General features: G+C 61.1%; 48 protein-coding genes and 1 tRNA gene (2 of these 49 running past the window's edge). 18 read left to right on the forward strand and 31 right to left on the reverse strand.

Features of this window, described 5'->3' with window-relative positions; genetic code table 11:
- The 5 genes from QLG12_RS24415 to QLG12_RS24435 form a co-directional block, all read right to left on the reverse strand.
- Window positions 1-649, reverse strand: the start of a protein-coding gene (locus QLG12_RS24415) for a TonB-dependent siderophore receptor (protein WP_197867304.1). The gene continues 1,778 nt to the left of window position 1, outside the view; the window shows 649 of its 2,427 coding nt (coding positions 1-649); the start codon lies at window positions 647-649; its stop codon lies beyond the left edge, outside the window.
- Between the two features lie 197 nt (window positions 650-846).
- Window positions 847-1,818, reverse strand: coding sequence for a FecR family protein (locus tag QLG12_RS24420; protein ID WP_282475360.1), 972 nt, complete (start codon window positions 1,816-1,818; stop codon window positions 847-849).
- Complete coding sequence (locus QLG12_RS24425) at window positions 1,815-2,333, reverse strand: RNA polymerase sigma factor (RefSeq protein ID WP_197867306.1); 519 nt, start codon at window positions 2,331-2,333, stop codon at window positions 1,815-1,817. Before QLG12_RS24425 ends, QLG12_RS24420 begins: the two co-directional genes overlap by 4 nt.
- Before the next feature lie 110 nt (window positions 2,334-2,443).
- Window positions 2,444-3,151: a 3'-5' exonuclease gene (locus tag QLG12_RS24430; protein ID WP_197867307.1), complete on the reverse strand. Its 708-nt coding sequence runs from the start codon at window positions 3,149-3,151 to the stop codon at window positions 2,444-2,446.
- Window positions 3,148-5,088, reverse strand: a complete 1,941-nt coding sequence (locus QLG12_RS24435) for a putative nucleotidyltransferase substrate binding domain-containing protein (RefSeq protein WP_197867308.1) — start codon at window positions 5,086-5,088, stop codon at window positions 3,148-3,150. Before QLG12_RS24435 ends, QLG12_RS24430 begins: the two co-directional genes overlap by 4 nt.
- Before the next feature lie 254 nt (window positions 5,089-5,342).
- Between QLG12_RS24435 and QLG12_RS24440 the strand changes: the two genes are divergently transcribed.
- Window positions 5,343-5,789 (forward strand): response regulator, encoded by a 447-nt coding sequence (locus QLG12_RS24440; protein WP_085654016.1) that lies wholly within the window; start codon window positions 5,343-5,345, stop codon window positions 5,787-5,789.
- Between the two features lie 69 nt (window positions 5,790-5,858).
- Here QLG12_RS24440 and QLG12_RS24445 read toward each other — a convergent pair whose 3' ends face one another.
- Window positions 5,859-8,036, reverse strand: coding sequence for a malate synthase G (locus QLG12_RS24445; protein ID WP_197867309.1), 2,178 nt, complete (start codon window positions 8,034-8,036; stop codon window positions 5,859-5,861).
- A gap of 454 nt (window positions 8,037-8,490) precedes the next feature.
- On the opposite strand from QLG12_RS24445, the gene QLG12_RS24450 reads away from it, so the two are divergent.
- On the forward strand, window positions 8,491-9,009 hold the full coding sequence (locus QLG12_RS24450; protein WP_011336250.1) for a glycine cleavage system protein R: 519 nt from the start codon (window positions 8,491-8,493) through the stop codon (window positions 9,007-9,009).
- Between the two features lie 223 nt (window positions 9,010-9,232).
- Here QLG12_RS24450 and rarD read toward each other — a convergent pair whose 3' ends face one another.
- From rarD to QLG12_RS24475, 5 genes are all read right to left on the reverse strand, one after another.
- Window positions 9,233-10,120, reverse strand: a complete 888-nt coding sequence (rarD, locus tag QLG12_RS24455) for an EamA family transporter RarD (RefSeq protein ID WP_197867310.1) — start codon at window positions 10,118-10,120, stop codon at window positions 9,233-9,235.
- Between the two features lie 66 nt (window positions 10,121-10,186).
- Window positions 10,187-11,161, reverse strand: coding sequence for a serine/threonine protein kinase (locus QLG12_RS24460; RefSeq protein WP_085609068.1), 975 nt, complete (start codon window positions 11,159-11,161; stop codon window positions 10,187-10,189).
- Between the two features lie 116 nt (window positions 11,162-11,277).
- Window positions 11,278-13,179: a PhoX family phosphatase gene (locus tag QLG12_RS24465; protein WP_197867311.1), complete on the reverse strand. Its 1,902-nt coding sequence runs from the start codon at window positions 13,177-13,179 to the stop codon at window positions 11,278-11,280.
- A gap of 69 nt (window positions 13,180-13,248) precedes the next feature.
- Complete coding sequence (locus QLG12_RS24470; protein ID WP_197867312.1) at window positions 13,249-14,013, reverse strand: TOBE domain-containing protein; 765 nt, start codon at window positions 14,011-14,013, stop codon at window positions 13,249-13,251.
- Window positions 14,014-14,071: 58 nt separating this feature from the next.
- Window positions 14,072-14,812 carry a ComF family protein gene (locus QLG12_RS24475; RefSeq protein WP_282475361.1) on the reverse strand — a complete coding sequence of 247 codons (741 nt, stop codon included), beginning with the start codon at window positions 14,810-14,812 and terminating at the stop codon, window positions 14,072-14,074.
- A gap of 91 nt (window positions 14,813-14,903) precedes the next feature.
- On the opposite strand from QLG12_RS24475, the gene bioB reads away from it, so the two are divergent.
- The 11 genes from bioB (at window position 14,904) to QLG12_RS24530 (ending at window position 29,720) form a co-directional block, all read left to right on the forward strand.
- A complete protein-coding gene (gene bioB / locus QLG12_RS24480; protein ID WP_197867314.1) occupies window positions 14,904-15,959 on the forward strand; it encodes a biotin synthase BioB in 1,056 nt (351 codons plus the stop codon).
- A 173-nt stretch (window positions 15,960-16,132) separates the two neighbouring features.
- Entirely contained in the window at window positions 16,133-17,311 is a 1,179-nt protein-coding gene (gene bioF, locus QLG12_RS24485) for an 8-amino-7-oxononanoate synthase (RefSeq protein ID WP_108563406.1), read from the forward strand.
- Entirely contained in the window at window positions 17,304-18,035 is a 732-nt protein-coding gene (locus tag QLG12_RS24490; RefSeq protein ID WP_197867315.1) for an alpha/beta fold hydrolase, read from the forward strand. The genes bioF and QLG12_RS24490 overlap by 8 nt, the downstream gene beginning before the upstream one ends.
- Window positions 18,028-18,834 carry a malonyl-ACP O-methyltransferase BioC gene (gene bioC / locus QLG12_RS24495; protein ID WP_197867316.1) on the forward strand — a complete coding sequence of 269 codons (807 nt, stop codon included), beginning with the start codon at window positions 18,028-18,030 and terminating at the stop codon, window positions 18,832-18,834. The genes QLG12_RS24490 and bioC overlap by 8 nt, the downstream gene beginning before the upstream one ends.
- Window positions 18,831-19,511 carry a dethiobiotin synthase gene (bioD, locus tag QLG12_RS24500; protein ID WP_007959854.1) on the forward strand — a complete coding sequence of 227 codons (681 nt, stop codon included), beginning with the start codon at window positions 18,831-18,833 and terminating at the stop codon, window positions 19,509-19,511. The genes bioC and bioD overlap by 4 nt, the downstream gene beginning before the upstream one ends.
- A gap of 106 nt (window positions 19,512-19,617) precedes the next feature.
- Window positions 19,618-19,914 (forward strand): pyrroloquinoline quinone biosynthesis protein PqqE, encoded by a 297-nt coding sequence (locus QLG12_RS24505; protein ID WP_108563403.1) that lies wholly within the window; start codon window positions 19,618-19,620, stop codon window positions 19,912-19,914.
- 275 nt (window positions 19,915-20,189) lie between these two features.
- The gene (locus QLG12_RS24510; RefSeq protein ID WP_011336238.1) at window positions 20,190-21,995 is read left to right on the forward strand and encodes a phenylacyl-CoA dehydrogenase; all 1,806 of its coding nucleotides are present in this window, start codon (window positions 20,190-20,192) and stop codon (window positions 21,993-21,995) included.
- A gap of 260 nt (window positions 21,996-22,255) precedes the next feature.
- A complete protein-coding gene (locus tag QLG12_RS24515) occupies window positions 22,256-24,370 on the forward strand; it encodes a cytochrome c peroxidase (RefSeq protein WP_064380303.1) in 2,115 nt (704 codons plus the stop codon).
- Window positions 24,371-24,580: 210 nt separating this feature from the next.
- On the forward strand, window positions 24,581-25,870 hold the full coding sequence (locus QLG12_RS24520; RefSeq protein WP_064380305.1) for a GGDEF domain-containing protein: 1,290 nt from the start codon (window positions 24,581-24,583) through the stop codon (window positions 25,868-25,870).
- 90 nt (window positions 25,871-25,960) lie between these two features.
- Window positions 25,961-27,757, forward strand: coding sequence for an acyl-CoA dehydrogenase C-terminal domain-containing protein (locus QLG12_RS24525; protein ID WP_282475362.1), 1,797 nt, complete (start codon window positions 25,961-25,963; stop codon window positions 27,755-27,757).
- Between the two features lie 184 nt (window positions 27,758-27,941).
- On the forward strand, window positions 27,942-29,720 hold the full coding sequence (locus QLG12_RS24530) for an acyl-CoA dehydrogenase C-terminal domain-containing protein (protein ID WP_011336234.1): 1,779 nt from the start codon (window positions 27,942-27,944) through the stop codon (window positions 29,718-29,720).
- A 227-nt stretch (window positions 29,721-29,947) separates the two neighbouring features.
- On the opposite strand, the gene QLG12_RS24535 is transcribed toward QLG12_RS24530, so the two are convergent.
- Window positions 29,948-30,877, reverse strand: coding sequence for a LysR family transcriptional regulator (locus QLG12_RS24535; RefSeq protein WP_197867318.1), 930 nt, complete (start codon window positions 30,875-30,877; stop codon window positions 29,948-29,950).
- A gap of 169 nt (window positions 30,878-31,046) precedes the next feature.
- Here QLG12_RS24535 and QLG12_RS24540 point away from each other — a divergent pair, with 169 nt between their 5' ends.
- On the forward strand, window positions 31,047-32,330 hold the full coding sequence (locus QLG12_RS24540; protein WP_282475363.1) for an aminotransferase class III-fold pyridoxal phosphate-dependent enzyme: 1,284 nt from the start codon (window positions 31,047-31,049) through the stop codon (window positions 32,328-32,330).
- Between the two features lie 206 nt (window positions 32,331-32,536).
- Window positions 32,537-32,695, forward strand: coding sequence for a YqaE/Pmp3 family membrane protein (locus QLG12_RS24545; protein ID WP_003228885.1), 159 nt, complete (start codon window positions 32,537-32,539; stop codon window positions 32,693-32,695).
- A gap of 3 nt (window positions 32,696-32,698) precedes the next feature.
- Here the strand turns inward: QLG12_RS24545 and QLG12_RS24550 are convergent, their stop codons facing one another.
- The 16 genes from QLG12_RS24550 to rpsU form a co-directional block, all read right to left on the reverse strand.
- Window positions 32,699-34,507 carry a S9 family peptidase gene (locus QLG12_RS24550; protein ID WP_282475364.1) on the reverse strand — a complete coding sequence of 603 codons (1,809 nt, stop codon included), beginning with the start codon at window positions 34,505-34,507 and terminating at the stop codon, window positions 32,699-32,701.
- The gene (gene pqqE / locus QLG12_RS24555) at window positions 34,473-35,645 is read right to left on the reverse strand and encodes a pyrroloquinoline quinone biosynthesis protein PqqE (protein ID WP_192559139.1); all 1,173 of its coding nucleotides are present in this window, start codon (window positions 35,643-35,645) and stop codon (window positions 34,473-34,475) included. Before pqqE ends, QLG12_RS24550 begins: the two co-directional genes overlap by 35 nt.
- Window positions 35,617-35,892 (reverse strand): pyrroloquinoline quinone biosynthesis peptide chaperone PqqD, encoded by a 276-nt coding sequence (gene pqqD / locus QLG12_RS24560; protein ID WP_197867321.1) that lies wholly within the window; start codon window positions 35,890-35,892, stop codon window positions 35,617-35,619. The genes pqqE and pqqD overlap by 29 nt, the downstream gene beginning before the upstream one ends.
- The gene (pqqC, locus tag QLG12_RS24565) at window positions 35,889-36,641 is read right to left on the reverse strand and encodes a pyrroloquinoline-quinone synthase PqqC (protein WP_282475365.1); all 753 of its coding nucleotides are present in this window, start codon (window positions 36,639-36,641) and stop codon (window positions 35,889-35,891) included. The genes pqqD and pqqC overlap by 4 nt, the downstream gene beginning before the upstream one ends.
- A 20-nt stretch (window positions 36,642-36,661) precedes the next feature.
- Window positions 36,662-37,573, reverse strand: coding sequence for a pyrroloquinoline quinone biosynthesis protein PqqB (gene pqqB / locus QLG12_RS24570; RefSeq protein WP_039768057.1), 912 nt, complete (start codon window positions 37,571-37,573; stop codon window positions 36,662-36,664).
- Between the two features lie 84 nt (window positions 37,574-37,657).
- On the reverse strand, window positions 37,658-37,732 hold the full coding sequence (gene pqqA, locus QLG12_RS24575) for a pyrroloquinoline quinone precursor peptide PqqA (protein WP_003444522.1): 75 nt from the start codon (window positions 37,730-37,732) through the stop codon (window positions 37,658-37,660).
- A 159-nt stretch (window positions 37,733-37,891) separates the two neighbouring features.
- Entirely contained in the window at window positions 37,892-40,318 is a 2,427-nt protein-coding gene (gene pqqF / locus QLG12_RS24580) for a pyrroloquinoline quinone biosynthesis protein PqqF (protein ID WP_282475366.1), read from the reverse strand.
- A gap of 38 nt (window positions 40,319-40,356) precedes the next feature.
- Window positions 40,357-41,151: a carbon-nitrogen hydrolase family protein gene (locus QLG12_RS24585; RefSeq protein ID WP_011336225.1), complete on the reverse strand. Its 795-nt coding sequence runs from the start codon at window positions 41,149-41,151 to the stop codon at window positions 40,357-40,359.
- Between the two features lie 12 nt (window positions 41,152-41,163).
- Window positions 41,164-42,846, reverse strand: coding sequence for an NAD(P)/FAD-dependent oxidoreductase (locus QLG12_RS24590; RefSeq protein ID WP_064380322.1), 1,683 nt, complete (start codon window positions 42,844-42,846; stop codon window positions 41,164-41,166).
- A 146-nt stretch (window positions 42,847-42,992) separates the two neighbouring features.
- Window positions 42,993-43,454 carry an Lrp/AsnC family transcriptional regulator gene (locus QLG12_RS24595; protein ID WP_007959884.1) on the reverse strand — a complete coding sequence of 154 codons (462 nt, stop codon included), beginning with the start codon at window positions 43,452-43,454 and terminating at the stop codon, window positions 42,993-42,995.
- 303 nt (window positions 43,455-43,757) lie between these two features.
- Window positions 43,758-44,318, reverse strand: a complete 561-nt coding sequence (locus tag QLG12_RS24600; RefSeq protein ID WP_282475367.1) for a PBECR2 nuclease fold domain-containing protein — start codon at window positions 44,316-44,318, stop codon at window positions 43,758-43,760.
- Window positions 44,319-44,521: 203 nt separating this feature from the next.
- A tRNA-Ile gene (locus tag QLG12_RS24605) sits at window positions 44,522-44,598 on the reverse strand.
- A 15-nt stretch (window positions 44,599-44,613) separates the two neighbouring features.
- Window positions 44,614-48,360, reverse strand: coding sequence for an EAL domain-containing protein (locus QLG12_RS24610; RefSeq protein WP_282475368.1), 3,747 nt, complete (start codon window positions 48,358-48,360; stop codon window positions 44,614-44,616).
- Between the two features lie 126 nt (window positions 48,361-48,486).
- Complete coding sequence (gene rpoD, locus QLG12_RS24615; RefSeq protein WP_039768067.1) at window positions 48,487-50,334, reverse strand: RNA polymerase sigma factor RpoD; 1,848 nt, start codon at window positions 50,332-50,334, stop codon at window positions 48,487-48,489.
- Window positions 50,335-50,401: 67 nt separating this feature from the next.
- Complete coding sequence (gene dnaG, locus QLG12_RS24620) at window positions 50,402-52,369, reverse strand: DNA primase (RefSeq protein WP_197867325.1); 1,968 nt, start codon at window positions 52,367-52,369, stop codon at window positions 50,402-50,404.
- 480 nt (window positions 52,370-52,849) lie between these two features.
- On the reverse strand, window positions 52,850-53,065 hold the full coding sequence (gene rpsU, locus QLG12_RS24625; RefSeq protein WP_002551877.1) for a 30S ribosomal protein S21: 216 nt from the start codon (window positions 53,063-53,065) through the stop codon (window positions 52,850-52,852).
- Between the two features lie 199 nt (window positions 53,066-53,264).
- Here rpsU and tsaD point away from each other — a divergent pair, with 199 nt between their 5' ends.
- Window positions 53,265-54,290 carry a tRNA (adenosine(37)-N6)-threonylcarbamoyltransferase complex transferase subunit TsaD gene (tsaD, locus tag QLG12_RS24630; RefSeq protein WP_039768071.1) on the forward strand — a complete coding sequence of 342 codons (1,026 nt, stop codon included), beginning with the start codon at window positions 53,265-53,267 and terminating at the stop codon, window positions 54,288-54,290.
- Window positions 54,291-54,313: 23 nt separating this feature from the next.
- Here the strand turns inward: tsaD and plsY are convergent, their stop codons facing one another.
- On the reverse strand, window positions 54,314-54,883 hold the full coding sequence (gene plsY, locus QLG12_RS24635; RefSeq protein WP_007959895.1) for a glycerol-3-phosphate 1-O-acyltransferase PlsY: 570 nt from the start codon (window positions 54,881-54,883) through the stop codon (window positions 54,314-54,316).
- Between the two features lie 74 nt (window positions 54,884-54,957).
- Between plsY and folB the strand changes: the two genes are divergently transcribed.
- On the forward strand, window positions 54,958-55,314 hold the full coding sequence (gene folB, locus QLG12_RS24640; RefSeq protein WP_064380331.1) for a dihydroneopterin aldolase: 357 nt from the start codon (window positions 54,958-54,960) through the stop codon (window positions 55,312-55,314).
- Window positions 55,305-55,823 carry a 2-amino-4-hydroxy-6-hydroxymethyldihydropteridine diphosphokinase gene (gene folK, locus QLG12_RS24645; protein ID WP_197867326.1) on the forward strand — a complete coding sequence of 173 codons (519 nt, stop codon included), beginning with the start codon at window positions 55,305-55,307 and terminating at the stop codon, window positions 55,821-55,823. Before folB ends, folK begins: the two co-directional genes overlap by 10 nt.
- 39 nt (window positions 55,824-55,862) lie before the next feature.
- Here the strand turns inward: folK and QLG12_RS24650 are convergent, their stop codons facing one another.
- On the reverse strand, window positions 55,863-57,092 hold the full coding sequence (locus QLG12_RS24650; RefSeq protein WP_197867327.1) for a multifunctional CCA addition/repair protein: 1,230 nt from the start codon (window positions 57,090-57,092) through the stop codon (window positions 55,863-55,865).
- Window positions 57,093-57,155: 63 nt separating this feature from the next.
- A protein-coding gene (locus tag QLG12_RS24655; protein WP_197867328.1) for a SpoVR family protein crosses the window boundary here: on the reverse strand, window positions 57,156-57,671 show its final stretch. It continues 1,047 nt past the right edge of the window; 516 of the gene's 1,563 nt are visible here — the last part of the coding sequence; its start codon lies beyond the right edge, outside the window; its stop codon occupies window positions 57,156-57,158.

The raw sequence follows: 57,671 nt of genomic DNA on the forward strand, positions 1-57,671 counted from the left end.
GCAAGCCGTCGAGGAACTGGGTCGGTTCGAAGCCGCGCACGCGCAGCCAGTCGGCGCGGGTGTCGCTGCCGTAGCTGCTGGCGGTGATGCCCGGCATATAGCGTACGGCGTCATCGAGGCTGTGCACGCCACGGTCTTCCATTTGCTGGCGAGTGGCGACGGAAATCGAACGCGGTGCTTCGACCAGCGCGGTGTCGGTCTTGGTGCCGGCGGCGGTGCGGGTGGCTGTGTAGCCTTCGACCGGGCCCCAGGCGCTTTCATAGTTTTCCACGCCGATCACCGAAGTTTCCGGCAGAGCCATCGCGCCCTCCGGCACAGCGACCAGGGTGTAGGTGCCGGCGCTGCTCTGTTCCAGTTGCAGACCGGTGCCGCGCAGGGCCGCGCGCAGGGCGCCGGCCGCGTCATATTGGCCGTTGACCGGCGCCGAGGTCTTGCCCGCCGCCAGCGACGGGTTCAGCGACAGCGTGAGGCCGCCCTGGCTGGCGATCTGGTTCAGGGTGGTCGACAACGGAGCCGCCGGCAGGTTGTAGGCGCGTACGCTCGACGCCTGTTCAGCGGCGATCAGTTGGCTGCTGGCCAGCGGAGTGCAGAGGGCAATGGCGACCGCCAGCAAACTGGGGCGCAACAAGGTGTCTAGCGAACGGGACATACGGCGGCTCCTGAATGGAAATATTTCTCAATTGCCTGTGTGCCGGACGAGATTCGAAAAGTGATAGGGCTGGATGAAAATAATTTCGATTAACGAACGACATCGCTGCGCAAGTCAGCAGAAAGTCCGTTTTCATGGGGTGTGAAGGTTCTGTCGCGATCTGCTCGCGATCGCTATTAATCAGGCAACGCTGAATGTCAGGGCTTTGGATCAGCCTTGGCCACGGTCACCCACCATGGCGTGTGCTGCTCGATCTGCACCGGCAGGGTCGGCAGCAGGGCGTTCAGCGCCTTGTCGGTGTCGTGCAGCGGGAAGCTGCCGGTGATGCGCAGGTCGGCGACTTCCGGCGCAATGCCCAGATGGCCGCGACGATAGCGCCCGAGTTCATGCACCAGGTCTTCCAGGCGCGCGTTGTCCACCACCAGCATGCCGCGGGTCCAGGCGTCGGCGCCGGGGGTGAGCGCCACCACCGAATCCAGACCGTTGTGGCGGATCAGCACTTGCTGGCCTTCGCGCAGGATCTGTTCCTGCAGATTGGATTGCGGATGTGCCGCGACCGCCGACTGCAACACGCTCAGGCGCGTGCCGGCGTCTTCGCGCTTGACCAGGAACCGCGTGCCCAGGGCGCGCATGCTGCCCTCGGCGGTTTCGACGATGAACGGCCGTGCATCGCCATGACCGGTTTCGACGAGGATTTCGCCTTCCTGCAACACGATCAGGCGTTGCTTGTCATCGAAGCGGACATCTACGGCGCTGTGGGTATTCAGATTGAGTACGGTGCCGTCGGCCAGGCGCACGGTGCGCTGTTCGCCGGTGCTGGTGCGTTGATCGGCGAGCCAATACTCCAGCGGCAGATAACGTTCGCCGGCAAACAACGCCAGACCGACCACCGCCACGACACTGGCCAGCCCGCTGCCCAGTTTGCGTACCCGACGGCGGATGCCTTCGCGCGATTGCAGCAACGCGCTGCGTGCCGGGCCCTTGGCCACGCTGAAACGCTGGTCGAGCATGCCCAACTGGCGCCAGGCGCGAGCGTGTTCTTCGTTGGCCGCGTGCCATTTGGCGAACTCTTCGCGCTCCAGCGGCGTGCTGGAATCGAGGGTCAATTGCCAGGCAATCGCCGCGTCCAGCACATGGGCCGGGACCGGTCTAGAACTGGCCGGGCTCATGTTGGCTCACCGTACAGCGCGATGTAGCACTGGCGGATGCCCTGGGCCAGGTACTGACGCACGCGGGGGACAGACACGCCGAGTTTGTCGGCGATCTCGGCGTGGGTCAGGCCGTCGAGGCGGTTATAGAGGAACGCGGCGCGGGCCTTGGTCGACAGCTTGCCGAGCATGCGGTCGATGGCCTTGAGGTCTTCGAGGATCAGTTGCTGTTCTTCGACCGAGGGTTGCTCGCCCTCGGGGATCAGCATCAGTTCGGTCAGGTACGCCTGTTCCAGCGCCGCCCGGCGGAAGTAGTCGAACAACAAGCCTTTGGCGATCGCCACCAGAAACGCCCGGGGCTCGCGTGGAGTCAGCAGCTCGTCGCGGCCGAGCAGGCGGACGAAAGTGTCCTGGCTCAGGTCTTCGGCCCGTTCCGGGCAAGCCACGTTGCGCCGCAGCCAGGCCAGCAGCCAGCCACGGTGGTCGCGATACAACGCACCGACGAGCTCACTGTGAGGGCTTTGGGCTGAGGACACGACGACACCGACTGGGAAGTTTTAACTAACGAGAATTGTTCGCGATTGTGGCAGAGGTGGGAATGGTTAGCAATTGGCCACCGGTCGGGTTGTCGGGCGACAACCCGGATTCAGAACGAATGCGTCTGCTGGCGGCGTTTCCACTGACTCAGGCGTTGCTGAAGATTCAGCGGACTGTGGATCTGCTGCTGGCGCGCCCGACTGAACAGGATCAGCGCCAGTTCCGCCGTGGCCAGGGCATCGGCACTCGCATGGTGGCGCTCGAACACTTCGAGCTTGAACCAGTCGATCCACTCGTCCAGCCCCGCCTCCCGAATATGTGCCTGCGGGCAAACCAGCGGGGCGATCTGCGCCACATCGAGAAACACCGTCTGCAACTTGTGCCCGAGATGTTCCTTCAGTGCGCGGCCGAGCATGTGCTGGTCGAACGAAGCGTGAAACGCCAGCACCGGGCTGTCGCCGATGAACTCCAGTAGCTCGACCAAAGCTTCGGTGGGCTCGCTGCCGGCGGCAATCGCGCTCGGGGCCAAGCCGTGAATCAACACGCTCGGGCCGAGTTTCAACTCGTGACATTGCAGGGTGCGTTCGAACTGCTGACTGAAGTCGATCGCACCGTCCTCGATCACTACCGCGCCGATCGACAGCACCCGATCCTTGCTCAGGTTCAGCCCGGTGGTTTCCAGATCCAGCACTACCCATCGCTGCTCGCGCAGGCTGCACTCGCGCAGTTCGCCGATGGCCGGCAGTTTCGTCAGGCGCTGTTGCAGGTCGTCCCGCACAACGGGGCTGGCCGGACGCAGCCACGAGAACAGGCTCATAGCTGATACCGCAGGGTCAGGCTGCTTTGCAGGCGCTGGGCCTGGCGCAGGGATTCACGCAGGATGCGCCGGTCCAGATGATTGAGGCTGTCGGGATCGACCCGGTTCGAATACGGCAGGTTTTCCCGGGTCTGCAATTGATGCTGCTGCATGCGCGTCTGCTGAATGAAGTGGTACGCCTCTTCGTACGCGGCGCCATCCAGCCGGTCGATGACTTGTTTATCCACCAGCTGGCGGAAGCGTTCGAGGGTGTTGTTGGCGTCGATGCCATGGGCCAGCGCCAGCAGGCGCGCACCGTCGACAAACGGGGTCAGGCCCTGAATTTTCAGGTCCAGGGTGGCTTTCTCGCCGTTCTTGCGGGTCAGCACGAACTCACGGAATCGCCCCACCGGCGGGCGGTTGCGCAAGGCGTTTTCGGCCATCATCCGCTGGAACAGGCGATTGTCGCCGACCTGATCGAGAATCCCCCGGCGCAATTGTTCGCAACCCTGTTCATCACCCCAGACCACCCGCAGGTCGAAATAGATGCTGGAGCCCAACAGGTTCTCCGGCGTCGCCTCGCGAATGAACGCGGCAAAGCGTCGTGCCCATTCGGCGCGGGACAGGCACAGCTGCGGATTGCCGGCCATGACGTTGCCCTTGCACAGGGTGAAACCGCATTGCGCCAGGCTGGTATTGATCTGCTGGGCGATGGGCAGCAGCTTGCCGCGAATCTCCGCCGCATGGGCCGCATCCCGCGCGTCGAACAGAATGCCGTTGTCCTGATCGGTGTGCAGGGTCTGCTCGCGCCGGCCTTCGCTGCCGAAGCACAGCCAGCTGAATGGCACGCCGGGATCGCCTTTCTCGGCAAGGGTCAGCTCGATCACCCGGCACACAGTGTGATCGTTGAGCAGTGTGATGATGTGGGTGATCTGGGTCGACGAGGCGCCATGAGCGAGCATGCGCTCCACCAGTTGGCCGATCTCGCCGCGCAGGGTCACCAGCTGTTCGACCCGCTGGGCGCTGCGAATGGTCCGCGCCAGGTGCACCAGATCGACCCGTTGCAGCGAGAACAGATCCCGCTCGGAAACCACGCCGCACAGGCGTCGATCCTTGACCAGGCACACATGGGCGATGTGCCGTTCGGTCATGGCAATCGCCGCGTCGAAGGCGCTGTGATCCGGCGACAGATAGAACGGCGAGCGGGTCATGTGACGGTCGATCGGCTCGCTGAAATCGCCAACCCCTTCAGCCACTACATGGCGCAGATCGCGCAGGGTGAAAATCCCCAGCGGCGCCTTGTGCTCATCCACCGCGACGATGCTGCCGACCTGTTGTTCGTGCATCAGCTTCACCGCTTCGCGCAGTGGGGTGGAGGGGCTGCAGGTCACCGGATGGCGCATGGCCAATTCGCCGAGACGGGTGTTCAGCGAGTACTGGGTGCCGAGGGTTTCCACGGCTTTTTGCTGGACTTGCTGATTGACCTGATCGAGCAGGCTGCTGACCCCGCGCAGGGCGAAGTCGCGGAAGGTGCTGGAGAGGGCGAACAGCTTGATGAACGCCAGTTTGTTCAGTTGCAGGCAGAAAGTGTCTTCGCCAGCCAGATGTTCGGTGCGGGTCGCCCGTTCGCCGAGCAGCGCGGCGAGGGGAAAACACTCGCCGGTGGTAATTTCAAACGTGGTTTCGGTGCCGCCCTTGGCCGTGTGCGGACGCTCGCCGACCACCCGGCCCTGCTTGACGATGTAGAAGTGTTCGACCGGCCCGTCGGCGGGTTTGATGATGCTCTCGCCCTGACCGTAGAAGCGCAGCTGGCATTGCTCCACCAGGTAGGCCAGGTGGGCGTGTTCCATTTGATTGAAAGGGGGGAAGCGCTGGAGGAGTTGCAAAGTGCCCTGAATGTTCTGCAACACCGCGGTTTTCCCTGCCTGGGTGAAGGCGTCCGCTTTACTCATAACCATTACCGCAGTCTTTTTCGAATTGTTGTTGTCGGATCGTTGCAGCCATGGTCGACCCCATCGCGCGGGGTGCCCATTGGACGTAAGTCTAGGTTGGGCATGCCGTTGGGTAGTTTTCGGATATGCCCTACAAAATCAGTCGGAAATTCTTTGGTTCGCCCCTTGGAAAAAAATCCGACGAAGTGCACATTGAAGCTCTGCCCAGCGATGTCTGACCACTGTGCCAGGGGATCGATTTTGAGAACGTAGAGAACGCCATGTCCGACCACGATATTTTGAGCGACGCCGAGCGGGAAGCGCTCAGCGCTGTAATGCTCGAACCCGATCTGCCACCGCAGCGTGTATTGATCGTCGATGACGACAAGGATGCGCGGGAGCTGTTGTCGGAGATTCTCGGGTTGGATGGCATTCGTTGCATGACCGCCGCCAGCGGCGAAACCGCGCTGAAAATGCTCGCGGAAAAACCTTCGATCGGGTTGGTGATCACCGACCTGCGCATGGGCAACGTAGATGGCCTGGAGCTGATCCGCCAGGTGCGCGAATCCGTCAGGGCGGCGATGCCGATCATCATTGTGTCCGGTGATGCCGACGTGAAGGATGCGATTGCGGCGATGCATTTGAGCGTGGTGGACTTTTTGCTGAAGCCAATTGATACCGCCAAGTTGCTCGGTCTCGTCAGACATGAGCTGGGGATCGAGCCTTAACCATCCAGCGTAAACAAAAAAGCCCTGATCGAAAGATCAGGGCTTTTTCATGTCCGGCATCAGCGCAGGTTACAGGCCGTTGGCAGCCTTGAACTCGCGGCGACGACGATGCAGGACCGGCTCGGTGTAGCCGTTCGGCTGTTTGGTGCCCTCGATCACCAGTTCGACCGCCGCCTGGAAGGCGATGTTGCTGTCGAAGTTCGGGGCCAGCGGACGGTACAGCGGGTCGTTGGCGTTCTGACGGTCCACCACCGGCGCCATGCGCTTGAGGCTTTCCATCACTTGCGCCTCGGTCACGACACCGTGGCGCAGCCAGTTGGCGATGTGCTGGCTGGAGATACGCAGCGTCGCACGGTCTTCCATCAGGCCGACGTCGTTGATGTCCGGCACTTTCGAGCAACCCACGCCCTGGTCGATCCAGCGCACCACGTAGCCGAGAATGCCCTGGGCGTTGTTGTCCAGTTCGTTCTTGATCTGCTCCGGGGTCCAGTTCGGTTTGACCGCCAGCGGGATGGTCAGGATGTCATCGACCGAAGCGCGGGCGCGTTTGGCCAGTTCGGCCTGACGGGCGAACACGTCGACCTTGTGGTAGTGCAGCGCGTGCAGCGCAGCGGCGGTCGGCGACGGAACCCAGGCAGTGTTGGCGCCGGCCAGCGGGTGAGCGATTTTCTGTTCGAGCATCGCCGCCATCAGGTCGGGCATCGCCCACATGCCTTTACCGATTTGCGCACGACCTTGCAGGCCGGTGCTCAGACCGATATCGACGTTCCAGTTCTCGTAGGCGCCGATCCATTTCTCGGCCTTCATGTCAGCCTTGCGCACCATCGGGCCGGCTTCCATGGAGGTGTGAATTTCGTCGCCGGTGCGGTCGAGGAAACCGGTGTTGATGAACACCACGCGCTCGCTGGCCGCCTGGATGCAGGCCTTGAGGTTGACCGTGGTACGGCGTTCCTCGTCCATGATCCCGACTTTCAGGGTGTTGCGCGCAAGGCCCAGCACGTCTTCGATGCGACCGAACAGCTCGTTGGTGAACGCCGCTTCTTCAGGGCCGTGCATCTTCGGTTTGACGATGTAGACCGAACCGGTGCGGGTGTTCTTGCGTGAAGTGTTGCCGTTCAGGTTGTGCATCGCCGCGAGGCAAGTCACCAGACCGTCGAGGATGCCTTCCGGCACTTCGTTGCCGTGTTTGTCGAGGATCGCGTCGATGGTCATCAGGTGACCGACGTTACGCACGAACAACAGCGAGCGGCCGTGCAGGGTCAGTTCGCTGCCGTCGACCTTGGTGTAGGTGCGATCCGGGTTCATGGTACGGGTGAAGGTCTGGCCGCCCTTGGACACGGATTCCGCCAGGTCGCCCTTCATCAGGCCGAGCCAGTTGCGGTAGATCACCACCTTGTCGTCGGCATCGACGGCCGCAACGGAGTCTTCGCAGTCCATGATGGTGGTCAGCGCTGCTTCCATCAGGATGTCTTTGACGCCGGCGGCATCGGTCTGGCCGACCGGGGTGCTGGCGTCGATCTGGATTTCGAAATGCAGGCCGTTGTTCTTCAGCAGGATCGCAATCGGCGCATTGGCATCGCCCTGGAAGCCGATCAGCTGTGCGTCGTTGCGCAGGCCGCTGGTGCTGCCGCCCTTGAGGGTGACGACCAGTTTGCCGTCAGCGATCTTGTAGCCGGTGGAATCGACGTGGGAGCCGGTCGCCAATGGCGCGGCTTCGTCGAGGAACGCACGGGCGAAGGCGATGACTTTGTCGCCACGCACCTTGTTGTAGCCTTTGCCTTTTTCCGCGCCGCCGGCTTCGCTGATGGCGTCGGTGCCGTACAGGGCGTCGTACAACGAGCCCCAGCGGGCGTTCGAGGCGTTGAGGGCGAAGCGGGCGTTCATCACCGGGACCACGAGTTGCGGGCCGGCGGTACGGGCGATTTCGTCATCGACGTTTTGCGTCGTTGCCTGGAAATCAGCCGCTTCTGGCAGCAGATAACCGATCTCTTGCAGGAAGGCTTTATAGGCCACGGCGTCGTGCGGCTGACCGGCACGGCTTTGGTGCCAGCCATCGATACGAGCCTGGAAGTCATCGCGTTTGGCGAGTAGGGCTTTGTTCTTCGGCGCCAGGTCGTGAATGACCTTGTCGGCACCTTCCCAGAATTTTTCGGCGGTGAGGCCGGTACCGGGAATGGCTTCGTTGTTCACGAAGTCGAACAGGACTTTGGCGACCTGCAGGCCACCGACTTGAACGTGTTCAGTCATTGCTTGCCTCACTCTGCTCAGCTATTTCGCTTTTCAGCTCTTCAATTTAACAATGAAGCCTCTGGCCATTTAAACCACAAACCCCTCGACCAGTACATGCCATCGCTGGCGGCTGGGCTGGGACCAATCAACGGCTTGGGGGCCTTGCTGACGGGGCTTTCAGGGTTGCGAACGTGCCTTGGGCAGACATCGATCCAGCGTTATGTAGTGCGCGCTGCGGCATACTACATTATGAGTTGCGGTTGTGAAAATCAGACTAATTACGTCGTTCTGCGACCCCATGACGCATTGCGGTCACGGCGCGGAACGGGATGTTCTCAAAAAACCAATGGATTGTTCCAGTTAAATATAAAAAGTTGTACACGATTTGTGGTTTCGAGCGTCTGAGGCGTCTCTGGAACGCTTGCCTATACTTGCTCTTCTATAACAAAAGTCATGACAAGAGGGCTGCGCCATGGATCACCTCGTACTCACCGTCTTCGCACCGGACAAGCCCGGGCAGGTCGAGCGCATCGCCCAATGCATCGCCGAACACGGCGGCAACTGGCTGGAAAGCCGCATGTCGCGGATGGCCGGGCAGTTCGCCGGGATCTTGCGGGTCGGCGTGCCGGCGGAGGCTTACGACGAATTAGTCGATGCCCTACAAGCTTTGTCGGCTCAGGGAATTCGCGTGCTGGTGGCCGAAAGCGGAATCGAGCAGGCCTGCACCTGGAAACCGATCGCCATGGAACTGGTGGGCAATGATCGTCCAGGGATCGTACGTGACATCACCCGGCTGCTGAGCGAGCAGGGCGTGAACCTCGAACGGCTGGTGACCGAAGTGCGCCCGGCACCGATGAGCAGTGAACCGCTGTTCCACGCCGAAGCGATTCTCGCGGTGCCGCTGACTTTGTCGCTGGACGTGCTGCAATCGCGCCTGGAAACCCTGGCCGATGACTTGATGGTGGAACTGGTGCTGCGCACCGACCTGTGAAGACGGATCGGGTTATCCAGTTTAAACGTGCACCTGCCTGTGGATAACCTGTAGAGACCGGACGCCAGGCCACGTCCGCCGTGGCTTTGCGAAGATTGATCAAAAAACCGCCAGCATTCAGTGACTTGCGCACAAACGGCGGGGATCACGCTGTGGATAACCTTGGGAAGGAACGATACAGGCCACGAGAACCGTGGCCTGTGGAGGTTTGTGCGTTTTTTGATCAGCTGCGCCGGCGCAGGCTCAGCCACGCATCGACGCTGTACACCGCCAGACCGGCCCAGATAAACATGAAGGCGATCAGCGTGCTGGACGACAAGTGCTCGCCGAACAGCAGCACGGCTTGCAGCAGCACCAGCGTCGGCGCCAGGTATTGCAGGAAGCCGAGGGTGGTGTAAGGCAGATGCCGTGCCGCCGCGTTGAAGCAGACCAGCGGCACCAGCGTCACCGGACCGGCTGCCACCAGCCACCAGGCTTCGGAGGTGGTCCAGAACTCGGCCTGGGCACTGGTCGCGGTCGGATTGAACAGCAGCCACGCGAGAGCGATCGGCACCAGCATCCAGGTTTCCACCACCAGCCCCGGCAACGCCTTGACCGGCGCCTGCTTGCGGATCAGCCCGTAGAAACCGAAGGTCAGCGCCAGCACCAGCGATACCCACGGCAGGCTGCCGACCTGCCACACCTGCTGCGCCACACCGATAGCCGCCAGACCGACCGCCAGCCACTGCATGCGCCGCAAGCGTTCGCCAAGGATCAGCATGCCCAGCAGCACGTTCACCAGCGGGTTGATGTAATAACCGAGGCTCGCCTCCAGCATCCGGCCATTGTTCACCGACCAGACGTAGGTCAGCCAGTTGGCCGCGATCAAGGTGCCGCTGAGCGCAAGAATCGCCAGGCGTTTCGGATTGTCGCGCAGTTCCTGCCACCAGCCGGGATGCTTCCACACCATCAACAGCAGCGCGCCGAACAGTGCCGACCACAGCACCCGGTGAATGATGATTTCCACCGCCGGCACTTCGGCGATGGCTTTGAAGTAGAGCGGGAACAGTCCCCAGATGATGTAGGCGCTGAGGCCCAGAATGTACCCGCGACGCGGGTTGGCGGCTTGCATGCAGAATCCTTGCTTAGGCAGCTAACAAAGCAGCGATTGTACGGGCAGTTGTATAGACGTGTCGTGTCAGAAAAGCTTCAACGGCTCTTCGTTCAACGCCGACAGTTGCTCGCGCAACGCCAGCACCTGATCGCCCCAATACCGCTCGCTGCCGAACCACGGAAAGCTGCGGGGGAACGCCGGATCGTCCCAGCGTCGGGCCAGCCACGCGCTGTAATGCATCAGGCGCAAGGCGCGCAGCGGTTCGATCAGCGCCAGTTCGCGCGGGTCGAAGTCATGGAATTCGTTGTAGCCGTCCATCAACTCCGACAGCTGCCCGAGACAATCCTGACGATCGCCGGCGAGCATCATCCAGATGTCCTGCACTGCCGGGCCCATGCGGCAGTCATCGAGGTCGACGATGTGGAACATCTCGTCGCGGCACATCATGTTGCCGGGGTGGCAGTCGCCATGCATGCGGATGTTCTGGTGCGGGGTGTTGGCGTAGACATCTTCCACACGCTTGAGCAGGTCGCGGGCGACGGACTCGTAGGCCGGCAGCAGGCTTTTCGGTATGAAGTTGCCTTCCAGCAAAGTGGTCAGCGAGTCATGGCCGAAGTTCTTCACCGCCAGCGCTTCGCGGTGCTCGAACGGTTTTGTGCCGCCGACTGCATGCATGCGCCCGAGCAACTGGCCAAGGCGATACAACTGGTCGAGATTGCCCGGCTCCGGCGCCCGGCCACCGCGACGGGGAAACAGGGTGAAACGAAAACCGGCGTGTTCGTGCAGGGTTTCGCCGTTGTGGATCAATGGCGCCACCACCGGGATCTCGACGTCGGCCAGTTCGAAGGTGAACTGGTGTTCTTCGAGAATGGCTTCGTTGGTCCAGCGCTGCGGGCGATAGAACTTGGCGATCAGCGGTTCCGAGTCTTCGATGCCGACCTGATAGACGCGGTTTTCGTAACTGTTGAGCGCCAGAATGCGCGCGTCGCTCAGGAAACCGATGCTTTCGACGGCATCGAGCACGAGGTCTGGGGTGAGGGTTTCAAACGGGTGGGCCATGCTGACTCCTGCGCGCAGCAGGCTGCCGCGTCCGGCTCAGCATGGTAGCGCAGACGGGCGGTCTTGAGTGGGATCGTTCCCGTGCAGCGCACGGGAACGATCAGAGCGTCGCCCGATCAGGCGCCGACGATCCCGCCATCCTCACGGGTAATCGCCATCACCGATGAGCGTGGCTTGCCGTTCGGCAGGTGCTCGGGGAAGGTCGAACCGCCGTTCTCGCCTGGGTGCTGAATCCCGACGAACAGGGTTTTCTGATCCGGCGAGAAGCTGATCCCGGTGACCTCGCAACCGATCGGCCCGACCATGAACCGGCGAATTTCCCCGGTCGCAGGATCGGCGCAGAGCATCTGGTTGTTGCCCATCCCGGCAAAATCACCGGCGTTGCTCGAGTCGCCGTCGGTGAGGATCCACAACCGCCCGGCCTTGTCGAAGCCGAGACCGTCGGGGCTGTTGAACATGTTCTGCGGGGTGATATTCGACGAACCGCCTTTCGGCGTACCGGCGTGGACGCTCGGGTTGCCGGCGACCACGAACAGATCCCAGGCGAAGGTCTTCGCCGCGTGATCGTCGCGGTCGGTGCGCCAGCGCAGGATCTGCCCGTAGACGTTCTTCTCGCGCGGGTTCGGCCCGCCCACCGGTTGCCCGTCTTCGCCGCGCTTGGCGTTGTTGGTCAGGGTGCAATAAACCTGGCCGTCTTTCGGGCTGACCACAATCCACTCCGGACGGTCCATGCGCGTGGCGCCGACCACACTGGCGGCGAGACGTGCGTGAATCAGCACTTCGGCCTGATCGGCGAAACCACTGCTGGCGTCGATGCCGTTCTTGCCGTGGGTCAGTTCGATCCACTGGCCCTGGCCTTTCGGGTGATCCGGGTTGCCGTCGCCCGCATCGAACCTGGCGACGTACAGCGTGCCGTGATCAAGGATGTCGCGGTTGGCCTTGGCGTTGCGGTGGTTGATCTTGTCGCGGCTGACGAATTTGTAGATGAACTCGCCGCGTTCGTCGTCGCCCATGTACACCACGGCGCGACCGTCGTCGGTCTCGGCCAGTGCGGCGTTTTCATGTTTGAAGCGACCCAGCGCGGTGCGTTTGACCGGGGTCGATTGCGGGTCGAACGGGTCGATTTCCACCACCCAGCCATGGCGGTTGAGCTCGTTGGGGTTCTTCGCCATGTCGAAGCGCGGATCGAACGGATGCCAGTTGATCTCGCGGCTGGCGGCCGACACGCCGTAGCGTTTCTGCGCCGGGTCGAACTGTTGCTGGGCGTTGCTGCTGCCGAAACAGTCGGTGAAGTTCTCTTCGCAGGTCAGATAAGTGCCCCACGGCGTCTTGCCGTTGGCGCAGTTCTGGAAGGTGCCGAGGACTTTCTTGCCGTGCTTGTCGGCGCTGGTTTTCATCAGCTCGTGACCGGCGGCCGGGCCGCTGATACGCAGCGGCGAGTTGCCGTGGATGCGCCGGTTGTAGCGCGAGCCCTGGACGAACTGCCACTGGCCGTTCTTGCGCTGCACTTCGATCACCGACACGCCTTCGCAGGCCAGGGCCTTGCGCACGTCTTCGGCCGACTGCGGCATACCGCCGTGCGGATAGAGGTAGCGGTAGTTGGTGTATTCGTTGTTGATCGCCATCAACGCGCGGTTTTTCTCGCCCGGGAATTCGAACAGGCTCATGCCGTCGTTGTTGTCGCCAAACTGCACTTCCTGTGCGGCCGCGGTGCCATTGCCGCTCGGGTCGAAGGCCGGGCCGTTCTTGTGCAGCGGTTGACCCCAGCTGATCAGCACCGACGACTTGTAGCCCTTGGGCAGGCTGATGGTGTCGGTGGTGGCAGCAGGAATGCTGTCGAAGCCGAGCAGACGGCTGTTGCCGGCGCTGACACTGGCGGCCAGCACGCTGCGGCTCAGCAGGTTGCCGCCGAGGAACATCGCCGCGCCGCACAGCGCGCCGGCGCTGATGAAACCGCGACGGCTCAGGCCGACCATTTTTTCCAGGTCTGTGGATTGGTTTTCTTCTAATAGGCTCACATCAGGCTCCCTGCATGGTTTTGGCAGCCACCTTAATGCGGGTCGATGACGCTTTCGTTGCAGCGCAGTTTAGAGCGGTGTTCCGAGCAGCACATTGGACGGGGAAAATTGCACCTGCACCGCTTGCTCGACCGTCAGGCCCCGGGTGCGCAAGTCCAGCGGTTCGGCCAGCGCACACAGGGTCTGGCCGTTGGGCAGGGCGATGCGCACTTCGCTCGGGCCGTCCTCGGCATCGAGAATCGCCTCGATCCGGCCGCTCAAAAGATTCTGGCCAACGGCAGGCGTGGCCTCTGGCGCAAGCAGTTCGAGCCAGCCGGCCTTGATCAGCGCCACCACTTCGGTGCCCGGTTGCAGCTCCAGGTGCACGGTGCTGTCGTGGGTGATCTGCGCGTCGATCGACAGGCCTTCGGCCAGTTCGAGGCGGATCAGGTCGTTGCGGCCCTGGCCTTCGATCAGCACGACTTTGCCGTGCAGTTGATTGCGCGCGCTGGTCCTGAGCATCAGCCGACCGAGCAGGTCCAGATCGCTGGCGTCCTCGGCCGCCTCCAGCACCTGGGCCTGCAAGGCTTGCAGCTTTTGATACAGACGCAGCACTCGCTCGCCCTCGCTCGACAGTCTGGCGCCACCGCCGCCCTTGCCGCCGACCGCTCGCTCGACCAGAGGCTTTTGCGCAAGGTTGTTCAGCTCATCGATGGCATCCCACGCCGCCTTGTAACTCAGGCCGGCGCTTTTCGCGGCGCGGGTGATCGAACCCTGTTCGGCGATGTGTTGCAGCAAGGCGATGCGCTGCGGACGGCGGACGATGTGCTGGGACAACAAAGAGGGCAGGGCCATGGCGGACGCTTTGTGCTGAAGGGTTGAGGGAGGACGTTGGCGGCTCGAAGCGTATCCGTCAAGCCGCGTCGCCGGGTTTTGGCGTGCGGGCCAGGCAGTACACATCCACCCGCGCGGCGCCGGCGTCCATCAGCAAACGGGCCAGTGCCTGGGCGGTGGCTCCGGTGGTCAGCACGTCGTCGACCAGGGCCAGGTGCCGGCCTTGCACCTGGGCATCGGGGCTCAAGGCGAAGGCGTGACGCAGATTGCGTTTACGCGCCTTGGCGTTGAGGGCCTGCTGGGCGTCGGTATCCTGCACGCGCAAAAGGCTGTGTTCCTCGCAAGGCAGGTCGAGTGACTTGCCCAGCCACTGCGCCAGCATCGCCGCTTGATTGAAGCCGCGCTGGCGCAAGCGTTTGGGTGCAAGCGGCACCGGCACCAGGGCGTCCGGGCGCGGCAGGTCTTCTTCGAAGCGATGTTGCAGGAATTGGCCAAGAACGTCGGCGAGCAAGTGGCCAAGCGGCCATTTGCCGTTGTGCTTGAAACGGGTGATCAGCGTGTCCACCGGAAAGCTGTAAGTCCAGGGCACGGCCACCGTTTCAAAGGCCGGCGGTTCCTGCAGGCAGCCGCCACAGGTCAGGCCGTAAGCGAGCAAGGGCAGGGCGCAGGTCAGGCATTGATCGCCCAGCCACGGCAAATCGGTTTCACAAGCGCTACAGATCGGGATTTGCGCGTCTGCCGGTTCGTCACACAACAAGCAGAGTTGTTTGTTTTTTAACCAGATGTAAACCGGTCTCTCGTAGTCTGGTTGACAGCGCATGGCTCTTCCTTAAATATGCCGAACATCCGTGTCGTGCCTGTGGGTATTCCGTTTCCCCAGGCGCCAGCCAAGCATAACCAAGGAATCGCCCATGAGCGCCAGCACCACTGCCACCCTGCGTCACGACTGGTCTTTGGCTGAAGTCAAAGCACTCTTCGTTCAGCCGTTCAACGACTTGCTGTTCCAGGCGCAGACGGTGCACCGCGCGCATTTCGACGCCAACCGCGTCCAGGTTTCCACTCTGCTGTCGATCAAGACCGGCGCCTGCCCGGAAGATTGCAAATATTGTCCGCAGTCCGGTCACTACAACACCGGGCTGGAAAAAGAGAAGCTGATGGAAGTGCAGAAAGTCCTCGAAGAGGCTGCACGCGCCAAGGCCATCGGTTCGACCCGTTTCTGCATGGGCGCGGCGTGGAAGCACCCGTCGGCCAAGGACATGCCTTATGTGCTGAAGATGGTCGAAGGCGTGAAGGCCATGGGCCTGGAAACCTGCATGACCCTCGGTCGTCTTGATCAGGATCAGACCGAAGCGCTGGCCAAGGCCGGCCTCGACTACTACAACCACAACCTCGACACCTCGCCGGAGTTCTACGGCAGCATAATTACCACCCGCACCTATGCCGAGCGTCTGCAGACCCTGGCCTATGTGCGCGATGCGGGGATGAAGATCTGCTCCGGCGGCATCCTCGGCATGGGCGAGTCCCTCGATGACCGCGCGAACCTGCTGATCCAGCTGGCCAACCTGCCGGAGCATCCGGAGTCGGTGCCGATCAATATGCTGGTGAAAGTCGCCGGTACGCCGCTGGAAAACGCTGACGACGTCGATCCGTTCGACTTCATCCGCATGCTCGCCGTGGCGCGCATCCTGATGCCGCAATCCCACGTGCGCCTGTCCGCCGGCCGCGAAGCGATGAACGAGCAGATGCAGGCCCTGGCGTTCTTCGCCGGCGCCAATTCGATCTTCTACGGCGACAAACTGCTGACCACCGCCAACCCGCAGGCCGACAAGGACATGCAGTTGTTCGCACGTCTGGGCATTCAGCCGGAAGCCCGCGAAGAGCACGCCGACGAAGTGCATCAGGCTGCCATCGAACAGGCGCTGGTGGAGCAGAAGAGCAGCGAGCAGTTCTACAACGCGGCGGTCTGAAACTCGCCCCGATTTTGCTGAAGGAACACTCCCCCTGTGGGAGCTGGCTTGCCAGCGATAGCGGACTGACAGTCGACACTGATGTTGAATGTGGCGCCGCCATCGCTGGCAAGCCAGCTCCCACAAGGTCGGTGTCCATCCTGATTCATGTGATTTGACTGTTCGAGGCTTGCATGTCTTTCGATCTCGCCGCACGCCTTGCTGCCCGTCGTGCCGACAATCTCTACCGCCAGCGCCCGCTGCTTGAAAGCCCGCAAGGGCCGCAAGTGGTGGTCGACGGTCAGCCGTTGCTGGCGTTCTGCAACAACGATTACCTGGGCCTGGCCAACCATCCGCAAGTGATCGAAGCCTGGCGCGCCGGTGCCTCGAAGTGGGGCGTCGGCGGCGGCGCCTCGCATCTGGTGATCGGCCACAGCGGCCCGCATCACGAATTGGAAGAAGCTCTGGCAGACCTCACCGGACGGCCACGTGCGCTGCTATTCACCACCGGTTACATGGCCAACCTTGGCGCGGTCACCGCATTGGTCGGGCAGGGCGATACGGTGCTCGAAGATCGGCTCAACCATGCCTCGTTGCTGGATGCCGGATTGTTGTCCGGCGCGCGCTTCAATCGTTATCTGCACAACGACGCTGACAGCCTCGCCAAGCGTCTGGAGAAAGCCACCGGCAATACGCTGGTGGTCACTGACGGCGTGTTCAGCATGGACGGCGATCTCGCCGATCTGCCGGCGCTGGCCCGGGAAACCAGGGCCAAAGGCGCCTGGCTGATGGTCGATGACGCCCACGGTTTCGGCCCGCTGGGGGCAAACGGTGGCGGGATCGTCGAGCATTTCGGTTTGAGCCAGGAGGATGTGCCGGTGCTGGTCGGCACGCTCGGCAAAGCGTTCGGCACGGCGGGTGCGTTCGTGGCGGGCAGTGAAGAACTGATCGAAAGCCTGATCCAGTTCGCCCGCCCGTACATCTACACCACCAGCCAGCCACCGGCGCTGGCCTGCGCAACCTTGAAGAGTCTGGAGCTGCTGCGCAGCGAACACTGGCGTCGCGAGCATTTGCAGACGCTGATCCGTCAGTTCCGCCATGGCGCCGAACAGATCGGTCTGGAACTGATGGACAGCTTCACGCCGATCCAGCCGATCCTGATCGGCGATGCCGGTCGCGCCGTGCGTCTGTCGCAGATGCTGCGCGAGCGTGGACTGATGGTCACCGCGATCCGCCCGCCGACCGTGCCTGCCGGCAGCGCGCGGTTGCGGGTGACGCTGACCGCCGCTCACAGCGAGGCACAGGTGCAGCTATTGTTGGAAGGACTGGCCGATTGCTTTGCGCAACTCAAGTCGGAGCCAAGCCATGCGTGATCGCCTGATTCTGCTGCCGGGTTGGGGGCTCGGCGTTTCGCCGCTGGAGCCGCTGGCCGCTGCGTTACGCGGACTTGACGAGCACCTGCAGGTCGACATCGAGCCGTTGCCGCAGCTGGACTCCAGCGATCTGCACGACTGGCTCGACGAACTCGATGAGCGCATTCCCGTAGATGCCTGGCTCGGCGGCTGGTCGCTGGGCGGCATGCTCGCTTCCGAGCTGGCGGCACGGCGTGGCGAACATTGCTGCGGCTTGTTGACCCTGGCGAGCAATCCTTCGTTTGTCGCCCATGAACAGTGGCCGAGCGCGATGCCCGGCGAGACCTTCGATGCGTTCCTGGCCGGCTGCAGCGCCGACCCGCGCACGACCCTCAAGCGATTCTCTCTGTTGTGCGCCCAGGGCGCGCAAGACGCGCGCGGCTTGTCGCGGCTGTTGCTCGGCGGCGCGCCGAATACCTCGCCGGCCGCGTTGATGGCCGGTCTGGAATTGTTGGCGCAGATCGATACGCGCGATGCCTTGCAGGCGTTTCGTGGCCCGCAATTGCATCTGTTTGGCGGGCTGGACGGGCTGGTGCCGGCGGAAGCCGCGGGCGAGTTGTTCGCGTTGCTGGCGGATGTCGAGGTCGGCCTGATCGAGCAGGCCAGCCATGCGTTTCTTCTGGAAGACCCCCACGGTGTGGCGGGTGCAATCCAGGCGTTTTTAAGTGAGTGCGGTGATGACTGATTTGTCTGTTGCGGCGTTGCCCGGCGGCTTGCCTGACAAGCGCCAGGTCGCGGCTTCTTTTTCTCGCGCAGCGGCCAGCTATGACAGCGTCGCCGAGTTGCAGCGTGATGTCGGTACGCAGTTGATGAATCGCTTGCCGGTGGATTTTCGGCCGGCACGCTGGCTGGATCTGGGCTGTGGCACCGGGTATTTCACTCGGGCGTTGGCCGAGCGATTTGGTGAGGGGCTGGCACTGGATATCGCTGAGGGCATGCTCCATCACGCGCGGCCGTTGGGTGGGGCCATGCACTTTATTGCTGGCGATGCCGAACGTTTACCGTTGCAGGATTCGACTTGTGATCTGATCTTCTCCAGCCTAGCCGTGCAGTGGTGCGGGGACTTTGAAGCGGTGCTCGGTGAAGCGTTTCGGGTGCTTAAGCCGGGGGGGATTTTCGCGTTTGCTAGTCTTTGTGCAGGGACGCTGTACGAATTGCGCGACAGCTGGCGTCAGGTCGATGGTCTGGTGCACGTCAACCGCTTCCGCGAATTCGCCCGCTACGAGCAATTGTGCGCGGCCAGTGGTTTGCGCAGTGTTTGTCTGGAGAACCGGCCGCATCTGCTGCATTACCCGGATGTGCGCAGCCTGACCCATGAACTCAAGGCCCTGGGCGCGCATAACCTGAACCCCGGTCGGCCGGGCGGATTGACCGGTCGCGCGCGGATTCTGGGCCTGGTCGAGGCTTACGAGCAGTTCCGTCAGCCTGCGGGATTGCCGGCGACCTACCAGGTGGTCTACGCCGTGTTGGAGAAACCCTTATGAGCGCAGCCTATTTCATCACCGGAACCGACACTGACGTTGGCAAGACCACTGTCGCCGCCGGGTTGCTGCACGCTGCGCGGTCGGCTGGGCTGAGTACGGCGGCGGGCAAGCCGGTAGCGTCCGGTTGCGTGGTGACGCCCAGAGGTCTGCGCAATTCCGATGCGCTGGCGTTGCAGGCCGAATGCTCGTTGCCGCTGACGTATCAACAGGTCAATCCGGTGGCGTTCGAGCCAGCGATCGCGCCGCATCTGGCAGCGCGTGAGGCGGGTGTGGCGCTGACCGTGCAATCGTTGCTGGCGCCGATGCGCGAGATTCTGGCCATGAACGCCGACTTCACGCTGATCGAAGGCGCGGGCGGCTGGCGGGTGCCGTTGGCGGATCAGGACAATCTGTCGGATCTGGCGATTGCGCTGAAGTTGCCGGTGATTCTGGTGGTCGGCGTGCGTCTGGGTTGCATCAGCCACGCGCTGTTGACCGCCGAGGCGATTGCCCGAGACGGGCTGCAATTGGCCGGATGGGTGGCGAACATCATTGATCCGAAGACGTCGCGGCTCGAAGAAAACCTCGCGACACTGGCCGAGCGGATTCCGGCACCCTGCCTGGGGCGGGTGCCGAAACTCAAGGCCGTCAGCGCCGAAGCGGTCGCCGATCACTTGCAACTGGATCTGCTCGACTGATTTTGGCTATGACAAGGCACTGTGCCATTAGTGTTTTTGACGGGTGTTTTTCTGACGCCTCTGGTTCAATGGCACCCATTGATCCTTCCCAAGGATGAGAGCTCCCATGGAAATCTCTGGAAACACAGCTTTTTATGCAGGTCTGAGCACTATCCAGACCGGGCAGAACCGCGTCGATCAGGCCGCCAGCCAGATCGCCAACAACACCATCGAGCGTTCGGTCACCAGCCAGTCTTCCGAAGCCCAGATCGATCGCCTGCGCAGTGTGGATCGCAGCCAGCAAATGGATCCGGGCAGCGCCATGGCCGAGATGGCCCAAGGCAAGTTTCAAGTGGAGCTGGGCACGAAAGTCGCGAAGGCTTCCGATGAAATGCTCGGTACGATCATCGATACGTTCGCCTGATTTTTTGATCCGCGCTTTGCCAGACGCCGCGACTGTTCGCGGCGTTTTTCGTTGTAAGTCCTTCTCCCTCAACTAATCTTTTTTCAGTGCACATGGCTCGGTCGGGCGCATGTCGCGGTGCTGTGTCCGCGCTTCAGAAAATGTGATGACGAATGGCAAAAGAACGACGCTTGACAAGATTTCGGCGTAAACGTATGTTTCAAACAACTGTTTGACCGTCACAACAAATCAACGCGGTCGTTCATTCCCGGTTACATCAGCAGAGGTTTATCGCTATGCCTGACTACAAGGCCCCCTTGCGTGATATTCGCTTCGTTCGTGACGAACTGCTCGGCTACGAAGCGCACTATCAGAGCCTTCCAGCGTGCGCAGAAGCAACGCCGGACATGGTTGACGCCATTCTTGAAGAGGGCGCCAAGTTTTGTGAGCAAGTGCTGGCACCGCTGAACCGCGTGGGTGACACCGAAGGCTGCACCTGGAGCGAGTCCGGCGTGAAAACCCCGACCGGCTTCAAAGAGGCCTACAAGCAATTCGTCGAAGGCGGCTGGCCAAGTCTGGCCCATGACGTCGAGCACGGCGGTCAGGGTCTGCCTGAGTCGCTGGGTCTGGCTGTCAGCGAGATGGTCGGCGAAGCCAACTGGTCGTGGGGCATGTACCCGGGCCTGTCGCACGGCGCGATGAACACCATCTCCGAGCACGGCACCCCAGAGCAGCAGGAAGCCTATCTGACCAAACTGGTCTCCGGCGAATGGACCGGCACCATGTGCCTGACCGAGCCGCACTGCGGCACCGACCTGGGCATGCTGCGCACCAAGGCCGAACCTCAGGCCGACGGTTCCTACAAAGTTTCCGGCACCAAGATCTTCATCTCGGCCGGTGAACACGACATGGCCGACAACATCGTCCACATCGTACTGGCCCGCCTGCCGGACGCACCGGCCGGCACCAAAGGCATTTCCCTGTTCATCGTTCCGAAGTTCCTGCCGAACGCCGACGGCACCGTCGGTACCCGTAACGCCGTGACCTGCGGTTCGATCGAACACAAGATGGGCATCCACGGCAACGCGACCTGCGTGATGAACTTCGACGGCGCGACCGGTTTCCTGATCGGCCCGGCGAACAAAGGCCTGAACTGTATGTTCACCTTCATGAACACCGCTCGTCTGGGTACCGCGCTGCAAGGTCTGGCCCACGCCGAAATCGGTTTCCAGGGCGGCCTGAAATACGCTCGCGATCGCCTGCAAATGCGTTCCCTGACTGGCCCGAAAGCGCCGGACAAGGCCGCTGACCCGATCATCGTTCACCCAGACGTACGCCGCATGCTGTTGACCATGAAGGCATTTGCCGAAGGCAACCGTGCGATGGTGTACTTCACCGCCAAACAGGTCGACATCGTCAAATACGGCGTGGATGAAGAAGAGAAGAAGAAAGCCGACGCACTGCTGGCCTTCATGACTCCGATCGCCAAAGCGTTCATGACCGAAGTCGGTTTCGAATCCGCCAACCACGGCGTGCAGATCTACGGCGGCCATGGCTTCATCGCCGAGTGGGGCATGGAGCAGAACGTTCGCGACAGCCGCATCTCGATGCTGTACGAAGGCACCACCGGCATCCAGGCACTCGACCTGCTGGGCCGTAAAGTGCTGATGACTCAAGGCGAGGCGCTGAAAGGCTTCACCAAGATCGTCCACAAGTTCTGCCAGAACAACGAAGGCAACGAAGCCGTCAAGGAATTCGTCGCACCGTTGGCTGCACTGAACAAAGAGTGGGGCGAGCTGACCATGAAGGTCGGTATGGCCGCCATGAAAGATCGCGAAGAAGTCGGCGCGGCCTCCGTGGACTACCTGATGTACTCCGGTTACGCCTGCCTGGCCTACTTCTGGGCTGACATGGCGCGTCTGGCTGCCGAAAAACTGGCTGCCGGCACCACCGACGAGGCGTTCTACACCGCCAAGCTGCAAACCGCGCGCTTCTACTTCCAGCGCATCCTGCCGCGTACCCGTACGCACGTGGCCACCATGCTGTCGGGCGCCAACAACCTGATGGACATGAAAGAAGAAGACTTCGCACTGGGCTACTAAGCCTCAACGCAGTCTTTCGAAAAACCGCTGCTCCTTCGGGGGCAGCGGTTTTTTTGTGCCCGGATTTCCCCAATCCCGGGGCTGATTCCCCAGCATTGATGAGGGCGCTGCTCAGCCGACCCCTTGCGGTGATTGATTCAAAATGTTTCCAGAAGAGTGGCCAATTAATTGCACTGCCCGATTTACCGGTGCTAACCAGAACTGCCTGCTCAAAGAAGCAAGACGCCCGGCACTTAACAACAACAGTCAGGGTGAAGCCTATGAACATCAGTCGACTCGCTCGTTTGACCTTCTGGTTACCCATCGCGCTGTCAGTCCACAGCGCCTGGGCCGCCGACCCCGCGGTGGTCGATCCTCCCGTACCGGAGGTGCCTTCGCTGCAATCGCTGCGCGGGATGGTGCCCCCCGATCCGTCCGGAACCGAAGGCGGGCGCAAGGTCGACCTGATGACCGACTACGTGCTCAATCGCCAGGCCGCGATCCTGCTGGGCAAAGCGCTGTTCTGGGACATGGAGATCGGCAGCGATGGCTCAACGGCCTGCGCTTCCTGCCACTACCACGCCGGCGTCGACCACCGCATCACCAACCAGCTCAACCCCGGCCAAGCGCATACCAACGCCAACGTCGCGTCGATCTTCAACAAGCCTTTTGTAGCCTCGGACATTCCCGGTGACGTGGCGTCCTACGCGACGTTGTCCGGCGGCAAGGGCGGCCCGAACTACACGCTGAAGAAAACCGACTTCCCGACCCACGTGCTGAGCAACCCCCTGGAGCGCAACTCGCCCATCGTGTACTCGACGGACGACGTGGTCGGCTCGCAGGGCGTGTTCGACGCCAACTTCGTCAAACCCAATCAGGCGCGTTTCGACAAATGTACTCAACAGCCGGACGGTATTTTCCAGGTCGGTGGCATCAACGTACGTCGTAGCACCGGACGCAATGCGCCGTCGGTGATCAATGCCGCATTCAACGTGCGCAACTTCTGGGACGGTCGTGCCAACAACGTGTTCAACGGGTTTTCGCCGTTCGGCAATCGCGATCCGGATGCCGGGATCTATGTGACCAGCGAACGCAGCACGGTCGCGACCAAAGTGCGGCTGGCGCTCAACGATGCGTCTGCCGCCTCGCAAGCCGTCGGCCCGCCCGGCAGCCCGGTGGAAATGTCCTGCGGTGGCCGCACTTTTGCCGACATTGGTCGCAGGATGCTCGATACGCTGATGCTCAAGCAGCAGCGGATCTCATCCACCGACTCGGTGCTGGCTCCAGTGTCCGGCGCACGGCGTCCGACCTATCGCGAGCTGATCAAGAACGCCTTCCAGCCCCGGCTGTGGAACGCCACGCAAAACGTTCTGGTGGGCGGCGTGCCGTATACCCAGATGGAGGCCAACTTCCCGCTGTTCTTCGGCCTGGCGATCCAGATGTATGAGGCCACGCTGGTGTCCGATCAGGCGCCGATCGATGCCTATCTGCAAGGCGATCACACGGCGATGAACGCGCAACAGGTCGAGGGCATGAACCTGTTTCTCGGCAAGGGCAAATGCGTCAATTGCCACGGCGGACCGGAGCTGACCAACGCCGCCAGCCGCTTGCTGATGCACCCGCGCGAACGCATCGAGCGGATGGTGATGGCCGACAACCTGACCACCCTTTACGACAACGGCTTCTACAACACCGGTGTGCGCCCGACCTCGGAAGACCTGGCCCTGGGCGGCGCGGATGCCTGGGGCAATCCATGGTCGTTCACCCGGCAGTACAACAGCGTGTTGCAGGGCGGCCGCTCGGTCGATCCTCTGGATGTCGATGTCTGTACGTTCGAGGCCCCGTTGAGTGCGGCGATTCCGTGCGATGCCACGCTCAAGCCGAATGTCGGTTTCCGCGATTCGGTGGACGGCGCGTTCAAGACTCCGACCCTGCGCAACATCGCTCTGACCGGCCCGTACTTCCACAACGGCAGCCGCTCGACGCTCAAACAGGTGATGGAGTTCTACAACCGAGGCGGTGACCGGCGCGGTGAAGACGCCAACAACACCAGTGGCTTCGAGCATCCGGCGGTGAACCAGCACAACACCTCCAACCTCGACCCGGACATGACGGCGCTGAACCTGACGCCTGACGAAATCGACGCGCTGGTGAAATTCATGGAGGTCGGCCTGACCGATCCGCGAGTGGCTTGGGAGCGCGCGCCGTTCGATCATCCGTCGCTGGTGATCCCGCAGGGCCACATCGGCGATGAAAATGCTGTGACCCAGCGTCCGGCCAGTCCGAAAGTCACGACTCGCCAGGCGATGGACGCATCGCTCAACCTCAAGCCTTACGGTGCCGAAGGCAGACCGGCAGCAGAGGGGCCATTGCAGCCGTTCTACAACGATCTCTGAGCATAAAAACACACCATGGCCATCAAGAATGATGGCCATGGTGGCCGTCTGGCGGCCATTGCGCAAAAAACCTTACTGAATTACTCAGCAACTGCCGATTTCGGCCGTTAAAGAGACAGCCTGTGATCTGGATCACATTGTGTGTGCTTAACTGGCCACATTGCAGGCACAATGCCATCTCTTTGCCATGACGGGTCGGAGCTTTTTCCCTTGCCGCGTTCTTCCGCTGTACGTTTCAGTCATTTTCTACCTTCACTGCTGTTGTTGCTCGCGGGGTTGGCGGCTGCGTACGTCAAAGACCTCAACGTATTCTTCACCTCACTGTTTAACGTGCTGCCGACCTTGGTGTTGCTGTTGGGCGGCTCGTACTGTGCGGTTTACCGACGCCAGCGCGAGCTGTTTCTGATGGTCACGGTGTACATCGCCTACTTCCTGCTCGACACTCAGACTGACTATTACCGCGACAACGGCAAGGTGCGCGAAGATGCGGCCGTGGTGTTCCACTTGGTCTGTCTGTTGCTGCCGTTGCTGTTCGGTCTGTTCGCCGCATGGCAGGAGCGCACGCATCTGTTTCAGGACATGGTCGCGCGCTTCGCCGTGCTGCTGGCCTTTGGCAGCGTGGCGCTGGGGCTCGAGCAAAGCTACCCGCAGGCCTTGCTGATGTGGCTTTCCGAGATCCGCTGGCCCGCGCTGCATGGGGCATGGATGAGCCTGATCCAGTTGTCGTATCCGGTGTTCATCTCGGCGTTCCTGCTGCTGGCCTGGCAATACTGGCGCAACCCGCGTCCATTGCACGCGGCGCAACTGGTGGGGTTGCTCGGGGTGTTCTGGATGCTGCCGAAAACCTTCATCCTGCCGTTCACCCTGAACATCATGTGCAGCCAGGTCATGCTGATGATTGCGGCAGCGGTAGCGCACGAGGCGTATCAAATGGCCTTCCGCGACGAACTTACCGGTTTGCCGGGCCGCCGCGCACTCAACGAGCGCATGCAGCGACTGGGTCGCAACTATGTGCTGGCAATGAGCGACGTCGATCATTTCAAGAAATTCAACGACACCCACGGCCACGACGTGGGGGATCAGGTGTTGCGTCTGGTCGCCAGCAAGCTGTCCAAAATCAGCGGCGGCGGTAGGGCGTATCGCTACGGTGGCGAGGAATTCGCCTTGGTGTTTGCGGGCAAGACCCTCGAAGAATGCATGCCGCACCTGGAAGTCATCCGCGAGTCGATTGCGTCCTACAACATTCAACTGCGCAATCAGGAAAGTCGCCCGCAGGATGATCAGCAGGGGCGTCAGCGTCGCTCGGGTTCGGGCGCGTCCAGCGTGTCGGTCACGGTCAGCATCGGCGTGGCCGAACGCCTGGAACAACGTACTCCGGAAGAGGTGCTGAAATCCGCTGACCAGGCGCTCTACAGTGCCAAGGGCGCAGGTCGGAACTGTGTGATGGCATTCGGGCAAAACCGCCGTGGCGCGGTGCGCATGGACAGCGCCGCAGGTTGAGTGATGACGGCGCATTCAGCGTCTGGACAGTGATTGTGGGGCAGGGTGGCCGGCAGTAGGTTGAAGCCATCTGCTGAAGGAGAAGCCATCATGCCCGAGTACAAAGCTCCCCTGCGCGACATGCGCTTTCTGATCGACCACGTCTTTGACTTCCACACTCAGTACGCGGCTCTCGGCGCCCACGACGCCAGCCCGGACATGATCAACGCGATCCTCGACGAGGGCGCGAAGTTCTGTGAGAACGTTCTGGCACCGCTCAATCGCAGCGGCGACGAAGAGGGCTGCCATTTCGACAATGGCGTGGTGACAACGCCTACAGGCTTCAAGCAAGCCTTCGCACAATACGTGGAAGGCGGCTGGCACGGTCTGGCGGCAGATCCGGCTTACGGCGGCCAGGGCCTGCCGAGTTCGCTGGGGCTGGTGATGAGCGAAATGGTCGCCTCCAGCAACACCTCGTGGGGCATGTACCCGGGCCTGACCCATGGCGCCATGTCGGCGATCCACGCCCACGGCACCGAAGAACAGAAAAACACCTATCTGCGCAAACTTACTGCAGGCCAGTGGACCGGCACCATGTGCCTGACCGAAGCCCATTGCGGTACCGATCTGGGCATCATCAAGACCCGCGCTGTGCCTCAGGCCGACGGCAGTTATGCAGTGACCGGCAGCAAGATTTTCATCTCCGCCGGCGAGCACGACATGAGCGACAACATCATTCATCTGGTGCTGGCCAAACTGCCGGACGCACCGGCCGGGACCAAGGGGATTTCGCTGTTCATCGTGCCGAAATTTCTCCCGGACGCCTCCGGTGAGGCGGGTAAGCGCAACGGTGTTTCCTGCGGCTCGATCGAGCACAAAATGGGCATCAAGGCCTCGGCCACCTGCGTGCTGAATTTCGACGAAGCCAAAGGCTTCCTGATCGGCGAGCCGAACAAGGGCCTGAATTGCATGTTCACCATGATGAACCACGCGCGTCTCGGCACCGGGATGCAGGGCCTGTGTCTGGGCGAAGCGAGTTTCCAGGGCGCAATCAAATACGCCAACGACCGCCTGCAGATGCGCGCCCTGACCGGCGCCAAAGCACCGGAAAAACCGGCGGATCCGATCATCGTCCACCCGGACGTGCGACGCATGCTGCTGACCATGAAAGCCTTCAACGAAGGCAACCGCGCGCTGACCTATTTCACCGCGCAGATGCTCGATGTCGCGCACCTGAGCCCGGACGCCGAGGCGCGTCAGGAGGCCGAAGACCTGTTGGCGTTCCTGACGCCGATCTGCAAGGCGTTCATGACCGACACCGGTCTGGAGGTGACCAACCTCGGCATGCAAGTGTTCGGCGGCCACGGATTTATCCGCGAGTGGGGTATGGAGCAACTGGTTCGCGATTGCCGCATTGCACCGATCTACGAAGGCACCAACGGCATTCAGGCGCTGGATCTGCTCGGGCGCAAAGTGCTCGGCAGCCAGGGCAAACTGCTGCGCAACTTCACCAAAATCGTTCACAAGTTCTGTGCTGCCAATGCCGGTCATGCGCAACTGGGCGGGTTTGTCGCGCAACTCGATGACCTCAATCAGCAATGGGGCGAGCTGACCATGAAGGTCGGTATGGCCGCGATGAAGAACCCGGATGAAGTCGGCGCGGCTTCGGTGGATTACCTGATGTACAGCGGTTACATCGTTCTCGGCTACCTGTGGCTGCGCATGGCGCTGGTCGCTCAGACTCAGCTGGAGTCGGGGGAGGGTGATGGCGATTTCTGCCAGGGCAAACTGGCGACGTGCGAGTTTTACTTCAAGCGGTTGCTGCCGCGCACCACGGCGCATCGTGCGGCGATCGAGGCGGGTAGCGATTGCCTGATGAAACTGCCGGCGCAGTTGTTCTCGCTGTAACACGCCACTGTTAAACAAAAGAGCCCGCTGATTGCGGGCTTCTTTATGGTTGATTGCTGGTGACTAAAAATAACAAAACAGTCACCGCCTGACCCTATGTGTCGCAAAAGTTGTTGGGTTACACTCCAGATCAACGAAAACACCCTTCCACGAATCACCTGTTTAGATCTTTGCGAGGTTTGCCATGGCTGACTACAAAGCGCCGCTGCGCGATATGCGCTTCGTCCTCAATGAAGTGTTCGAAGTCGCCAAACTCTGGGCCGAACTGCCGGCCCTGGCCGAGACGGTGGACGCGGAAACCGTTGAAGCCATTCTCGAAGAGGCCGGCAAGGTCACCAGCAAAAGCATTGCGCCCCTGAGCCGTGCCGCCGATGAAGAAGGCTGCCACTGGGCCGACGGTGCTGTCACGACGCCGGCCGGTTTCCCACAGGCTTATCAGACTTATGCCGAAGGCGGCTGGGTCGGTGTTGGCGGTGATCCTGCCTACGGCGGCATGGGCATGCCCAAAGCCGTGTCGGCTCAGGTCGAAGAAATGGTCAACTCCGCCAGCCTGTCCTTCGGTCTGTACCCGATGCTGACCGCCGGCGCTTGCCTGTCGATCAACGCCCACGCCAGCGAAGAACTGAAAGCCGCTTATCTGCCGAACATGTACGCCGGTGTCTGGGCCGGTTCCATGTGCCTGACCGAGCCACACGCCGGCACCGACCTGGGCATCATTCGCACCAAGGCCGAACCTCAGGCTGACGGTTCCTACAAGGTCAGCGGCACCAAGATCTTCATCACCGGCGGTGAGCACGACCTGACCGAAAACATCATTCACCTGGTGCTGGCCAAACTGCCGGACGCACCGGCGGGGCCGAAAGGCATTTCGCTGTTCCTGGTGCCGAAGTTCATGGTCAATGCCGATGGCAGCCTGGGCGCACGTAACCCGGCCAATTGCGGTTCGATCGAACACAAGATGGGCATCCAGGCCTCCGCCACGTGCGTGATGAACTTCGACGAAGCCGTGGGTTACCTGGTCGGCGAGCCGAACAAAGGCCTGGCCGCGATGTTCACCATGATGAACTACGAGCGTCTGGGGGTCGGCATCCAGGGCCTGGCCACCGGCGAGCGCTCGTACCAGAACGCCATCGAATACGCCCGCGACCGCCTGCAAAGCCGTTCGCCGACCGGCGCGCAGAACAAGGACAAGGTCGCTGACCCGATCATCGTTCACCCGGACGTGCGTCGCATGCTGCTGACCATGAAAGCCTCGAACGAAGGCGGCCGTGCGTTCTCCACCTACGTGGCGATGCAGCTCGACACCGCCAAATTCAGTGAAGACGCCGCCACCCGCAAGCGTGCAGAGGATCTGGTTGCCTTGCTGACGCCAGTGGCCAAGGCGTTCCTGACCGATCTGGGTCTGGAAACCACCGTCCACGGCCAGCAGATCTTCGGCGGCCACGGCTACATCCGCGAGTGGGGCCAGGAGCAACTGGTGCGTGACGTGCGCATCACCCAGATCTACGAAGGCACCAACGGCATTCAGGCGCTGGACCTGGTGGGGCGCAAGATCGTCGGCAGCGGCGGCGCGTTCTACAAGCTGTTCGCCGACGAGATCCGCCATTTCACTGCGACCGCCAGTGCCGATCTGGGCGAATTCACCAAGCCGCTGAATGACGCCGTCGACACCCTCGACGAGCTGACCTCGTGGTTGCTGGACCGGGCGAAAACCAACCCGAACGAAATCGGCGCGGCGTCGGTCGAGTATCTGCAAGTATTCGGCTACACCGCTTACGCGTACATGTGGGCGCTGATGGCCAAGGCGTCGCTGGGCAAAGAAGCGCAGGACGATTTCTACGCGAGCAAACTCGGCACGGCGCGGTTCTATTTCGCCCGTCTGCTGCCGCGGATTCACTCGTTGAGCGCGTCGGTCAAGGCCGGCAGCGAGTCGCTGTTCCTGCTGGACGCTGCGCAGTTCTGATGATGTAACGTCATGTAAGCGATCGCTTACATGACGTGCTGCTGTTCTCCCATAGGCGTAGATTGGATCCACAGCTAATCTACTTTCCATGGACGTCGCGCAGGAAGCGCAAAGCAACAACACGGACACGTAGGATTCTGCCAGGGTGGCGGAGTGAAATGGATGTCAGGGAAACAGTCTGCAAAGCCCCGCTTCGGCGGGGTTTTCTTATGCCCGCAGAAAAGTTTTCAGCTCAGCGCGTCCAGCGGCGGCGCACCTTTCAGCGGTTTGTCCTCACGCTGCATCACCTCTTCCAGCAACGTTCGCAGCAAGGCCAATGGCGCCTGCTGGCGTTGCACATCGCGACACACCAGTCCGACCTTCAACGGTACACGTGGCTCACTTAACGGTTTCCACAGCAGATCCTGATCGTCGTATTCCTTTTGCGAGCGGCCGGGCAGCACCGTCGCCAGGCGGGTATGCGGCAGGCTGTCGAGAATCCCCACCATGTTGTTCAACTCGGCCTGCACTTGCGGGCGACGTCCGAGGCTGGCCAGTTGAGCCTGCCAGATCTGGCGGATCTGAAATTCTTCGCCCAGTAGGAGCATCGGCAATTCGGCAGCTTGGCTCATCGAGACTTTCTTGAATTCCCGCAGCGGATGATCCGCCGGGATGACCAGCGTCAGTTCATCTTCGTACAGCAACACACCGTGCAGCCCCGGCTGACGTGGAGGTAGATAGCTGATGCCGATGTCCAAGGAACCGTTGAGCAGACGCCGCTCGATCTCAAGCCCCGTCAGTTCATAAATCTGCACCACCAGATGCGGCTGGGCCTTGCGCACCCGTTCCAGCATTTGCGGCACCAGGCTGGTGTGCACGGTTTGCAGCACGCCGATCGCCAATGTGCGCAGCGCCTGCCCTTTGAAATTACCCAACGCCTCACGCGCACGCTGCATGCCGTCGAGCAGGGGCAATGCGTGGTTGTACAAGGTATGGGCGGCGAGGGTCGGTAACAGGCGTTTACTGCTGCGTTCGAACAGGGTGACGTCGAGGTTTTGTTCCAGGTGGCGAATCTGCTGGGACAGTGCGGGCTGAGAGATCGACAGGCGCTCTGCGGCGCGCCCGACATGGCCTTCTTCGTAGACCGCGACGAAATAACGCAGTTGTTTGAAATCCATAAGTAACACTTATCGAAAATGCTGGGAAATCGAAATGGCTCGACGCCGTGAACCGGCCTAGTCTAACCGCATTCACAAGGCTGACAGGGCCGGAAAGCGCAATGACCAGCGTTTGTTTTGAAAGTGTTTGCATAGGCAGTTCAAAAAACCTCGATCGAGGTTTTTTTCAATGAATCTGTTCAGTTTGCGGCGCCAGACGCCGAGCCTCGATGACCTGGCTTTTGAAACCCGTGAATCGGATGCCGCTGATGGCTTGAATGCCGAGCGTCTGATGCCCAGCGTCGAGCGCCCGCAGCAGGTATTCGTTCGCGGCCAGGGTTCCTGGCTGTGGGACAGCAATGATCGCGCCTACCTGGATTTTTCCCAGGCCGGCGGTGCCAACAGCCTCGGCCACAGTCCTTCGGCGCTGGTCAAGGCTATCGCCAGCCAGGCCCAGGCCCTGATCAATCCCGGCTTCAATCTGCACAACCGCGGCATGCTCAGCCTCGCCGAGCGCCTGTGCGCCAGTACTTCCAGCGATCAGGCCTATCTGCTCAACAGCGGCAGTGAAGCCTGTGAAGCGGCAATCAAACTGGCGCGCAAATGGGGCCAGCTGCATCGCGGCGGCGCCTCGCGGATCATTGTCGCCAGACAAGGCTGTCACGGACGTAGTCTGGCGACGATTTCGGCGTCGGACAGTTGCAACCTGCACAACCGCTTCGCGCCGTTGCTGCCGGGTTTCGATCTGGTGCCGTTCAATGACCTGCCGGCACTGCATGCGGCGGTGGATGCGCAGACCGTGGCAATCATGCTCGAACCGATCCAGAGCGATGCCGGGGTGATCCCGGCGACCGAGCATTACCTCAAGGGTGTCGAACGTTTGTGCCGGGAGTTGGGGATTCTGCTGATTCTCGACGAGGTTCAGACCGGCATCGGCCGCTGTGGCACCTTGCTCGCCGAACAGTCCTACGGGGTGCGCGCCGATATCGTCGTGCTCGGCAAGGGCCTCGGCGGTGGCGTGCCTCTGGCGGCGCTGCTGGCACGAGGCAAGGCCTGCTGTTTCGAGCCCGGCGAATTGGGCGGTACTCATCACGGCAACGCGCTGATGACCGCCGCAGGGCTTGTGGTGCTCGACAGCGTGCAGGATCGCGCCTTCCTCGAACAGATCCGGGACAACGGCCAGCATCTGCGCGAAGGGCTCGCCCGTCTGGCCCATCGCTATGAGCATGGAGAGTTACGCGGCCAGGGCCTGTTCTGGGGACTGAGCCTGTCGGAAGACTCCGCCGAGGCCGTGGTCAAAGCCGCGCTTCACGAAGGCTTGCTGCTCAACGCCCCACAAGCCTACTGCCTGCGTTTCACCCCGGCGCTCACTGTCAGCAAGGCCAACATCGACGAAATGCTTTTGCGCCTGGCCCGTGCCTTTTCCCGGGTACGCACCGCGCAACTGCAATGCCGCAAAGGCATTGCCGTTTGAGCTGAAGTTTCCCACCCGAATTCAAGAACCGTCTCGCGGTATAACGCACGCCCCACGCCTGATTTTTTTGGCGTGGGGCGTTTTTTTGTGGCCGGGTAATGGCAATCAGATGGCGAGATTGCGGTTTGCACTGAACCCTGACAAACGGCACAGGTCGATTAGCTTGTATGGCTCAGGTGAGCCAACCCCCAATCAGGAGCTGCCCCATGGACTTTATCCGCATCATCATTGCCATTCTGTTGCCGCCTCTGGGTGTGTTTCTGCAGGTCGGGTTCGGCGGCGCGTTCTGGCTGAACATTCTGCTGACGTTGTGCGGTTACATCCCGGGGATCGTGCATGCGGTGTACATCATCGCCAAACGCTGAGTCTCAGTCCGTCAAGCCCATCACTCGCCGGTAAAACCGCCATTCCTGCTCCAGCGCATGGGCCTGGTTGGCGGCCCGGCGGAAGCCGTGGCGTTCATCGGCGTAGTAATGCGCCTCGACCTCAATGCCGTTTTGCTCCAGAGCCGCGACCATGTCGCGGGTCTGTTGCGGCACGACCACGGCGTCCAGTTCACCCTGAAAGAAAATCACCGGTACGCGGATGTTGCCTGCGTGCAGCAACGGCGTGCGGGCGGCGTAGCGTTCGGCGTCCTTCTCCGGGTCGCCGATCAGCCAGTCCAGGTAATCGCCTTCGAACTTGTGTGTTGCGCGGGCCAGGGCCACCGGGTCGCTGACGCCGTACAGACTGGCGCCAGCGCGGAATACCTGATGGAACGCCAGGGCGCACAACGTGGTGTAACCACCGGCGCTGCCGCCACGGATGAATGCACGATCACCGTCGATCATCCCGCGTTCGGCCAGGTAGGCCACCACTGCGCAGGCGTCCTCGACATCCACCGCGCCCCAACTCAGATGCAGTGCCTGTCGATACTGCCGCCCATAGCCGCTGCTGCCACGGTAGTTGAGGTCGGCGACGGCGAAGCCGCGTTGCGTCCAGTACTGAATGCGCGGGTCGAGCATCGGGTAGCAGGCCGACGTCGGGCCACCGTGGATGAACACCACCAGCGGCGGTTTCGCATCGCCATTCGTGGCCGGGTAAAAGAAGCCGTGGGCTTCACCCGAACCGCTGGGGTAGCGCAGGGTTTGCGGTCGGCTGATACGCTCGGCGGGCAGCGGTGCAACGCCGCCAGCCAGGACATTCACTTCACGGGATTTGCGATCAATGGCGATCACCGCTGAAGGGCTGATCGGTGAGGCGGCGATGCAATAAACGAATTGATCATCGACAGCCAGATGCCGGAAGCGGCTGTAGTCGCCGGTGAAGTCTTCGCCGTTGAGCGCCAGACGCCCGAAACCGCCTTCGCTCCAGCTCGCCAAAAAGCCCTCGTCGGTGGGCAGCCAGGTGCAGCCGCCGAGTTGCCATGGGGCTGGCGCGTGATCGGCTTCGGCGCTAACTGACGGTTGCAAGCCGTTTGCCGACTCGACCCACGGTTGCCAATAACCATCACGATCGGTCAGACAGCCCAGTCGGCCATTGGCATCGAAGCGCGGTTGCTGGATCGACTCTTCAAACGTTTCTCCGGCCACGCAACGTGGGGCAGAAAATCCATTACCTGTACGCTCGGCGAGCATCAAACGCGTGGAAGTCCACGGCTGATGCGGACGGCTCCACTCGATCCACGCCAGGCGCTGCCCATCAGGGCTGATGATCGGCGATGCATAAAAATCCGCGCCTTCAATCAGCCTATGACGCTCGCCATTCGCCAGATCGATGGCCACCAGCCGATGGCAATCACCGGTCTCTTCAACGGCCAGCACCTGCCCGTTGGCGTAGTTCAGATCGCCATAACGACACTCGCCAGATGTCAATGCCACGGGCTCGCCGTCCAGCGCCTGGCGATACAGCTGTTGATCCGCCTCGTTGACGAAAACCACCCCGTCAGGCGTCAGGCAAAACGCCCCACCGCCATATTCGTACACCCGGCTGCGAACGCTGAAACCCGAGGGCGTCAGACATTTCGCCACACCATCGCGCCAGTGCCAGATCCGGCACGCGGCGTCTGTCGGGCGATATTCATTCCAGAACAAACCACGGGCGCCGAGCTGCAATTCGGCGAAGTCCACGCCGGCGGCAACCGCAGCGGTGGCGCTGAAAGGCTCAGCCTTTGGCGATGAGGCGCGAGTTTCGTTCATTGCGAAAGGCCAGTTGTTCGATGGTCTGGGTGGCGTGCTCGGCTTCTTCGCGGGCCTTGAGAATCACGCCGTGATGTTCTGACTTGCTGCACACCGGATCGGCATTGCTCGCATCGCCGGTAAGCATGAAAGCCTGGCAGCGGCAGCCGCCGAAATCCTGCTCTTTTTCGTCGCAGGAGCGGCACGGCTCGGGCATCCAGTCATAGCCGCGGAAGCGGTTGAAGCCGAACGAGTCGTACCAGATGTGCTGCATGCTGTGGTCGCGCACATTGGGAAATTGTACCGGCAGCTGTCGGGCGCCATGACAGGGCAGGGCGGTGCCGTCCGGTGTGACTGTCAGAAACAGACTGCCCCAGCCGTTCATGCAGGCTTTCGGGCGCTCTTCGTAGTAGTCCGGGGTGACGAAAATCAGCTTGCACGGATGCCCTTCGGCTTCCAGTTTTGCGCGGTATTCGTTGGTGATGCGTTCGGCGCGAACCAGTTGTTCCTTGGTCGGCAACAGGCCAACACGATTGAGCTGCGCCCAGCCGTAGAACTGGCAGGTGGCAAGTTCGACGAAGTCGGCCTCCAGCGCAATGCACAGTTCGATGATGCGGTCGATCTTGTCGATGTTGTGCCGATGGGTGACGAAGTTCAGCACCATCGGATAGCCGTGGGCCTTCACGGCGCGAGCCATTTCCAGTTTCTGCGCGAAGGCTTTTTTCGAGCCGGCGAGCAGGTTGTTCACTTGCTCGTCGCTGGCCTGGAAACTGATCTGGATGTGATCGAGCCCGGCCTTCTTGAAGTCGCTGATCTTCTGCTCGGTCAGGCCGATGCCGGAGGTGATCAGGTTGGTGTAGAAACCCAACTGGCGCGCTTCGCGGATCAGTTCGGCGAGATCCTGGCGCACCAGCGGTTCGCCCCCGGAAAAGCCCAGTTGCGCCGCGCCCATCTCCCGCGCTTCGCGGAACACCTTGATCCACTGCTCGGTGCTCAGCTCTTTGCCCTGCTCGGCGAAATCCAGCGGATTGGAGCAGTACGGGCATTGCAGCGGGCAGCGGTAAGTCAGCTCGGCGAGCAGCCACAGCGGCAGGCCGACTTCCGGTTTGGCCGGGACTTGCACCGATGACTCAGGCAAGTTCGATCCAGTGCTGCGCACGGGCAACCTCCATGAATTGCTCGATGTCGTCACCGAGCTCGGGCACGCCGGGGAACTGTCTGTCGAGTTCGGCAATGATCGCCGCGACATCCCGCTCACCGTCGATCAGGCCGCCAATCAACGCGGCACTTTCATTGAGTTTGATCATGCCTTCCGGGTACAGCAGCACGTGGCCTTTCTGCGCCGGTTCGTACTGGAAACGGTAGCCGGGACGCCAGGCCGGGGTCTTGCTGCGGTCGAAACTCATAAGGCGATTCCTTTATGCCAGACCCGTTGATCGGTGACGCTGTGATACGGCGGGCGGTTCAGTTCGTAGGCCATGCTCATGGCATCGAGCATGCTCCAAAGGATGTCCAGTTTGAACTGGAGAATTTCCAGCATGCGTTCCTGACCTTCGCGGGTCTTGTAGTGCTCAAGCGTAATCGCCAGACCATGCTCGACATCGCGCCGGGCCTGGCCGAGACGGGTGCGGAAATATTCGTAGCCGGCCGCGTCGATCCACGGGTAATGCTGCGGCCAGCTGTCGAGGCGCGACTGGTGGATCTGCGGCGCGAACAGCTCGGTCAGCGAGCTGCTGGCGGCTTCCTGCCAACTGGCGCGGCGGGCGAAGTTGACGTAGGCGTCGACGGCGAAACGCACGCCGGGCAGCACCAGTTCCTGGGAGCGCAATTGATCCGGATCGAGACCGACGGCCTGGCCGAGGCGCAGCCAGGCTTCGATGCCGCCGTCTTCACAGGGGGCGCCGTCGTGGTCGAGCAGGCGCTGAATCCACTCGCGGCGGATCTCGCGATCCGGACAGTTGGCGAGGATCGCCGCGTCTTTCAGGGGAATGTTCACCTGATAGTAGAAGCGGTTGGCGACCCAGCCCTGAATCTGCTCGCGGGTGGCCCGGCCTTCATACATCGCCACGTGATACGGGTGATGAATGTGGTAATAGGCGCCCTTGGCGCGCAGGGCCGCTTCGAATTCGGCGGGGGACAGCGGGGTGTCGGTCATTGCAGTTCTCCGGGCATTCGTTACAGGACGATGCTCATGCCGTCATACGCCACTTCAACATTGCGCCGAACCAGTTCCGCGCGCTCCGGGGAGTCTTCGTCGAGAATCGGGTTGGTGTTGTTGATGTGGATAAGCACTTTGCGCTGTTCGGGAAGCTGTTCCAGCACTTCAAGCATGCCGCCAGGGCCATTCTGCGCCAGATGGCCCATTTCGCGGCCGGTGCGGGTGCCAACGCCACGGCGCTGCATTTCGTCGTCGTCCCACATCGTCCCGTCCACCAGCACGCAGTCGCTGCCGGCCATGATTTCCAGCAGCGGCGCGTCAACCTTGCCCAGACCTGGCGCATAGAACAGCTTGCCGCCGGTGCCGAGGTCTTCGACGATCAGGCCGATGTTGTCGCCCGGATGCGGGTCGAAGCGGTGCGGCGAATAGGGCGGTGCGGCGCTGCGCAACGGCAGCGGGGTGAAGCGCAGGTTCGGGCAGGCGGCGACGGTGAAGCTCTGGTCGAGTTCGATGCGGTTCCAGTCCAGCCCGCCATTCCAGTGCTTGAGCATGGTGAACAGCGGGAAACCGGTGCTCAGGTCTTCGTGGACCATGTCCGTGCACCAGACCTGATGCGGGCAACCTTCGCGCAGGCTGAGCAGGCCGGTGGTGTGGTCGATCTGGCTGTCCATCAGGATGATCGCGCTGATGCCGGTGTCACGCAGGGCACGGCCCGGTTGCATCGGGGCGAAGCTCTGAAGCTGCGCGCGGATGTCCGGGGAGGCGTTGCACAGCACCCAGTTCACGCCGTCATCGGAAATCGCGATGGACGATTGGGTACGGGCCTGGGCATTCAGGCTGCCGTCGCGAAAACCGGCGCAATTGACGCAGTTGCAGTTCCACTGCGGAAAACCGCCACCGGCGGCCGAACCCAGAATCTGGACGAACATGAACGCTCCATCATTTCAACGCTGAAAATAAAACGCCCCGGCGAGCCGAGGCGTTGCACTGCAGTGTTCTGCTTGAGGCAGGACTCAGCGGCTGGCGAAGTACATGGTGACTTCGAAGCCGATGCGCAGGTCGGTGTAAGCAGGTTTGGTCCAAGCCATCGGGTGACTCCTTTTTCAGGTGGGTGGGATAGCGCTATCCATAGGTATAGTCCACGGCAGCGCAGGGATGTTCCAAATAGTTAGGTGGCTATGTTACTCAAAATTTCAGGGGCTTTGCCCGTGAATCTTTGAGAAAGCTCCTTGCAGCCCCGGTAATGATCATTTAGCCGCGTGCCAGGGCGCGCCCGGCGCAGGGCTGTTGGCCAGACAGTGCCAGCCGCCTTCGGCGCGGATCAGACGTTGTGCGGCGGCCAGCAACGCCGGGCGATCCAGTTGAGCTATGGCGCTGCGCAATTGCACCAGATAATCCGACGAGTGGCCGGCGAGGCGGGCCTGCCACAGGAGTTCGGCCGCATCTTTGCCGGACAGGACGCGGTCATCGAACTGATCGGCAAGCGTCTGGCGCTGCCGCATGAAGCTGGCGTCATCGAGTTGTTCGATAAAGGCTGGCAGGCCATCGAGAAACTGCTGAATGTGGTCGAGCAATTGCGCGGCGGTGGCCGTGGGCGATTGCACACCGAACAGCAATCCGGTCTGGCCGTGGAGCTGACGCAGGCCGCTGAACACGGCGTAGCCGAGTTGCAGTTCGACGCGCAGGCGTTGGTAGAACGGTGTCTGGCACAGATGCGCTAGCAGACGCCACGCGGCTTCGTCGTCGATTTCACGGCTGGCGGTCGGGCAGAACAGCAGCAAGGCATGTTCGCTGGACGCGCTGTCGATCTGACTCCACCGGAATCCGGCGTTAATGACCGAAGGTGGGGGAATTTGATTGTCCGGGATGCCGGGGATGCGACTCAGGGCCAGACCCATGGCGGATTGGGTTTGTGGGGAGAATCCCAGCGCCAGACCGTCCCAGCGGGAAGTTGTCCACAGGTGCGCGGCGTCATCGGATTCATTTACCGCTGGCAGGCACTTTTCCGGCAGTACTTTGATCAGTTGGCGGATCGGTATCAACGGTACTTGCGGCTCGCCTTTCGCGGAGTCGGCGCCCACTTGAGTCAGGGATTTCAGCGCGTGCTCCAGCACAACGGGCAGTGTGTCCTGCAGGCCGGTGAGTTTCAGCAGCCACTGATTACCCGTGGCGTTGAAGGACAACTCGACCCCAGCCTGATGCGCGTCGTCAGAAACCTCCCGCAGACTGCGTTGCAGTTTCGCTTGCAACTCGGCCGTGGCCGCTGCTTCCGTCTGCCAGCGAACATATACCGCACCTTCGTCACCGTTATCCGGCAGCGCTTGGCTGAATTGCATCGGCGAACGTTCGCGTCGAGTGCGCGAGCGATCCTGAGCAAACGTGCGCAGACCTCGGTGGGCGCTGGTCTGGCCGCGGATCAGGCCGGCGTTGGCCAGCGGTTCGGCCGAGCGCAGGAACGGATTGGCGGCGGGCAGATGCCAGTGGCTGCTGAAGTTATCCACAGTGCCGATTTTGCCGAGAATCATCTTGAGCGCTGCAACGGCCGATTCGGAGAGGCCGCTTTCGAGTTGTTCGCTGTCGAGTCGGGCCAGCTGCAATGCACCGCTGACCTGCTGCTGTCGTTCAAGCAGCGTTGCATACTCCTGACGCAACGCTGGCCAGTCCTGCTGCGCTGCGAAGTAGCTCAACCAGTCGAGAAACTGCGCGCGGATGTCTTCGATTGATCCGGATGCCGCAGTGAACTGAAGATGTAGCAAAGCCTGCCCAGCAAATTGATAAGGCACACAGGCCTGTAAGCCTTCCGCGAATCCCTGCTGCTGCAAGTGAGCGAGCAACCCGCCGGGCTTGGCGCTGTTCAACCAGTGGCAGAGAAACGCCAGCGCTTCGGCCGACGACTCCGGCAAGTCCTCCAACGCGAACAGCAGATTGCTGTTCCGTTCGCAGACCTGTTGATAACTTGCCTGTGGAGTGTCCATCAAGCGAACGGGGGCTGCCTGTGAAGTTTTATCCCCAGCCGTCAGCGCGGCGGCAAACTGCTCCGCCAGCGCTCGCAGTTCTTCCACGCTCTGCGGCCCGACCAGACTCAGGATCATCTGCCCGGTCCGGTAAAACTGCTGATGGAAATCTTTCAACGCCTGCTGAAAATCCGCTTGTTCAACCGGCAGGCTCTCGCGGTTCCCGGCATGAAAGCCGCGCAAAGGATGTGCTGCCGACAATCCCTCAAACAGCGCTTCTTTCTGCTGAGCCGCAGCATCCTGCGACCACGCGACACACTCCGCCTGTAACACTTCACGCTCCCGCACCTGATCGTCCGGATTCATACGCGGATGGGCGAGCATGTCCGACAGGCGCTCCAGCCCGCCGCCGAAGGACGCCGGCGGTAACTCACAGAAGAAATCGGTGGTGCGCTCGCGGGTGCTGGCATTCACTTGACCGCCCTGACTTTGCACGTAAGCCATCAGCCCTTGGCTTGCAGGAAAATGCTCAGTGCCGAGGAACAGCAAATGCTCAAGGAAGTGCGCCAGCCCCGGCCACACCAATGGCACGTCATGACTGCCGGCAGCCACCCGCAATGCCGCGGCGCTGCGTTTCAGGCCGGGCACGTGACGCAGGGTCACGCACAAGCCGTTGGCCAGGGTTTCGGTTTGGGGACGGGGGTGAGTCGGCGCAGGCATGGGCACTTCCAGAACAGTGAAGTGCCAATGCTAGCGGATTAGCGCTTGTTGAGCGCGTCGTAAAGTTCGGGACGACGGTCGTTGAAGTAGCGATTGGCGCTGCGCGAGTCGACCATCAACTGGCGATCCAGCTCACCGACGATCAAGGCTTCATCCAGCCCGGCCTGGGCGATGCGGCTGCCATCCGGTGCGGCAATGCTGCTTTGCCCGCAGTAATGGATATCGCCTTCGTGGCCGCAATAGTTGGCATATGCCACGTAGCACTGGTTTTCGAAGGCCCGGGAGCGCACGGAAACGTCGGCAATGAAATCGAATGGAATCATGTTGGCTGTCGGCACCAGAATCAGTTCGGCCCCTTCAAGGGCCAGGCGCCGGGCGTTTTCCGGGAACTCCAGGTCGTAGCAGATCAGGAAACCGAGCTTCCAGCCGTTGAGCTCGACGATGGGAAACTCGCCATCGCCAGGGCTGAACATCGAACGATCCAGATCGCCGAACAGATGCGTCTTGCGGTAATTGCACAGGCGCTCGCCGCTCGAGTCGATCAACTGCACGGCGTTGTAGATCTGTCCTTCGGCGGTGCGCTCCGGGTAACCATAAAGGATCGCCAGGCCGGCAGCCTTGGCGATCCGTCCGACTTGCTGGGCCCATTCACCGTTGTAGACCTCGGCCAATGTCGCGACCGCCTCCTTGCCGATGTTGTAGCCGGTCAGGAACATCTCCGGCACCACCAGCAGGTCGGCGCCTTTGGCTTCCATCGCCAGTTGATGCAGGCGCTGGAGGTTGGCGGCGGGTTCCAGTGGCAGCGGAGGACATTGGTAAAGGGCTACACGCATCGGGGATTCCTCTTACTCGGGCAGGGCGATCGGGCCGATGTCGTTGAACACATCACCCGGGCCAGGGTTCTCTTTATGTGTGGACCCGCCGAAGTGCTTCATGATTCCCCACACCGCGTTAAGCGACGTCTGCACCGCGCCTTCCACCCAGGCCGGCGTCCACGATACGTCGTCGCCGGCGATGAAAATGCCGCGCTGCTCCGGCGGCATGTCGTCCTGCATGAAGTGCGCGTACATGCGCTGGTTGTAGCGATAGTGGCCGGGCAGGGCGCCCTTGAACGCACCGAGGAAGTGCGGGTCGGCTTCCCACGACACGGTGATCGGATCGCCGATGATCCGCGCGGCGATGTCGACTTTCGGGTAGATCTTCTTCAACGCATCCAGCGCCAGTTTCACGCGTTTTTCCACCGGGTGCGGGAGCATCTTCAGCGCATCGCTCATCCACGAGTACGAAAGGCAGATCACACCGGGTTTGTCGTCGCCGTTGTCGAACAGGTAGGTGCCGCGGGTCAGGCGATCGGTGAGGGTCATGCTCATCAGGTCGCGGCCGGTTTCCGGGTCCTTGTCCTTCCAGAACGGGCGGTCGACCATCACGAAGGTCTTCGATGATTGCATGTAGCGAGTGCGGTCCAGGGCCATCCACATCTTTTGCGAGAACAGGGTTTCGTCGCATTCGATCTGGGTGGTCAGCAGCCAGCTCTGGCAGGTGGTCAGAACGGCCGCGTATTCGCGGGTATCGCCGTTGTTGTCGGTGACCGCGAAACGTCCGTCAGGCGCGTGGGCGATTTTCTTTACCCCTGAGCGCGGGGCACCGTGATGCAGCGACTTGAGGCTGGTGCCTGCCGGCCAGTGTACGCAGCGCTCCGGCGCATGACGCCAGATGCCTTGCGGTACTTGTTCGACGCCGCCGACCACCAGGTGCTGGTGATCGTCGCAGTTGGTCATCACCACGCGGAAGATTTCCAGCATCGAGTTGGGGAAGTCCGAGTCCCAGCCGCCGGTACCGAAACCGACCTGGCCGAACACTTCGCGGTGATGGAACGACAGTTTGGCGAAGGCTTTCGACGTGGCGACGAAATCGTAGAAGGTACGGTCGTCCCACAGCGGAACCAGCGTGTTCCACAGCTCTTTCAGGCGCGGCACGTCACGGTCGCGGATTGCCTGCTGGATATCGGCGAACTGCGAGCCGGCCTCCAGAGCGTCAGCCCAGGCGTCAGCCACTTCCTGGAACAGTGCAGGAAGATCCTTCAGGCTCTGTGCGTAATGGGTTTTGCCTTCCAGGTCGATCACGGTGCTGCCGGAGGCCGGGGTCAGCGGGTTGGGGAAGGGCTTGGTCTCGAGGCCGAGTTTGTCGACGTAGTGATAGAACGCGGTGGACGACACCGGGAAACGCATGCCGCCGAGCTCGGCGACGATGCCGTCGGTACCGTTGAACGCTTGCGAACGCAGACGACCGCCGAGTTTCGAGGCCTCATACACGACCGGTTTCAAGCCGAGTTTCATCAGCTCATAAGCCGCCACCAGACCCGCGATACCGGCCCCGACGATCGCCACTTCGGCGCCGTGGTTGTGCTCGGGAATGCTGCCGAGACCGGCCGGGTGTTCGATCCAGTCGTCGAAGGCGAAAGGAAAGTCCGGGCCGAAAATGGTGATCGGTTTCTTACCGTCTGCAGGATGGCGATTGTTCTTGTTCATGGCTGACCTTGCTGGCGACCCGACGCTGGAGGCGCGTCTGAGTATAGGAAAAGATGCCAGCCATTCTAGGGAGCGTAGAACACGTTAATAAGACGCAATGTGTCGTCGTTTTGAGTGCATGTACTGCAATCTGACGATTTTATTGGTCAGACTGGATGGCCGCGATCAATCTTGCTGCTGAGAATGATTGAAGTCGTGGTTTTCTCCACACCGTCTACGCTGCCGATCTGATCCAGAAGTTGATCGAGCTGTTCCGGCGAATCGGTCCGCAGCCACGCTACATAATCGAATTCGCCACTCACCGCGCACAATTGCTGCACCTGGGCCATCGCGCTCAAACGGCGCAACACCTCTTTGCCGGAGCGTGGCTGCACCTTGATCCCGACGTAAGCCTGCAATCCGCCGTCCACCACGCGCTGGCCCAGACGCACGCCGTAGCCGGTGATGACCTTGGCCTTTTCCAGCCGCGCCAGTCTTGAAGTCACGGTCGTGCGGGCGATCCCCAATTGCCGGGCCAGCATCGCCACGCTTTCACGGGCGTTGATTTGCAGGGCAGCGATCAGCTGGCGATCGATTTCATCGAGCACGGGTGGGCGGATGTCGGGCAAGGGCAGGCTCCAGCGGTACGGATCAATGTGGCTGCATGTTACAGACTCGTCACGCGAGGCGCTTGTGAGCGCTGATTGAGTGGAGAGGCATTAGGCAGTCACCGGGGATTTTACTGAAACAAAAGAACAGACAAATGATTTGACTTGCCTGCTGCCTTTATCAAAAATGGCCTCAAGAGCGCGAAATCTGCTGCCTTGCAGGGCCTCAGCAGACGTAGGTACCTCAGCGATGCTGCAACATCGGTGTAAGGTGAGACCTCTTCATCCCATTTCCTGAGGATGCCAATATCAGGATTCAAATATTCAAGGGGAGCCAACAGGCTCCTCTTTTTGTTTGTCCTGAAGAATGTATCTCTTGTAGAGAAGTTCGCCCTGACGGTGCTTGTTCATCGCTCTTGCCGGAGCATGCATGAAGTTCCACAGGACGTGTCCGTGCCTGACATCTACCACGACGAGCATGTCATTTTTTGCCTCATAGGCGTTGATGAAAGCCATGCGGTATCCGCCGTTGTCGTACAGCACTCTCCATATTTCAAACGGCCCCGTCAGCGTGTCAATCGCATGCCGAGCGTAGCGCTCTCGTGAGTCAGCGCGTTTTTCGACGATGTGGGCGAGTTTGTCCCTCATGACCGCAACGTTTCCGATCGGTGTGAGGATAGTGACTGCGAGTAATGCCTCATCGATGAATCCGAAATGAGTCAGGAGAATTCTGAGGGCTCCTTGCGCATCGTCTGCCCTTTTCACTTCATCAATTGCGGCCGAGCGAAGCTCCCTGGCCAGTGTTCGCAGGTCGGGCAAAGCTAAGTCGATCCATGTTTGTTGGCCACCTGATTCTTTTATAAGTGGCGCAGCATTCACGAGCATGAAAGTAATCCCTGGCGAACAGCGGCGCCCGGAGATTACTCGTTCGGAGAAAAGGTCAACAAGGCCGAAAACTGAGTGAAAACACAGCTTGGGAAATAACCTACAGACCTCGCGGTAGTCTTCCGAATATGGCGCTTGTAACGACCGTAATCGCCAAACGACAGGCGAAAAAAAGCCGCACATAAGCGCGGCTTTTTCATGTTTGGTGGGCCCACACGGACTTGAACCGTGGACCAAAGGATTATGAGTCCTCTGCTCTAACCAACTGAGCTATAGGCCCTCAGTAGGCCGCGGATTATAGCGACGGTTTCTCGGCTGTGCTATCCGAAAAATCCGATACGGATATGCGAAGAAACGTCGCGGCGAATTCCTCGGGTGGGAGCGGCAGGCTGACGATGTAGCCCTGGATCTGTTCGCAGCCTTCGGCAGCGAGGAATTGTTGCTGGGCCTGAGTTTCCACACCTTCGGCAATTACTGTGAATTGCATGCTGCGGCCCAGGGCGATGATGGCGCGGACAATCGCCGCGTCGTGGGGGTCGTCGGGCAGTCCGCGGACGAAAGACTGGTCGATCTTGAGGATATCCAGTGGCAGGCGCTTGAGGTAACTCAGTGAAGAATAACCGGTGCCAAAGTCGTCGATGGCCAGTTGCACGCCCAGGTTTTTGAGCTGGTGCAGCACCGCCAGGGCTTCTTCGGCCTGGCTCATGATGAAGTTTTCGGTAATTTCCAGTTGCAGTAATTCCGGTTGCAGGCGGTTGTCCTTGAGCAGTTGCTCGATGCGTCCCAGCAGGTTCGGTTGGCGCAGTTGTGCGCCGGCGAGGTTCACCGACAGCGGGCCGAGGGATTCATAGATCTGGCCCCACTCGAACATCTGCCGGCAGGCGGTTTCCAGCACCCAGTCGCCGATTTGCAGAATCATCCCGTTCTCTTCCGCCAGCGGGATGAAATGCTCTGGCGGTACTTCGCCGAAGTTCGGGTGGCGCCAGCGGATCAGGGCTTCGGCGCCAACCAGGCTGTGATCGTCGAGGCTGATTTTCGGTTGGTAATAGAGATACAACTCCTCGCGTTCGATGGCTCGACGAAGTTCGTGCTCCAGTGCTACCCGTTCGCTGGCCTGGGCGGTGAGGTCGCGGGTGTAGCTTTCGACCCGGTTGCGACCCTTGGCCTTGGAGCGGTACATCGCCGCGTCCGCATTTTTGATCAGGGTCGCGACATCGCAGCCGTCGCGCGGGTAAAGGCTGGTGCCGATGCTGGCGCTGATGAAGAACTCATGCTCACCAGCCTGGAACGGTGCGCCAAAGCAGTTCAGCAGTTTGGTGGCGATGTTGTCGGCATCGCCGGGTTGCTGCAGGCCGGGCAGCAGAATAATGAACTCGTCGCCCCCCAGCCGCGCCACGGTGTCGATATCACGCAGTTGTTCCTTGAGGCGTACGGCGATGCCCTTGAGCAGCAAATCGCCGACCGGATGACCGAGGCTGTCGTTGATGTGCTTGAAGCGGTCGAGGTCGAGGAACAGCACTGCGCCCTGGCCGCCGTTTTCCTGCTGGCTGTTGAGTGCCGTCAACAGACGGCTTTCGAACAGCGTGCGGTTCGGCAGGCCGGTGAGCGGGTCGTGATGCGCCTGGTAGTCGAGTTTGGCCTGGGCGTGCTTGAGGCTGGAGATATCGGCGAATACTGCGACGAAGTGGGTGATGAATTTGTCGCGGTTGCGCACGGCGCTGATGGTCAACCAGCTCGGGTACAGCTCGCCGTTCTTGCGCCGGTTGGAGATTTCGCCCTGCCAATGGCCTTCGTCGGTCAATTGATGCCACATCGCCGCATAGAACGCGCTGTCGTGCAGGCCGGATGCAAGCAGGCGCGGAGTGTGACCGAGCGCTTCACTTTCGCTGTAACCGGTGATTTCGGTGAACGCCCGGTTTACGGCACTGATGTGTTGCTGGGTGTCGGTGATCAGCACGCCTTCGGCGGTACTTTCGAACACGGTCGCGGCCTGTTGCAGTTTTTCCTGCATCAGGTGGCGTTCGGTGATGTCCCGGGCGATGGTCAACATGCAGTCTTCGTCGCCGATCGGCAGCGGACGGCTGGACACCTCGCAAAGGCGGATCTGCCCGTCGCTGCGGCGGATATGGCAGCTGAAGTCGCGAACGAACCCGTCGCGGTGCAGCAGGTCGAGCATTTGCTTGCGTTCGTTGAGGTTGACCCAGATGCCCAGGTCCAGCGCCGAGCGATCCACCGACATGGCGCTGTTGAAACCGGTGATACGACTGAAACCTTCGTTGACCTCCAGCAGCAAGCCATCGCTCTGGCGCGACAGCAGCAGACCGTCAGGCGAGGCGTGGAAGGCCTTGGCGAACTTCTCCTCGGAGGTTTGCAGTTGCTGCTGGGTTTCCTTGAGCTGGGTAATGTCGCGCACCACCACGACCAGCGCCGGCGTGGTGTCGAGTTCGAAGGGTTCAGCGGAAATCAGCCCGGTGAACACCTGACCATTGTTGCGGCGAAAGGGCATCTCCAGATTGCGAATGCTGCCGGCTTGTAGCCGCTGAAGGAGGCCCGGGCCGACTCCGGGAATGCCCCATATGTTGAGTTCGGTGGCGGTCTGGCCAATCACCTCTTCGGCCTTGAGCCCGATCTGTTCCTCAAAAGCCTCGTTAACCTCCAGCAAGCAGCCGTCCGAGAGCCGGGCGATGACCAGGATGTCCGGGCATTGCTGGAATACCGACGCGAACTTCTGTTCCGACAGGCGCAACGCCTCTTCAGTGCGTTTGGTTTCGCTGATGTCGATCATCAGGCCACGCATTACCGGTTCGTGGCCGTGTTCGATCAGGCTGACGATGTCACGTACCCACAAGCAACGGCCGTCAGCAGTGATCACCCGGTAATCGAGGCTGTGATCGCGCCCGGCCAGCACCTCGTGATCGCAAAAACTTTGAGCGCGAGTCAGGTCGGCGGGGTGGATGATGTTGCGCCAGAAACCCGGAATCAGCCAATGGGACAGTGGATAACCGAGCAGGTCTTCGGCGTGGGGCGACACATAGCTGTAGGTGAAATCGCTGATCCGCGCTTCCCAGGCGATGGCCGAAAGACTCTCCACCAGTCCGCGATAGTGGTATTCGCTGCTGCGCAGTTCCTGTTCGAGGTCGATACGCCGGGCGATTTCCGAACTCAGGCGGCGGTTGATGCGGATCACCACCGCCAGCACGATGACCAGAAGCGAGAGACCTGGTAAGCCGTAAACCAGCAGATCTGACCAGAATGTCCGGTGATCGAGGACGTTGCCGACCCAGTGCTCCTGAATGCTGCTGATTTCCTCCGGGGACATATCGGCAAGAACCTTGTCCAGAATCCCCACCAGCATTTTGTTGTCCCGAGGAACGCCCATCGCCAGTTGGTAGCGATAAGGGGTTTCGCCACTGACATACAAACCATCCAGTTTGAGCTGGCGCAGGCTCCAGACACTGGAGGCCAGGTCGCCAACCACTGCGTCCACTTCATCGGTGGCCAGGGCCTGCAGCGCAGAGCTGACATTGGGCATCGCCACCAGGTTCAGGTCGGGGTGATGGGTGCGCAGCAGCTCATGGGGGGCGTAGTTTTCCACTACGGCGATTTTCAGACCGTAAAGCTCCTCGAGTTTGCGCGGTTGCGGGCCGCCGACGTGGGCGAGGATGACGATCGGAAAGTCGAGATAAGGGCGGGTGAATGACAGGTAACTCTGGCGTTCCGGTGTGGACATGATCCCCGGCAGCAGGTCGATCGTGCCGTTTTTCGCCTGTTCGAGCACCACCGTCCAGCTCACCGGCTCAATGGGCGTGAGTTTGATCGCCAGGCGTTGGCGAATCACATCGATATAGTCCGCAGCCAGGCCCTGATAGCGGCTCTGATCGTCGCGGAATTCGAAGGGTGGCCACGACGCATCGACACCCAGGCGCAAGTCCGGGTGAGCCGCCAGCCAGCTACGTTCTTCATCGGTCAGAGTCAGCGCGTCAGCCGTTGCGGTCCAGATCATCAGTGACAGCAAAAAAAGCACGGACGCCAGTCTGGGCATAACGGTCTCGTTATGGCTCGGGGGAATGTTTCGAGTGTAGACGGGCTGTGCGCGGGGGGAGGGCGGAGCTGGGTATTTAATCTGCCGTAAAAACAAAACCCCCGGCCTGGGCCGGGGGTTCTGGTATCACTCGTCGAGGAAGGAGCGCAGATGCTCGCTTCGCGTCGGGTGGCGCAGCTTGCGCAGCGCCTTGGCTTCGATCTGACGGATCCGCTCACGGGTCACGTCAAACTGTTTGCCGACTTCTTCGAGCGTATGGTCGGTGTTCATGTCGATACCGAAACGCATGCGCAGTACCTTGGCTTCACGGGCAGTAAGGCCGGACAGCACTTCGCGGGTCGCTTCTTTCAGGCTCTCGACAGTGGCGACATCGATTGGCGACTGCATGGTCGAGTCCTCGATGAAGTCACCCAGATGAGAGTCTTCGTCATCACCGATCGGGGTTTCCATGGAGATCGGCTCTTTGGCGATCTTCAATACCTTGCGGATCTTGTCCTCAGGCATTTCCATACGTTCACCCAGCTCTTCCGGGGTGGGTTCGCGACCCATTTCCTGCAGCATCTGCCGGGAAATACGGTTGAGCTTGTTGATCGTCTCGATCATGTGCACCGGAATACGGATGGTGCGAGCCTGGTCGGCGATCGAGCGAGTGATCGCCTGACGGATCCACCAGGTGGCGTAAGTCGAGAACTTGTAACCACGACGGTATTCGAACTTGTCCACCGCTTTCATCAGACCGATGTTGCCTTCCTGGATCAGGTCGAGGAATTGCAGGCCACGGTTGGTGTACTTCTTGGCGATGGAGATCACCAGACGCAGGTTCGCTTCAACCATCTCTTTCTTCGCACGGCGGGCTTTCGCCTCACCGATCGACATGCGACGGTTGATGTCCTTGATCTCGGCGATGGTCAGGCCGGTCTCGGTTTCCAGCGCAGTCAGCTTCTGCTGGCAACGGATGATGTCCGGTTGCACGCGGGCGATGGCTTCGGCGTACTTGCTCTTGCCTTTCGCCAGGGCGTCGGACCAGCTTTCGTCGACTTCGTTGCCCGGGAACTGGCGCAGGAAGTCGGCACGAGGCATACGAGCATCACGTACGCACAGTTGCATGATCGCACGCTCTTGCTGACGCAGACGATCCAGGGCGCTGCGAACACGTTCGACCAAGGCTTCGAATTGCTTCGGCACCAGTTTGATCGGCATGAACAGCTCGGCCAGCGCCAACAGTTCGGCAATCGCCGCCTTGTTGTGACGACCGTGCTTTTTCAGGGCCTTGCGGGTGATTTCCATCTGATCGGCGACAGCACCGAAGCGCTGTGCGGCAATGACCGGATCCGGACCGCTTTCGGCTTCTTCTTCGTCATCGGAAGCTTCGGCATCGTCATCGTCGTCGGATTCTTCGGCTTTCGCCGCTTTCGCGTCGATCGGCGGCGGCACTTCGGCGGCAGGCGGCGCAATGCCGTCGTCCGGGTCGATGTAACCGCTCAGAACGTCGGACAGGCGACCACCTTCGGTGGTGACGCGAGTGTACTCGGAGAGAATATGGTCAACCGTGCCGGGGAAGTGCGCGATGGCGCTCATTACTTCACGGATGCCTTCTTCGATACGCTTGGCGATTTCGATTTCGCCTTCACGAGTCAGAAGCTCGACCGTACCCATTTCACGCATGTACATGCGCACCGGATCAGTGGTGCGACCGATATCGGTCTCCACCGCCGCCAACGCAGCGGCTGCTTCTTCCGCAGCGGCCTCGTCGGTATCGGCGTCGGCCAGCATAAGGGCGTCCGCATCCGGAGCACTCTCGTGTACGGGGATCCCCATGTCGTTAATCATGCGGATGATGTCTTCCACCTGCTCCGGATCTGAAATATCCTCGGGCAGGTGGTCGTTGACCTCGGCGTAAGTCAGATACTTCTGCTCACGACCCAGTTTGATCAACTCAATAATACGAGACTGCTGTTGCGCTTTTCCGGACATAACACCCTATCCACTGAAGGTCTTGGCGGGCAAAAAACAAGCCGAGGATTATACCTGAGCTATGACCTCACGCGCCAGTTGAGGTCGGGTTTGATGCGGAAACATTGCGACTTAAAAGGTCGCGCAGTTGATTTTTCTCTTCGGCGCTCAGTTCGCTTTGACGCGCTTTCCTGAGCAGTTGTTCCAGATTTCGCTCGCGTTGGCGGGCTGACAAGCTAGTAATGGTGTCGAAAAATTGTTGTTCAAGGTTGTCTCCGTCAATCAGCCATTCCTTTTCCGCCAACGCCTTGAGCAGGCGACCCTGTTCGGTTCCGTGCCATCGCGCGATCAACTGAAATGAGTTTAGCTTGGGATTCTTCTGTACGGCTTCGAGCAGTGCCACGAGCAGTTGTGCATTGGTCTGGTTCTCGTCCGCGAAATGCCCGGCGTCCTCGACTTTTTCCGCCAGTTGCGGGTGATGCAGCAAGGTTCTCAGGGCGGCCAGGGTCGGTGGTTCGACGGCGGCCGGCACGCGTGGGGCACGTGGTTGGTCGCGATCACCCCCGCGCTTGCCATTCTTCTCCCACGGTTTCTTGTCCCATTTCTTGCCGCCGGCGCCGGGTTTCTTCGGCGTCCACTCCTGCTGCGGCACATACATTTCCTGTGCCTGCGGCTGATGGTAGTCGCTGTAGTCCGGCATGGCGTCGTAATCAATGCCCGGGTCGTAGGCCGGCGGCGCTTCCTGCGGCGCGCTCTGGGCCAGTTGGCTGACGCTTTCGCTGCTCAGGCCGGTGATCTCGGTCAGGCGCTGACGCATCAGGATGCGCAGGTTGGCGCCGGGTACCTTGTCGATCAGCGGTGCTGCGAGCGTGGCCATGTGGGCCTTGCCCTCCAGCGAGCGCGGGTCGGCTTCTTCGGTCAGTTGCTGGAAGAAGTAGTCCGCCAGCGGCTGCGCGTGCTGATTGATCCGGGCGCGGAAGGCGTCAGTGCCCTCGGCGCGAATCAATGTGTCCGGGTCTTCGCCTTCGGGCAGAAACAGAAAGCGTGCACGGCGTCCGTCCTGCAGGCTGGGCAGTGTTGCTTCCAGTGCGCGCCAGGCAGCATTGCGGCCGGCCTGATCGCCGTCGAAGCAGAACAGCACGTTCGGCACGACGCGAAACAGGCGCTTGAGGTGTTCTTCGCTGGTAGCGGTACCCAGTGTCGCGACGGCATTGCGCAGGCCTTGCTGGGCCAGGGCAATGACGTCCATATAGCCCTCGACGACGATGATTTCGTCGAGGTTGCGATTGTTCTTGCGTGCCTCATACAGGCCGTAGAGTTCCTGGCCTTTATGGAACACTGGAGTTTCCGGCGAGTTCAGGTACTTTGGCTTGTCATCGCCGAGTACTCGGCCGCCGAAGGCGATGATCCGTCCGCGGGTGTCGCGGATCGGGAACATCACGCGATCGCGGAAGCGGTCATAGCGTTTTCCGGTTTCAGCGTTTTCGATCAGCAGGCCGGCCTCGATCATGGCTTTCTGCTGCAAGGTGTCGCTGCTCAGGTGTTTGAGCAGGTTGTCCCAGCCCGGTGGTGCGAATCCGAGACCGAAGTCGCGGGCGATCTCGCCGGTCAGGCCGCGACCCTTGAGGTAATCCACCGCTGCCTTGCGTGCCGGATGGCCCTTGAGCGCCTGCCGGTAAAAGTCGGCGGCGGCGGTGAGCAGCGGGTACAGCGGTGAGTCGGTCGGCTGGCGCGGTTTGTTCGAGCGGCCGCCTTCTTCACGCGGCACTTCCATTCCGGCGGCTTTGGCCAGGTCTTCGACAGCCTGGGGGAAGTCCAGGTTGTCGTGATCCATGAGAAAGCCAAGGGCGTTGCCGCCGGCGCCGCAGCCGAAGCAGTAATAGAACTGCTTGTCGGGACTGACGCTGAACGACGGGGTTTTCTCTTTATGGAACGGGCAGCAGGCGGTGTAGTTCTTGCCGGCCTTCTTCAATTGCACGCGCGAGCTGACCACATCGACGATGTCGGTGCGGTTCAGAAGGTCGTCAATGAAGCTCTGGGGAATCAGCCCGGCCATGGCGTTCTCGTCTGTGCTGTAAGGGATCCGATGCGAAAGGCAGCCGGACGCGGGTCATTGAGTGATGCGCGCACATTGGGCGGCTCGACCGGTGTCGTTTGCGTAATCGCTGTCGGGAAGTGTATCTGCCGAAAATCCACTGACGTTAGTGTTCATCAGTCTTCGACTATTCGAAAATGTTGCGCTGAATCCGCTGGCGGCCGGCGATCGGCCTCGGATAGCTCATGAAGCGGGCACGCAAGCAGGTGCCTTGGGCTGATCGTCGTAAGAGGAATCAGTGGGTGTGCTCGTCAGTAGCCTTGAAAGGCTCGTCAGAAAAGACGTGCACCGCTGGCAAAAAAGCCAGGCCTGACGCGGTGAAGCGGGTTTGTCTCGGTCGCATCTGCGGCTTCGACGGTGAAGCATCAAGCGTTTTACGCAAATGCCATTAGCCCGGCTGAGGGCCGGGCTTGGCAGAAGCTTGCTACGATCGTCTGTGTATTAGTACAGACGAACGGCGCGGCGCTGTTCGCGCTGAACTTTCTTGGCGTGACGCTTAACAGCAGCAGCTGCCTTGCGCTTACGCTCAGAAGTTGGCTTCTCGTAAAATTCGCGGCTACGAACTTCAGCCAGTACACCGGCTTTTTCGCAGGAGCGCTTGAAACGACGCAGAGCTACGTCGAAGGGTTCGTTCTCTTTAACTTTGACGGCTGGCATCCAGAGCTACCTTCATTCATTACCGGGGTCAACATCCTCGCGGCAAAAGAGCACTTGAAGACGTCGGTTTTTAAGGGTTGCGGATGTTAACCCCTCATCGCTCGGAATGCAAAGCCTCTGATCGAAAACCGCTGGTCGGGGCATCACGCGGCGACTATTATGCGCGCCTTCGAATTCAGCCTAAACAAGGCGCAAACCCATGCTAGTACTGGGATTAGAAACTTCCTGCGACGAAACCGGCGTCGCTTTGTACGACAGCGAGCGCGGACTGCTGGCCGACGCGCTGTTCAGTCAGATCGACCTGCACCGCGTCTATGGCGGCGTTGTGCCGGAGCTCGCATCGCGCGATCACGTCAAGCGCATGCTGCCCCTGATTCGTCAGGTGCTGGCCGAGGCCGACTGCGTGCCGACCGAAATCGACGCCATCGCCTACACCGCGGGTCCCGGTCTGGTCGGGGCGCTGCTGGTGGGGGCTTCGTGTGCCCAGGCGCTGGCGTTTGCCTGGGGCATTCCGGCGCTCGGCGTGCACCACATGGAAGGCCATTTGCTGGCGCCGATGCTGGAGCCGAAACCGCCGGAATTCCCGTTCGTCGCTTTGTTGGTGTCCGGTGGTCATACGCAGCTGGTTCAGGTCGATGGCATCGGCCAATACAGCCTGCTCGGCGAGACGCTGGACGACGCGGCGGGCGAAGCCTTCGACAAGACTGCAAAAATGATGGGCCTGAATTATCCGGGCGGTCCGGAAATCGCCAAGCTGGCAGAGAAGGGCGTCGCAGGACGTTTCACCTTCCCGCGTCCGATGTGTGATCGCCCGGGCCTGGATTTCAGCTTCAGCGGCTTGAAGACCTTCGCTCTCAACACCTGGCAGCAGTGCGTCAGCGCCGGGGACGACAGCGAGCAAGCCCGTTGCGACATCGCGCTGGCGTTCCAGCAGGCCGTGGTGGAGACTTTGACCATCAAGTGCAAGCGTGCCCTCAAACAGGCGGGCATGAAGCGGCTGGTAATCGCCGGCGGCGTCAGTGCCAACAAGGCGCTGCGGGTTTCGCTGGAGAAAATGCTCGGCGACATGAAGGGCGATGTGTTTTATGCCCGTCCCGAGTTTTGCACCGATAACGGCGCAATGATCGCGTTTGCCGGCTGCCAGCGGTTGCAGGCCGGCCAGCAGGAGAGCCTGGCGATCAGTGTGCAGGCGCGTTGGCCGATGGAGCAATTGTCGGCGCTGTGATGAGCGGCGCTCACGGTCGGTATTTAAAAATGCCGTTCGCGCCCGGCGAACAGGTCGCGTAGATTGCCCCGGTGGCGCCAGACGATCAGCAGTGTCAGCGTGCTCATCGGCAACAGGGCCGCCGGTTCCTGCCAGGCCAGCAACGGCAGGGTCAGCGGAGTGGCGATCAACGCCGCCAGCGAACTGGTGCGGGTCAGGTAAAACGTCAGCAGCCAGGCGCACACGGCCAGCAGCGCAGCGGGTGGATACAGGCCCAGCAGCATGCCGGCCGCCGTGGCGACGCCCTTGCCACCGCGAAAGCGAAAGTACAAAGGGAACAGGTGACCGATCACGGCGCAGACGCCGATCCACGCCTGATCCTGTAGCGAAAGGCCCATTGCCGAAGCGATCAGCACCGGCAGCAGGCCTTTGCACAGATCACCCAGCAGGGTCAGGATCGCGAGTTTGCGTCCGGCCAGGCGCAGCATGTTGGTGGCGCCGGCATTACCCGAGCCACTCATTCGCGGATCCGGATTTCCGGTCAGGCGGCTGAGCAAAATGGCGAAGGACAGAGAGCCGAGCAGGTAGGCGAGGATCGCCAGTAACCAAAACATGCTAACTATTCCGGGCGAGGACGCCCTGATTCTAACGGCGCATTGCGCCCTTGTCGTGCAGCGGAGAAAAGTGCTTGGACAGAGTGTTTATCGAGGGCCTGGAAGTCGACACCGTGATCGGTGCCTACGACTGGGAGCGCGGCATCCGACAGTGCCTGCGTCTTGATTTGAGCTTCGCCTGGGACAATCGCCCGGCCGCCGCCGGTGACGACCTGACCCTGGCGCTCGATTACGCCAGTGTGTCCACACGGATCCAGGCCTTTGCGGAGCAATCCCGGTATCAACTGGTCGAGACCTTCGCCGAGCGTCTGGTTGAGGTGCTGATGAGCGAATTCAAGATCACCTGGGTGCGCCTGAAGCTGACCAAGCCAGGTGCCGTACCGGCCGCCAAGGGTGGTGTGGGTGTGGAGATCGAGCGCGGATGTCGCTGACCCAGGTCTATCTCGGGCTCGGCAGCAATATCGAGCGCGAAACCCATTTGCAGGCCGGTCTGGATGCCTTGTCCACGTTTCTGGTGGATATCCACTGTTCGCCTGTGTTCGAAAGCCAGCCGGTGGGAATAAAGAGCGGGCCGTTCTTCAACTTCGTGGTGTCGGCGTTCACCGATCTGCCGTTGATCGAACTGGATCGCCGATTGAAATTCATTGAAGCGGACAACGGTCGTTACGCGCCGGATCGCAAGGGCTTGCCGCTGGATATCGACGTGTTGCTGTACGGCGATCTGGCGGGCAACTTCGACGGGCTGATCCTGCCCCGTGCTGAAATCCTGAAAAATGCCTTTGTGCTGTGGCCGCTGTCGCTGATTGCGCCGGATCGGGTGCATCCCGGTGCAGGAAAAAGCTTTGCCACGTTGTGGGCCGAAGCGCAGATCGATCAGGTGCTGGCACCGGTCGGATTTGAGTGGCGCGGTACTCAGCTCACGCCTTCAGATCTGTCTTGAACAGTTTGATCCGCCCGCGCGAGGGCGGATCAGGTGTTTTCAGGACGCCGCCGATTCCTTGTAAGCCTTCAACGCCTTGAGCCGTTCGCGCTTGAGCGCCTCGCCCAGTTCCGGGCCTTTGAATCCTTTCTCCAGCAACGGCTGCACGGCCACACTGCGGGCCACATTGGCCGCGCCGCGCAGGTAATCCGCCTGTGGATAACTGCGCTGCTCAAGCCCTTTGCGGCCTCGGGCGTCCATCTCGCACGCGACGATGAATTCTTCGAAACGCTGTGGCCGACGGTAAACGTCAAAGCTTTGCAGTAACTCGAGCAAGGTCGAAGCCTTCAGCTCCAGGGCGCGATGCCCGTGGGTGTGATATTGGCCGACCAGCAGGGCCAGCTCCTGACAGTCCTTCGGTGCCTTGAAGCGCTCGTTGACCGCTTTGATCAACTTCAGGCCTTTGTGCTCATGGGCAATGTGTCGAGGCCATTCCTCTTGCGGAGTAACGCCTTTGCCCAGGTCGTGCAGCAGGCAGGCCCAGCGCACGGTCAGCGGTTGTTTGTGCAGGGCTGACTGCTCAAGCACGCTCAGGGTGTGAAGGCCGCTGTCGATTTCCGGGTGATGGGCTTCCGGTTGCGGTACGCCGAACAAGGCATCGACCTCTGGCATCAGCACCTTCAAGGCGCCGCAGTCGCGCAGTACCTGAATGAACACTTGGGGCTGATCTTCCATAAGCGCGCGGGAAATCTCTTTCCAGCTGCGTTCGGCCGTAAGGGCTTGCAGTTCGCCCGATTCGCTGAGCTGACGCATCAGCTCCAAGGTCTCCGGCGCCACCCTGAAACCAAGTTCCGCGTAGCGGGCGGCAAAGCGCGCAACGCGCAGTACCCTGAGGGGATCTTCGGCAAAAGCGGGGGAAACGTGGCGAAGAACCCGATCTTGCAGATCGCGTTGGCCGTGGTAGGGATCGGTCAGGTTTTGCTGATCGTCTTCGGCCATGGCGTTGATCGTAAGGTCACGGCGGATCAGATCTTCTTCAAGCGTGACCTCGGGGCTGGCGTGAAAGGTGAAACCACCATAACCACGACCGCTCTTGCGCTCGGTGCGGGCGAGGGCGTACTCCTCGCCGCTTTTCGGGTGAAGAAAGACAGGAAAGTCTGCGCCTACAGGGCGAAACCCGTTGGCGAGCATTTCTTCGGTGGTGGCACCGACCACCACCCAATCGATATCGGTGACCGGTTTGCCCAGCAGGCGATCACGTACCGCACCGCCGACCTTGTAAATCTGCATAAAAAACCTCCGTTGGCCCGACAGGATAACCCTTGCGCCGGACTTCTGGAGGTCTCAACGGAATCAAAGATGAATGACGGCCAGGTCGAGTCGACCGTAATCCCCCTCGCTGTGTTCGCTGCGGGGCGGAACATGATGGGTCTTCATGATCTGGTCGCCTTGCAGGGTTTCCAGATGAATGTCAAAGCCCCATAGTCGGTGCAGGTGTTTAAGAACCTCCTCGGTGGAATCGCCCAGCGGTTTGCGGTCGTGTTGCTGGTGGCGCAGGGTCAGCGAGCGGTCGCCGCGGCGGTCGATGCTGTAGATCTGCACGTTCGGTTCGCGGTTGCCCAGGTTGTACTGCGCGGCCAGGGTCTCGCGAATGATCCGGTAACCGCCCTCGTCATGGATTGCGGGCACCAGCAGATCGTCCTTCTGATCGTCATCGAGGATGCTAAACAGCTTCAGGTCGCGGATCACCTTGGGTGACAGGTACTGCAGGATGAAACTCTCATCCTTGAAGCTGCTCATGGCGAACTTGATGGTCGACAACCAGTCGCTGCCGGCAATTTCCGGGAACCAGCGGCGGTCTTCTTCTGT

It is taken from the genome of Pseudomonas sp. V88_4, from assembly GCF_029967985.1.
In the GTDB taxonomy this organism is placed as follows: domain Bacteria; phylum Pseudomonadota; class Gammaproteobacteria; order Pseudomonadales; family Pseudomonadaceae; genus Aquipseudomonas; species Aquipseudomonas glycinae.

Coding starts and splice junctions, on each gene's coding strand:
- bioB (WP_197867314.1), top strand. CDS start 14,904: ATGAGCGCCAGCACCACTGCCACCCTGCGTCACGACTGGTCTTTGGCT.
- plsY (WP_007959895.1), bottom strand. CDS start 54,883: ATGTTTTGGTTACTGGCGATCCTCGCCTACCTGCTCGGCTCTCTGTCC.
- QLG12_RS24420 (WP_282475360.1), bottom strand. CDS start 1,818: ATGAGCCCGGCCAGTTCTAGACCGGTCCCGGCCCATGTGCTGGACGCG.
- QLG12_RS24610 (WP_282475368.1), bottom strand. CDS start 48,360: ATGCCCAGACTGGCGTCCGTGCTTTTTTTGCTGTCACTGATGATCTGG.
- pqqB (WP_039768057.1), bottom strand. CDS start 37,573: ATGTTCGTCCAGATTCTGGGTTCGGCCGCCGGTGGCGGTTTTCCGCAG.
- QLG12_RS24600 (WP_282475367.1), bottom strand. CDS start 44,318: ATGCTCGTGAATGCTGCGCCACTTATAAAAGAATCAGGTGGCCAACAA.
- pqqD (WP_197867321.1), bottom strand. CDS start 35,892: ATGAGTTTCGACCGCAGCAAGACCCCGGCCTGGCGTCCCGGCTACCGT.
- QLG12_RS24650 (WP_197867327.1), bottom strand. CDS start 57,092: ATGCAGATTTACAAGGTCGGCGGTGCGGTACGTGATCGCCTGCTGGGC.
- bioC (WP_197867316.1), top strand. CDS start 18,028: ATGACTGATTTGTCTGTTGCGGCGTTGCCCGGCGGCTTGCCTGACAAG.
- QLG12_RS24505 (WP_108563403.1), top strand. CDS start 19,618: ATGGAAATCTCTGGAAACACAGCTTTTTATGCAGGTCTGAGCACTATC.
- bioF (WP_108563406.1), top strand. CDS start 16,133: ATGTCTTTCGATCTCGCCGCACGCCTTGCTGCCCGTCGTGCCGACAAT.
- tsaD (WP_039768071.1), top strand. CDS start 53,265: ATGCTAGTACTGGGATTAGAAACTTCCTGCGACGAAACCGGCGTCGCT.
- rarD (WP_197867310.1), bottom strand. CDS start 10,120: ATGCAAGCCGCCAACCCGCGTCGCGGGTACATTCTGGGCCTCAGCGCC.
- QLG12_RS24550 (WP_282475364.1), bottom strand. CDS start 34,507: ATGAACGAAACTCGCGCCTCATCGCCAAAGGCTGAGCCTTTCAGCGCC.
- QLG12_RS24590 (WP_064380322.1), bottom strand. CDS start 42,846: ATGAACAAGAACAATCGCCATCCTGCAGACGGTAAGAAACCGATCACC.
- pqqC (WP_282475365.1), bottom strand. CDS start 36,641: ATGACCGACACCCCGCTGTCCCCCGCCGAATTCGAAGCGGCCCTGCGC.
- QLG12_RS24440 (WP_085654016.1), top strand. CDS start 5,343: ATGTCCGACCACGATATTTTGAGCGACGCCGAGCGGGAAGCGCTCAGC.
- QLG12_RS24430 (WP_197867307.1), bottom strand. CDS start 3,151: ATGAGCCTGTTCTCGTGGCTGCGTCCGGCCAGCCCCGTTGTGCGGGAC.
- QLG12_RS24445 (WP_197867309.1), bottom strand. CDS start 8,036: ATGACTGAACACGTTCAAGTCGGTGGCCTGCAGGTCGCCAAAGTCCTG.
- QLG12_RS24585 (WP_011336225.1), bottom strand. CDS start 41,151: ATGCGTGTAGCCCTTTACCAATGTCCTCCGCTGCCACTGGAACCCGCC.
- dnaG (WP_197867325.1), bottom strand. CDS start 52,369: ATGGCCGGGCTGATTCCCCAGAGCTTCATTGACGACCTTCTGAACCGC.
- QLG12_RS24490 (WP_197867315.1), top strand. CDS start 17,304: ATGCGTGATCGCCTGATTCTGCTGCCGGGTTGGGGGCTCGGCGTTTCG.
- QLG12_RS24515 (WP_064380303.1), top strand. CDS start 22,256: ATGAACATCAGTCGACTCGCTCGTTTGACCTTCTGGTTACCCATCGCG.
- QLG12_RS24535 (WP_197867318.1), bottom strand. CDS start 30,877: ATGGATTTCAAACAACTGCGTTATTTCGTCGCGGTCTACGAAGAAGGC.
- QLG12_RS24460 (WP_085609068.1), bottom strand. CDS start 11,161: ATGGCCCACCCGTTTGAAACCCTCACCCCAGACCTCGTGCTCGATGCC.
- rpoD (WP_039768067.1), bottom strand. CDS start 50,334: ATGTCCGGAAAAGCGCAACAGCAGTCTCGTATTATTGAGTTGATCAAA.
- pqqF (WP_282475366.1), bottom strand. CDS start 40,318: ATGCCTGCGCCGACTCACCCCCGTCCCCAAACCGAAACCCTGGCCAAC.
- QLG12_RS24435 (WP_197867308.1), bottom strand. CDS start 5,088: ATGGTTATGAGTAAAGCGGACGCCTTCACCCAGGCAGGGAAAACCGCG.
- QLG12_RS24470 (WP_197867312.1), bottom strand. CDS start 14,013: ATGGCCCTGCCCTCTTTGTTGTCCCAGCACATCGTCCGCCGTCCGCAG.
- QLG12_RS24525 (WP_282475362.1), top strand. CDS start 25,961: ATGCCCGAGTACAAAGCTCCCCTGCGCGACATGCGCTTTCTGATCGAC.
- QLG12_RS24530 (WP_011336234.1), top strand. CDS start 27,942: ATGGCTGACTACAAAGCGCCGCTGCGCGATATGCGCTTCGTCCTCAAT.
- QLG12_RS24540 (WP_282475363.1), top strand. CDS start 31,047: ATGAATCTGTTCAGTTTGCGGCGCCAGACGCCGAGCCTCGATGACCTG.
- QLG12_RS24545 (WP_003228885.1), top strand. CDS start 32,537: ATGGACTTTATCCGCATCATCATTGCCATTCTGTTGCCGCCTCTGGGT.
- bioD (WP_007959854.1), top strand. CDS start 18,831: ATGAGCGCAGCCTATTTCATCACCGGAACCGACACTGACGTTGGCAAG.
- QLG12_RS24510 (WP_011336238.1), top strand. CDS start 20,190: ATGCCTGACTACAAGGCCCCCTTGCGTGATATTCGCTTCGTTCGTGAC.
- QLG12_RS24475 (WP_282475361.1), bottom strand. CDS start 14,812: ATGCGCTGTCAACCAGACTACGAGAGACCGGTTTACATCTGGTTAAAA.
- QLG12_RS24450 (WP_011336250.1), top strand. CDS start 8,491: ATGGATCACCTCGTACTCACCGTCTTCGCACCGGACAAGCCCGGGCAG.
- folK (WP_197867326.1), top strand. CDS start 55,305: ATGTCGCTGACCCAGGTCTATCTCGGGCTCGGCAGCAATATCGAGCGC.
- rpsU (WP_002551877.1), bottom strand. CDS start 53,065: ATGCCAGCCGTCAAAGTTAAAGAGAACGAACCCTTCGACGTAGCTCTG.